The 56,233-nt window shown below is 58.7% G+C and carries 55 protein-coding genes (1 of these 55 cut by a window edge); 32 read left to right on the top strand and 23 right to left on the bottom strand.

The annotated features are described in order from the left end of the window. Positions 1–106: 106 nt before the first annotated feature. The 3 genes from cpaB to ACR0J0_RS09165 all read right to left on the bottom strand — a co-directional run bounded on the left by cpaB (position 107) and on the right by ACR0J0_RS09165 (position 1,652). Positions 107–976, bottom strand: coding sequence for a Flp pilus assembly protein CpaB (gene cpaB, locus ACR0J0_RS09155; RefSeq protein WP_480663183.1), 870 nt, complete (start codon positions 974–976; stop codon positions 107–109). A gap of 153 nt (positions 977–1,129) precedes the next feature. After that, positions 1,130–1,348 (bottom strand): Flp family type IVb pilin, encoded by a 219-nt coding sequence (locus tag ACR0J0_RS09160; RefSeq protein ID WP_480663185.1) that lies wholly within the window; start codon positions 1,346–1,348, stop codon positions 1,130–1,132. Between the two features lie 91 nt (positions 1,349–1,439). Beyond that, entirely contained in the window at positions 1,440–1,652 is a 213-nt protein-coding gene (locus tag ACR0J0_RS09165; protein ID WP_480663187.1) for a Flp family type IVb pilin, read from the bottom strand. A gap of 353 nt (positions 1,653–2,005) precedes the next feature. On the opposite strand from ACR0J0_RS09165, the gene ACR0J0_RS09170 reads away from it, so the two are divergent. Beyond that, positions 2,006–2,875, top strand: a complete 870-nt coding sequence (locus ACR0J0_RS09170; RefSeq protein ID WP_480663189.1) for a lytic transglycosylase domain-containing protein — start codon at positions 2,006–2,008, stop codon at positions 2,873–2,875. Positions 2,876–2,918: 43 nt separating this feature from the next. Here the strand turns inward: ACR0J0_RS09170 and ACR0J0_RS09175 are convergent, their stop codons facing one another. The 5 genes from ACR0J0_RS09175 to tldD form a co-directional block, all read right to left on the bottom strand. After that, a complete protein-coding gene (locus ACR0J0_RS09175; RefSeq protein ID WP_170426692.1) occupies positions 2,919–3,545 on the bottom strand; it encodes a CoA transferase subunit B in 627 nt (208 codons plus the stop codon). Next, positions 3,545–4,249 (bottom strand): CoA transferase subunit A, encoded by a 705-nt coding sequence (locus ACR0J0_RS09180; protein ID WP_480663191.1) that lies wholly within the window; start codon positions 4,247–4,249, stop codon positions 3,545–3,547. The genes ACR0J0_RS09175 and ACR0J0_RS09180 overlap by 1 nt, the downstream gene beginning before the upstream one ends. 103 nt (positions 4,250–4,352) lie before the next feature. After that, positions 4,353–6,992 carry a type I DNA topoisomerase gene (gene topA / locus ACR0J0_RS09185; RefSeq protein ID WP_480663193.1) on the bottom strand — a complete coding sequence of 880 codons (2,640 nt, stop codon included), beginning with the start codon at positions 6,990–6,992 and terminating at the stop codon, positions 4,353–4,355. A gap of 164 nt (positions 6,993–7,156) precedes the next feature. After that, complete coding sequence (gene dprA, locus ACR0J0_RS09190; protein WP_480663195.1) at positions 7,157–8,290, bottom strand: DNA-processing protein DprA; 1,134 nt, start codon at positions 8,288–8,290, stop codon at positions 7,157–7,159. Positions 8,291–8,531: 241 nt separating this feature from the next. After that, positions 8,532–9,953 (bottom strand): metalloprotease TldD, encoded by a 1,422-nt coding sequence (gene tldD / locus ACR0J0_RS09195; protein WP_480663197.1) that lies wholly within the window; start codon positions 9,951–9,953, stop codon positions 8,532–8,534. Between the two features lie 176 nt (positions 9,954–10,129). On the opposite strand from tldD, the gene coxB reads away from it, so the two are divergent. The 12 genes from coxB to ACR0J0_RS09255 all read left to right on the top strand — a co-directional run bounded on the left by coxB (position 10,130) and on the right by ACR0J0_RS09255 (position 20,717). After that, entirely contained in the window at positions 10,130–11,041 is a 912-nt protein-coding gene (coxB, locus tag ACR0J0_RS09200; RefSeq protein WP_480663199.1) for a cytochrome c oxidase subunit II, read from the top strand. A gap of 84 nt (positions 11,042–11,125) precedes the next feature. Next, positions 11,126–12,082 (top strand): heme o synthase, encoded by a 957-nt coding sequence (cyoE, locus tag ACR0J0_RS09205; protein ID WP_480663201.1) that lies wholly within the window; start codon positions 11,126–11,128, stop codon positions 12,080–12,082. Further along, positions 12,079–12,240, top strand: a complete 162-nt coding sequence (locus ACR0J0_RS09210; RefSeq protein WP_239336011.1) for a hypothetical protein — start codon at positions 12,079–12,081, stop codon at positions 12,238–12,240. Before cyoE ends, ACR0J0_RS09210 begins: the two co-directional genes overlap by 4 nt. Next, positions 12,240–12,815: a cytochrome c oxidase assembly protein gene (locus ACR0J0_RS09215; RefSeq protein WP_480663203.1), complete on the top strand. Its 576-nt coding sequence runs from the start codon at positions 12,240–12,242 to the stop codon at positions 12,813–12,815. The genes ACR0J0_RS09210 and ACR0J0_RS09215 overlap by 1 nt, the downstream gene beginning before the upstream one ends. A 22-nt stretch (positions 12,816–12,837) precedes the next feature. Then, positions 12,838–13,653 carry a cytochrome c oxidase subunit 3 gene (locus ACR0J0_RS09220; protein ID WP_480663205.1) on the top strand — a complete coding sequence of 272 codons (816 nt, stop codon included), beginning with the start codon at positions 12,838–12,840 and terminating at the stop codon, positions 13,651–13,653. A gap of 169 nt (positions 13,654–13,822) precedes the next feature. After that, positions 13,823–14,500: an SURF1 family protein gene (locus ACR0J0_RS09225; RefSeq protein WP_480663207.1), complete on the top strand. Its 678-nt coding sequence runs from the start codon at positions 13,823–13,825 to the stop codon at positions 14,498–14,500. After that, positions 14,497–15,885, top strand: coding sequence for a threonine synthase (gene thrC, locus ACR0J0_RS09230; RefSeq protein ID WP_480663209.1), 1,389 nt, complete (start codon positions 14,497–14,499; stop codon positions 15,883–15,885). The genes ACR0J0_RS09225 and thrC overlap by 4 nt, the downstream gene beginning before the upstream one ends. After that, positions 15,882–17,144 carry a M16 family metallopeptidase gene (locus ACR0J0_RS09235; protein ID WP_480663211.1) on the top strand — a complete coding sequence of 421 codons (1,263 nt, stop codon included), beginning with the start codon at positions 15,882–15,884 and terminating at the stop codon, positions 17,142–17,144. The genes thrC and ACR0J0_RS09235 overlap by 4 nt, the downstream gene beginning before the upstream one ends. Continuing rightward, positions 17,144–17,728, top strand: coding sequence for a GNAT family N-acetyltransferase (locus tag ACR0J0_RS09240; RefSeq protein ID WP_480663213.1), 585 nt, complete (start codon positions 17,144–17,146; stop codon positions 17,726–17,728). The genes ACR0J0_RS09235 and ACR0J0_RS09240 overlap by 1 nt, the downstream gene beginning before the upstream one ends. Before the next feature lie 4 nt (positions 17,729–17,732). Beyond that, entirely contained in the window at positions 17,733–18,359 is a 627-nt protein-coding gene (locus ACR0J0_RS09245; protein WP_480663215.1) for an imm11 family protein, read from the top strand. Positions 18,360–18,444: 85 nt separating this feature from the next. Next, positions 18,445–19,263, top strand: coding sequence for an MBL fold metallo-hydrolase (locus ACR0J0_RS09250; RefSeq protein ID WP_480663217.1), 819 nt, complete (start codon positions 18,445–18,447; stop codon positions 19,261–19,263). A gap of 38 nt (positions 19,264–19,301) precedes the next feature. Continuing rightward, on the top strand, positions 19,302–20,717 hold the full coding sequence (locus tag ACR0J0_RS09255; RefSeq protein WP_480663219.1) for an FAD-binding oxidoreductase: 1,416 nt from the start codon (positions 19,302–19,304) through the stop codon (positions 20,715–20,717). 33 nt (positions 20,718–20,750) lie between these two features. On the opposite strand, the gene ACR0J0_RS09260 is transcribed toward ACR0J0_RS09255, so the two are convergent. The 3 genes from ACR0J0_RS09260 to ACR0J0_RS09270 form a co-directional block, all read right to left on the bottom strand. After that, entirely contained in the window at positions 20,751–21,233 is a 483-nt protein-coding gene (locus tag ACR0J0_RS09260) for a fasciclin domain-containing protein (RefSeq protein ID WP_480663221.1), read from the bottom strand. Positions 21,234–21,403: 170 nt separating this feature from the next. Then, on the bottom strand, positions 21,404–21,943 hold the full coding sequence (locus ACR0J0_RS09265) for an adenine phosphoribosyltransferase (protein ID WP_480663223.1): 540 nt from the start codon (positions 21,941–21,943) through the stop codon (positions 21,404–21,406). Between the two features lie 79 nt (positions 21,944–22,022). Then, entirely contained in the window at positions 22,023–22,157 is a 135-nt protein-coding gene (locus tag ACR0J0_RS09270) for a hypothetical protein (RefSeq protein WP_480663225.1), read from the bottom strand. A 106-nt stretch (positions 22,158–22,263) separates the two neighbouring features. On the opposite strand from ACR0J0_RS09270, the gene ACR0J0_RS09275 reads away from it, so the two are divergent. Then, entirely contained in the window at positions 22,264–22,437 is a 174-nt protein-coding gene (locus ACR0J0_RS09275; RefSeq protein WP_480663227.1) for a hypothetical protein, read from the top strand. A 4-nt stretch (positions 22,438–22,441) separates the two neighbouring features. On the opposite strand, the gene ACR0J0_RS09280 is transcribed toward ACR0J0_RS09275, so the two are convergent. Together ACR0J0_RS09280 and ACR0J0_RS09285 are read right to left on the bottom strand one after the other, a co-directional pair. Next, on the bottom strand, positions 22,442–23,071 hold the full coding sequence (locus ACR0J0_RS09280; protein WP_480663228.1) for a LysE family translocator: 630 nt from the start codon (positions 23,069–23,071) through the stop codon (positions 22,442–22,444). Positions 23,072–23,123: 52 nt separating this feature from the next. Beyond that, on the bottom strand, positions 23,124–24,140 hold the full coding sequence (locus ACR0J0_RS09285) for a DUF418 domain-containing protein (protein ID WP_480663230.1): 1,017 nt from the start codon (positions 24,138–24,140) through the stop codon (positions 23,124–23,126). A 199-nt stretch (positions 24,141–24,339) separates the two neighbouring features. Between ACR0J0_RS09285 and ACR0J0_RS09290 the strand changes: the two genes are divergently transcribed. Next, positions 24,340–25,206: an alpha/beta hydrolase gene (locus tag ACR0J0_RS09290; RefSeq protein ID WP_480663232.1), complete on the top strand. Its 867-nt coding sequence runs from the start codon at positions 24,340–24,342 to the stop codon at positions 25,204–25,206. 9 nt (positions 25,207–25,215) lie between these two features. Here ACR0J0_RS09290 and ACR0J0_RS09295 read toward each other — a convergent pair whose 3' ends face one another. Continuing rightward, entirely contained in the window at positions 25,216–26,088 is an 873-nt protein-coding gene (locus ACR0J0_RS09295; RefSeq protein ID WP_480663234.1) for an S-methyl-5'-thioadenosine phosphorylase, read from the bottom strand. Positions 26,089–26,291: 203 nt separating this feature from the next. Here ACR0J0_RS09295 and ACR0J0_RS09300 point away from each other — a divergent pair, with 203 nt between their 5' ends. After that, positions 26,292–27,926 (top strand): SulP family inorganic anion transporter, encoded by a 1,635-nt coding sequence (locus ACR0J0_RS09300; RefSeq protein ID WP_480663236.1) that lies wholly within the window; start codon positions 26,292–26,294, stop codon positions 27,924–27,926. A 27-nt stretch (positions 27,927–27,953) separates the two neighbouring features. On the opposite strand, the gene ACR0J0_RS09305 is transcribed toward ACR0J0_RS09300, so the two are convergent. Beyond that, positions 27,954–28,595, bottom strand: a complete 642-nt coding sequence (locus tag ACR0J0_RS09305) for a CatB-related O-acetyltransferase (protein WP_480663238.1) — start codon at positions 28,593–28,595, stop codon at positions 27,954–27,956. After that, the gene (locus tag ACR0J0_RS09310; RefSeq protein WP_480663240.1) at positions 28,595–29,200 is read right to left on the bottom strand and encodes a flavin reductase family protein; all 606 of its coding nucleotides are present in this window, start codon (positions 29,198–29,200) and stop codon (positions 28,595–28,597) included. Before ACR0J0_RS09310 ends, ACR0J0_RS09305 begins: the two co-directional genes overlap by 1 nt. A gap of 72 nt (positions 29,201–29,272) precedes the next feature. Between ACR0J0_RS09310 and ACR0J0_RS09315 the strand changes: the two genes are divergently transcribed. The 5 genes from ACR0J0_RS09315 (at position 29,273) to ACR0J0_RS09335 (ending at position 32,307) form a co-directional block, all read left to right on the top strand. Next, positions 29,273–29,767, top strand: coding sequence for a GNAT family N-acetyltransferase (locus ACR0J0_RS09315; RefSeq protein ID WP_480663242.1), 495 nt, complete (start codon positions 29,273–29,275; stop codon positions 29,765–29,767). A 52-nt stretch (positions 29,768–29,819) separates the two neighbouring features. Next, positions 29,820–30,563 (top strand): EcsC family protein, encoded by a 744-nt coding sequence (locus ACR0J0_RS09320; protein WP_480663244.1) that lies wholly within the window; start codon positions 29,820–29,822, stop codon positions 30,561–30,563. A 179-nt stretch (positions 30,564–30,742) separates the two neighbouring features. Beyond that, on the top strand, positions 30,743–31,150 hold the full coding sequence (locus ACR0J0_RS09325; RefSeq protein ID WP_480663406.1) for an NUDIX hydrolase: 408 nt from the start codon (positions 30,743–30,745) through the stop codon (positions 31,148–31,150). 71 nt (positions 31,151–31,221) lie between these two features. Then, positions 31,222–31,665: a DUF1178 family protein gene (locus tag ACR0J0_RS09330; protein WP_480663246.1), complete on the top strand. Its 444-nt coding sequence runs from the start codon at positions 31,222–31,224 to the stop codon at positions 31,663–31,665. 3 nt (positions 31,666–31,668) lie between these two features. Then, entirely contained in the window at positions 31,669–32,307 is a 639-nt protein-coding gene (locus tag ACR0J0_RS09335) for an SDR family oxidoreductase (protein WP_480663248.1), read from the top strand. Here ACR0J0_RS09335 and ACR0J0_RS09340 read toward each other — a convergent pair. Continuing rightward, entirely contained in the window at positions 32,301–32,654 is a 354-nt protein-coding gene (locus ACR0J0_RS09340; RefSeq protein WP_480663250.1) for a hypothetical protein, read from the bottom strand. The genes ACR0J0_RS09335 and ACR0J0_RS09340 overlap by 7 nt on opposite strands. A gap of 165 nt (positions 32,655–32,819) precedes the next feature. On the opposite strand from ACR0J0_RS09340, the gene ACR0J0_RS09345 reads away from it, so the two are divergent. The 6 genes from ACR0J0_RS09345 (at position 32,820) to ACR0J0_RS09370 (ending at position 41,602) form a co-directional block, all read left to right on the top strand. Beyond that, positions 32,820–34,058 carry an aspartate kinase gene (locus tag ACR0J0_RS09345; protein WP_480663251.1) on the top strand — a complete coding sequence of 413 codons (1,239 nt, stop codon included), beginning with the start codon at positions 32,820–32,822 and terminating at the stop codon, positions 34,056–34,058. Between the two features lie 44 nt (positions 34,059–34,102). After that, positions 34,103–36,346, top strand: a complete 2,244-nt coding sequence (gene ptsP / locus ACR0J0_RS09350) for a phosphoenolpyruvate--protein phosphotransferase (RefSeq protein ID WP_480663252.1) — start codon at positions 34,103–34,105, stop codon at positions 36,344–36,346. 117 nt (positions 36,347–36,463) lie between these two features. After that, the gene (gene zwf, locus ACR0J0_RS09355; RefSeq protein WP_480663253.1) at positions 36,464–37,909 is read left to right on the top strand and encodes a glucose-6-phosphate dehydrogenase; all 1,446 of its coding nucleotides are present in this window, start codon (positions 36,464–36,466) and stop codon (positions 37,907–37,909) included. Between the two features lies 1 nt (position 37,910). Continuing rightward, positions 37,911–39,716: a phosphogluconate dehydratase gene (gene edd / locus ACR0J0_RS09360; protein ID WP_480663255.1), complete on the top strand. Its 1,806-nt coding sequence runs from the start codon at positions 37,911–37,913 to the stop codon at positions 39,714–39,716. A 2-nt stretch (positions 39,717–39,718) separates the two neighbouring features. Further along, a complete protein-coding gene (locus ACR0J0_RS09365) occupies positions 39,719–40,354 on the top strand; it encodes a bifunctional 4-hydroxy-2-oxoglutarate aldolase/2-dehydro-3-deoxy-phosphogluconate aldolase (protein ID WP_480663257.1) in 636 nt (211 codons plus the stop codon). A 51-nt stretch (positions 40,355–40,405) separates the two neighbouring features. Further along, a complete protein-coding gene (locus ACR0J0_RS09370) occupies positions 40,406–41,602 on the top strand; it encodes a pyridoxal-phosphate-dependent aminotransferase family protein (RefSeq protein WP_480663259.1) in 1,197 nt (398 codons plus the stop codon). Here ACR0J0_RS09370 and ACR0J0_RS09375 read toward each other — a convergent pair. Continuing rightward, on the bottom strand, positions 41,599–42,699 hold the full coding sequence (locus ACR0J0_RS09375; protein WP_480663261.1) for a pyridoxal phosphate-dependent aminotransferase: 1,101 nt from the start codon (positions 42,697–42,699) through the stop codon (positions 41,599–41,601). The two genes, ACR0J0_RS09370 and ACR0J0_RS09375, sit on opposite strands and share 4 nt — an antisense overlap. Before the next feature lie 94 nt (positions 42,700–42,793). Here ACR0J0_RS09375 and ACR0J0_RS09380 point away from each other — a divergent pair, with 94 nt between their 5' ends. Together ACR0J0_RS09380 and ACR0J0_RS09385 are read left to right on the top strand one after the other, a co-directional pair. Continuing rightward, positions 42,794–43,864 carry an SMP-30/gluconolactonase/LRE family protein gene (locus ACR0J0_RS09380; protein ID WP_480663264.1) on the top strand — a complete coding sequence of 357 codons (1,071 nt, stop codon included), beginning with the start codon at positions 42,794–42,796 and terminating at the stop codon, positions 43,862–43,864. Between the two features lie 64 nt (positions 43,865–43,928). Then, a complete protein-coding gene (locus tag ACR0J0_RS09385) occupies positions 43,929–44,711 on the top strand; it encodes a crotonase/enoyl-CoA hydratase family protein (protein ID WP_480663266.1) in 783 nt (260 codons plus the stop codon). A 361-nt stretch (positions 44,712–45,072) separates the two neighbouring features. On the opposite strand, the gene ACR0J0_RS09390 is transcribed toward ACR0J0_RS09385, so the two are convergent. The 4 genes from ACR0J0_RS09390 to ACR0J0_RS09405 form a co-directional block, all read right to left on the bottom strand. Continuing rightward, entirely contained in the window at positions 45,073–45,405 is a 333-nt protein-coding gene (locus ACR0J0_RS09390) for a DnaJ family domain-containing protein (protein ID WP_480663268.1), read from the bottom strand. A gap of 39 nt (positions 45,406–45,444) precedes the next feature. After that, positions 45,445–46,608, bottom strand: a complete 1,164-nt coding sequence (locus ACR0J0_RS09395) for a benzoate/H(+) symporter BenE family transporter (protein WP_480663270.1) — start codon at positions 46,606–46,608, stop codon at positions 45,445–45,447. 135 nt (positions 46,609–46,743) lie between these two features. Further along, a complete protein-coding gene (locus ACR0J0_RS09400; protein WP_480663272.1) occupies positions 46,744–49,905 on the bottom strand; it encodes a valine--tRNA ligase in 3,162 nt (1,053 codons plus the stop codon). A 118-nt stretch (positions 49,906–50,023) separates the two neighbouring features. After that, positions 50,024–50,917 carry a phytanoyl-CoA dioxygenase family protein gene (locus tag ACR0J0_RS09405; RefSeq protein ID WP_480663273.1) on the bottom strand — a complete coding sequence of 298 codons (894 nt, stop codon included), beginning with the start codon at positions 50,915–50,917 and terminating at the stop codon, positions 50,024–50,026. 164 nt (positions 50,918–51,081) lie between these two features. On the opposite strand from ACR0J0_RS09405, the gene ACR0J0_RS09410 reads away from it, so the two are divergent. After that, positions 51,082–53,373 (top strand): xanthine dehydrogenase family protein molybdopterin-binding subunit, encoded by a 2,292-nt coding sequence (locus ACR0J0_RS09410; RefSeq protein WP_480663275.1) that lies wholly within the window; start codon positions 51,082–51,084, stop codon positions 53,371–53,373. Then, positions 53,351–54,427: a DUF2235 domain-containing protein gene (locus ACR0J0_RS09415; RefSeq protein ID WP_480663277.1), complete on the top strand. Its 1,077-nt coding sequence runs from the start codon at positions 53,351–53,353 to the stop codon at positions 54,425–54,427. Before ACR0J0_RS09410 ends, ACR0J0_RS09415 begins: the two co-directional genes overlap by 23 nt. Positions 54,428–54,865: 438 nt before the next feature. Here ACR0J0_RS09415 and ACR0J0_RS09420 read toward each other — a convergent pair whose 3' ends face one another. Continuing rightward, positions 54,866–55,441 (bottom strand): GcrA family cell cycle regulator, encoded by a 576-nt coding sequence (locus ACR0J0_RS09420; protein ID WP_480663408.1) that lies wholly within the window; start codon positions 55,439–55,441, stop codon positions 54,866–54,868. Between the two features lie 123 nt (positions 55,442–55,564). Between ACR0J0_RS09420 and ACR0J0_RS09425 the strand changes: the two genes are divergently transcribed. Beyond that, positions 55,565–56,233: the 5' portion of an ABC transporter permease gene (locus ACR0J0_RS09425; RefSeq protein ID WP_480663279.1), read on the top strand. Its footprint extends 138 nt past the window's final position; 669 of the gene's 807 nt are visible here — the first part of the coding sequence; its start codon is at positions 55,565–55,567; its stop codon lies beyond the right edge, outside the window.

The following is a 56,233-nucleotide window of genomic DNA, read 5'->3' on the forward strand; positions in this document are numbered from 1 at the left end:
AATCAATGGTTTCTGGAAACTTCCTTATGTGGGTAATACGCAACATCCGAAAAAACACAAGCCGCGCTGAACGCACGGCTTGTGTCTTTAAGGTTCTGATTTTTCATTAGTTTGTGCAGGGGATGACCGTTTTTACAATCTCACCACCGCGGCGGGTATTCACGGTACAGACTTTTTCCTCCTGGGCGACGGGGGTCGGTGCCGCTTCTTTGATTCCCAGCAGCTTGCGCTGGTCTACTTCGACTGCGCTAGCGACGGTTTCATCCTGCACCCCGACCAACGCCAGGGACAATCGCCCAGTATTCTGAGCCTGAGCCAGTGCGGCGATCTGTTCCGGGGTCGCGGCCACCGTTACCGTGCGCGCGATCGTGGTGCCGGTCACATCTGATCCCGCGGTCTGGTCAACTGCGATCAACTCGATGTTGTTCTGGATCAGGCGTGTGATCTCGCCTTCGCCGCCTGCACCTACCAGGGAGCCGGTCCAATAAACATCGACATTGTCGCCTGGACGCAAGAAGCCTGATACGCCCGATGCCACGTCCACGCTGATAGCGAACGCTCGCATACCTTTTTCAAGGCGAGACGTAATACCTGCCGCTTCGCCGGGTTGCGTGACTTTCACCTCCATCAGAGCCTCGTCCTTTTCCATTGCTCTCAGGACAAAGCGTTCACCCCTCGCGTCTTCCGGGAATAGCACCGCCATTTCCACGAAGGTGCCTTCAGGGATGGCGTCCTCGGGCCAGTTCACGATACGAACGTCTTCCTCGGTCAGGCGTTGGCCGTATTTCAGAGCCTTGTTTGAAACGATCACTCCGACAGTCGGAATTGTTTTGACATTTGCCAACGCTTCCTGCGTCGCCAGGCGCTCTCGGGCAAGTTGGTCCTGATACTGAGCGATATAGTCTCGTGCCAAATAGACGGCACCTCCGGCCAAAGCCACCCCGATAATCAGGACTAGTCCAAATACTGCGCGCATTCGCGTCCCCTCGCATTACTTCATTCAGGTTAGACGTCGAACACGTTACGACATCAGTTTCCCCCAATATGAATGCCAATTGTGTCGAAAAGGGGGACAATCATTACTTTTTCGCAGCCTTTCTTAAGCGCTATGGCTTAGCTGCGAACGGGATCAGGAATCAGGCTGGCTAAAGTTAACAGTGATTTCCTGAACATTGTCGCTAACCGTGGTCAGCGATGTGCCGACTGCACCATCTAATTCCCTTACGGGGTCCGCTATGTACAGGCCGATGAAGACGGCAATCCCAACCAGCGCCGCTGTCAAAACGACCCAATCAACAGTGATTGCACCATCTTCATCTTTCAGGAGATTTTTTACTCTGTTTACCATGGGAACCCCAAAGTTGGAGTTTCTGAAAAAATGGGGGCCAAGCTGAAACAAGCCAGGCCCCCATCAAAGAAAACTCAGAGTATCTGAGTTATTATTGCTGCGTGAAGTCTACGTCAGGATTCTGAACAGCGCCTTCAACTGTGGTCAGCGCGGTTCCAACTTTCTTTGAAACTTTGCCGGTGCCTTCACCGATCTGAGTGTAGGCAACTGCTGCCAGGCCAACAACGGCTGCGGTCAGAACGACCCAGTCAACTGTTACGGCGCCGTCTTCGTCTTTGCGGAAGTTCTTGATGAACTTGATCATGTTACGTCCCTCCTAAAGGATCAAAAAAGTCACTTAAACCTTGGCGTCTCCCAGAGCTTTCTCTCTCAGTCCGCTCCCGACCGTCTCGGTATGGCACTATGATTGCCTGCTGTGCGTGGCAGGAATTGGGCCAAACCCCATTTTTTTTGGTGGGAGTTTAACTTTTTGGTAGTTTTTTGTGTAAGGCATTGAAAAGAAATGAATAAAAATTCAATGCGACCGATGTAGCCTTGTTTGGCCGATGCAAAATTGCGGCAAATGAGGCGAAATTGCCCCATTTCGCATTGTTTTTCTGGTCTTACGGGCGGATTCGAGGTTCAAATCAACCAAAAGAATAAACATGAGGCAGGCAAATGAATCTCCGGGACGCAATAACTTGCGCCGGCTTAGCGGTGTTGGTGGTGTCTGGCCCAGTGCCAGCAGTCGCAAGCGAGACCGAGCCAAGGGGTGTCTATAAGCGGGTGAAGGCGCCGAAGCCGGGAACGCGGCCCCGCGTCACGGTACAGATAACAGCCGAGCAACATGCGACGGCACCTTCCGCCCCAAGTACCGGCACTGAGATCATTGTACCCGAGATCATTGCGCGCACGCGGGTCGTGCCCGCCGCAGTGCCGGGTGCTGTTGGCGCAGTGAATAAAGCGGTCGGATCTTATAAAGCTTTTTGGGAGAGGATCTCACCCGCACTGGCCGAGTCCGAGTCTGGGCGGCTGGACGATGCCATAAACGCGCTGGCAGCCACAAACATCTCTTCGCCAAGGTTGCAGACGTTGCAGAACATCGCCGAACAGCGCGGCGTTGATATTCTGCGTTCAACCATTGGTACAAATGTTTCTCCGGCACTGGTGCTGGCCGTTATTTCGGTGGAATCGGCCGGGCGTACGGATGCCGTCAGTTCAGCCGGGGCACAGGGATTGATGCAGTTGATGCCCGCCACTGCCAAACGCTTTGGCGTCAAGGACAGCATGCAGCCGTCACAGAATATCTCAGGCGGGGTGAAATACCTGAATTGGCTGATGGAAGAGTTCGGTAATGACCCGATTCTAGTGCTGGCCGGGTACAATGCAGGCGAAGGCGCCGTGCGAAAACACGAAGGCGTGCCGCCCTATGCGGAAACGCGTGACTATGTGCCAAAGGTTTTAGCAGCGTTTCAAGTGGCCCGTGCCTTGTGTTCAACGCCGCCGGAGTTAATTTCGGACGGATGCGTCTTTCAAACCGGGAATTGAAAAAGGCCCGCTCGCGACCGGCGGGCCTTTTCTATGATCGGAATCAGTTGACGATATTAGCTTCGGTTGCAGCGCGAATCTCGTCTTCGGTCACGCCTTCGGCGATCTCGATGATCTTCAGCCCGCCATCGACCACGTCCAGAACGCCCAAGTTGGTGATGATGCGATTCACCACCTTCTTGCCGGTCAGGGGCAGGGTGCATTTCTTCAGCAGTTTGGATTTTCCGTGCTTGTTGGTGTGATCCATCACCACAATTACGCGGCCAACGCCTGCAACCAGATCCATTGCGCCGCCCATGCCTTTGACGAGCACCCCGGGAATCATCCAGTTGGCCAGGTCGCCCTCTTCATCGACCTCCATCGCGCCCAAAACCGCGGCTGCGATCTTGCCACCCCGGATCATGGCAAACGAAGTAGCACTGTCGAAATATGATGTGCGCGACAGTTCGGTGATCGTCTGCTTGCCCGCGTTGATCAGGTCTGCGTCCTCTTCACCCTCGAAGGGGAAGGGACCCATGCCCAGCATACCGTTTTCGGACTGAAGGGTGATGTCTTTGTCACCCACATAGTTCGCCACCAGCGTCGGAATCCCGATGCCGAGGTTCACATACATGCCGTCTTCCAACTCTTGTGCGGCGCGGGCGGCCATTTGATTACGGTCCCAGGGCATTATGCTTCCTCCTTCTTACGGGTGGTGCGTTGTTCGATGCGCTTCTCGTGCTCGCCCTGAATGATGCGGTGCACGTAGATACCGGGCAGGTGAATCGCGTCAGGGTCCAGCGAGCCGCGCGGTACGATCTCTTCCACTTCCGCGATGCAGATCTTGCCGCAGGTTGCCGCGGGCGCGTTGAAGTTGCGGGCGGTCTTGCGGAAAATAAGGTTGCCAGTGTCGTCGGCTTTCCAGGCTTTGACGATGGCCAGATCGGCAAAGATGCCTTCTTCCAGAATGTAAGTCTCGCCGTTGAAGTCTTTGTGCTCTTTGCCTTCAGCGATCACAGTGCCCACGCCGGTCTTGGTGTAGAAACCGGGGATGCCCGCACCACCGGCGCGCATACGCTCGGCCAGTGTGCCTTGCGGGTTGAACTCCAGCTCCAGCTCACCGCTCAGGTACTGGCGCATGAACTCGGCGTTTTCGCCGACATAAGAGCTGATCATCTTTTTGACCTGCTTGGTCTGCAGCAGGATGCCGATGCCGAAATCGTCGACGCCAGCGTTGTTCGACGCAAAAGTCAGGTTCTGAGCACCCGAGTCCTTGATCGCCTCAAGCAGCAGCTCGGGAATACCGCACAGGCCAAAACCGCCCGCCGCGATCATCATGCCGTCCGAAATCACTCCATCGAGCGCTTCGGTGGCATTGGCATAGACTTTCTTCATGGAAAACTCCCCCAATGACATGGTGATGGCGCAGGTTGTGCCGCCACGTCACGGGGAAGTCAATGAAACCAAGGGGTAGGTGGTATTTCTACCTAGCCGACCGTCAGGTGGCCGCCTTTTTGGTCGTCTTCTTGGCAGCGGCTTTCTTTTTCGGTGCAGCCTTTTTCTTGGTGCCCTTTTTGGCCGCGCGCTCGTTGACCAATTCGATGGCCATTACCTGCGTCACGTCTTCGGGCTTGATGTCCTTGGGAATGGTCGCATTGACCTTTTCCCATTTCACATACGGTCCATAACGCCCATCCAGAACCTGCATTGCGCCACCATCTGGGTGATCGCCCAATTCCTTCAACGGTTTGGCTGCCGCGCGACGGCCCCGCCCGGGGTTGGCACGTTTTTCGGCCAGCATCTCGACAGCGCGGTTCATGCCGATCTCAAACACGTCGTTGGGGTCTTTGAGGTTGGCATAGACCGGCTTGGCCTCTTCCGGCAACTGATGCATCAAATAGGGTCCGAACCGCCCGAAATTCGCACTGATCAAGCCGCCCTCGGGGTGTTCACCGATCTGGCGCGGCAGACTGAGCAAGGTCAGCGCCTTGTCCAGATCCATGTCATCCTTGTTCCAACCGCGCGGCAGAGACGCGCGCGGCGGCTTCTTGTTTTCAGGTGTCGGCTCGCCACGTTGAACATAGGGACCAAAGCGTCCGGATTTCAGCCAGATCTCATCACCTGAGTCTTCGCCCAGCAGGCGTTCATCGCCCTCGGCCCCCTCACCAGCGATGGGGCGGGTATATGTGCATTCGGGATAGTTCCCGCAGCCCACGAAACCGCCAGTCCGGGATGTTTTGAGGTGCAATTGACCCACACCACACTTCGGGCAGATACGCGGATCGGATCCATCCTCACGTGGAGGATAGAGCTGCGGTGCCAGCGCCTCGTCCAGCTTGTCCAGCACTTCCGAGATGCGCAGTTCGGACGTCTCGCCGATCGCCGCTGAGAAATCGCGCCAGAACTTGCCCAGCAGGTCCTTGTAGTCGCGGTCCCCGGCGCTGACGTCGTCCAGTTGCTCCTCCAGATTTGCGGTGAACTCGTAGCCCACATATTGCCGGAAAAAGTTCAGCAGAAAGATGGTGACGATCCGGCCCTTTTCCTCAGGGATCAGCCTGTTCTTGTCCTTGCGCACATACTCCCGGTCCTGAATCGTGGTCACGATCGAGGCATAGGTCGACGGGCGACCGATCCCCAACTCTTCCATCCGCTTGACCAAGGTGGCCTCGGTATAGCGCGGTGGGGGCTGCGTGTGGTGCTGCAGCGCCAGAACGGCTTCATTCTCCGACAGAATGGCTTCTTTCGCGACCTTGTCGCCAGATTCACTGGTCGCCTTCGCGAACTGATCCCGCAATGAGGTTTTGGCAAAGCGGGCCGGATCACCCTGCATGATCTGAGGCAGGCGCTTTTCGTCTTCGTCGGCTACATCATCGCGGCCTTCTTCGTAGACGCGCATGAACCCGTCAAACAGAACCACCTGACCTGTGGCGCGCAGACCGACCTGACCGTCATCGCTGCCGATCTCGACCGTCGTACGTTCCAGCCGGGCCGCAGCCATCTGACAGGCAATCGTGCGCTTCCAGATCAGGTCATATAGCTTGCGCTGATCCTCATCCGTAACCTTCAGAGCCTTGGCATCGCGCGACATATCCGTCGGGCGGATACATTCGTGCGCTTCCTGCGCGTTTTTGGCTTTGTTTTTATAGATGCGCGGGCTGTCCGGTACGTATTTGGCGCCGTAGCGATCGGTGATCGCGTCGCGGGTGGCAGCCACAGCTTCGGGCGCCATGTCGATGCCATCGGTCCGCATGTAAGTGATGTAACCCGCCTCATACAGCCGCTGCGCCACCTGCATCGCATGGCGCGCGCCCATGCCGAACTTCCGGCTGGCCTCTTGCTGCAGGGTCGAGGTCATGAAGGGGGCACTGGGATTGCGCGCTGCCGGCTTTGCCTCAACCGATGTCACGCTTAGAGCGCGGCTGGTGATAGCCTGAACCGCCAACTCAGCCTGTGTCGCGTTGGCCAGATCGTGTTTGTCCAGCTTTTTACCGGCCAGAGTGACCAGGCGTGCCTCATAGGTCTGTCCGCGCGGCGTTTCGAACAGTGCCTTGACCGACCAGTATTCAACCGGTTTGAAGGCCTCTATCTCCATCTCGCGCTCGACGATTAGGCGCAGACAGACCGATTGCACACGACCAGCGGACTTGGCGCCGGGGAGTTTGCGCCAAAGGACCGGAGACAGGTTGAACCCAACAAGGTAATCCAGCGCGCGACGCGCCAAATAAGCCTCGACCAGCGGCATGTCGACTTCGCGCGGGTTTTGCATCGCTTCGGTCACAGCGTCTTTGGTAATCGCGTTGAACGTGACGCGGCTGACTGGTGTGTCTTTCTTAATTGACCGACGCTTGGTTAGCGCTTCCTGCAAGTGCCAGCTGATGGCTTCACCCTCGCGATCAGGGTCGGTTGCAAGGATCAGAGCATTGTCTTCCTTCAGGGCGTCGGCGATCGCCTTGACGTGCTTTCGGCTGTCGTTTCCGACTTCCCATTTCATCTCAAATTCATGCTCGGGATCGACGGATCCGTCCTTTGGCGGAAGGTCACGTACGTGGCCGTAAGACGCAAGAACCGTGTAGTCGGGGCCAAGATATTTATTGATTGTTTTGGCCTTGGCAGGAGATTCTACAACAACTACAGGCATTTAAGGGAAAACCTCGCTCGACAGAATGTACGCCTTCTATGGTCGTGCAAAATGTGGAGGGCAAGGGCGAATTGTCAATGCGTTCCTTTGAAGGTGGAAATAACGCGGTAATATCAGGTGGATACACGGCGCCAAACCAAAGGGCGCGGCAGGGCGAATCCGTGTTACGCCGTCAAAGACAGCAAACCGCCCGGTTGCCGCTGGATGCGCCCATCAAGTTCCAGATCGATCAGTGCAGGGCCGATTTCTCCGGCCGTTGCGGCGATATCTCGGATCAACTGGTCCTCGGCAATCGGGGACGGCCCCAATCGCGACAGGATTTCCTTGTGCAGCGCGACGCCGGTGATGAATGGTTCATCCGGCATGTGGGGCAGGGAAGGGCTTTCGACATCGCAATTTGCAACCTGTTTTGGCAGTGCCTCAATGACATCTTCAGCAGATCGCACCAATGTCGCGCCGTCTCGGATCAGCAAGTTGCACCCGGCAGCGCGGGCGTCGAAAGGGTGACCGGGCACCGCCAGAACTTCGCGCCCCTGATCCAGGGCGTCCCGCGCCGTGATCAGGCTACCGGACTTTGCGGCGGCTTCAACAACGACGACCGCTTGCGCCAGCCCTGAAATGATTCTGTTTCTGCGCGGAAAGTGACGGGCCTGCGGTGTAACGCCCATCGGTTGTTCGGATACGCGCACGCCTGTTCTGGCAATCTGGTCCGCCAGTGCTGCGTTTTCAGCCGGGTATACTACATCCACCCCGCCTGCCATTACTGCGACGGTGCCCGTTTCCAACGCCGCCAAATGGGCCGAGGTATCGATGCCGCGTGCCAGGCCGGATACCACGACATGACCTTGCTTACCCAGATCTGTCGCAAGCCCTCGTGCCATACGCGCGCCAAGCGAGGAACAATTCCGTGCCCCGACCAAGGCAATCGAACTTCTTTGCAAAAGAGATGCATTGCCAATGGCCCAAAGCATCGGCGGGCCATCGGAGAGATCGTTCAGTGCTGAGGGGAAATCGGCGGACCCAAGGCACAGAAGTTTCGCATGTGCGGCTTTTGCGGCCTTGAGCTCCGCCTCAATCACACCGGGCGGGCAAATTTCATACCCCTCAATTCCGGCAGCGCGTGCCATTTCCGGCAGCGCGGCCAGCGCATTCTGCGCCGAGCCATGTTCCCGCAGCAGCCGTCGAAACGTCGCCGGACCGACCTTGCGAGAGCGCAACAGGCGAAGCCAGGAAAACCGATCCTCTTCCGTGGTGGGTGGGAGTGTGGGGTGATTGGAAGATAGCTGCTCTTCGGTCATCCGTCGCTCCGCCTGATTGCAGAACTGGTTTACGACTGCCGGGGTTAACAGCTTGTGAATCGCGTCAAATTATTCGGATAATTTTCGGGGAATGGCGCCTGATCTCGATTAATGCTTTGAAATACAATTGAAAAATAACCCGCGAACTTTATGCGGTTACGCAATGAAACTCTGGAACACCAGTCAAATGAGAGCGCAACGTTAACCCTGCGCTCTCGACTGATCGCCAAGCGAATCCCGATTATGCGGCCGATCCGCCAACCGTCAGGCCATCCATCAGAACCGTCGGCTGCCCGACTCCGACCGGAACCCACTGGCCGTCTTTGCCGCATGTTCCCATACCCGGATCCAGCGCCATGTCATTGCCCAGCCCGCGAATACGTTTCAAAGCTGACGGACCGTCCCCTATCAAGGTGGCGCCTTTCACGGGCGCGCCGATCTTGCCGTTTTCGACCCGGTACGCTTCGGTGCAGGAGAATACGAACTTGCCGTTGGTGATATCGACCTGACCGCCCCCAAAGCCTACAGCCCAGATGCCGTCTTTGATGTCGGCTACCAGCGCGGCCGGATCGGCATCGCCGCCCAGCATCACCGTGTTCGTCATCCGCGGCATTGGTTTGTGTGCATAGCTCTGCCGCCGTCCGTTACCAGTGGGGGCAACCCCCATCAGACGCGCGTTCTGACGGTCCTGCATGTAACCGGTCAGGACACCGTCCTCGATCAGAACCGTCCGCGAACTTGGCGTACCTTCGTCATCAAGCGTGATCGACCCGCGCCGATCCGGGATCGTGCCGTCATCCACCACCGTTACCCCTTTGGATGCGATTTGCTGCCCCATGAGGTCGGCAAAAGCCGAGCTGCCCTTGCGGTTGAAATCGCCTTCCAGCCCATGCCCGATGGCCTCATGCAGCAGGATACCGGGCCAGCCGGGACCCAAGGCAACTTCCATCACACCGGCAGGCGCGGGAACCGCGTCAAGATTGACCAGTGCGATCCGCAGCGCCTCTCGCGCCTTGTCCTGCCAGTCGGCCGGGTCGATCAAACCGTCCAGGCCAACGCGACCACCGCCGCCGGTCGAGCCGCTTTCACGCCGGCCGTTCTGCTCGACGATGACCGAGACGTTCAGGCGCGTCATTGGGCGCACGTCCCGGACCAGAATGCCATCGGGGCGCAGGATTTCCACCTCTTGCACAGCGGCGGCGATTGTTGCGCTGACTTGCACGACGCGCGGGTCCAGATCACGGGCGAAGGCGTCGATCTCGCGCAGGGTCTCGATCTTGACTGGGAAGGCGGCGGATTCGATCGGGTCCTCATCTGTGTATAGGCGGGTATTGGTAGCGCGCGGCGCGTCCGCCAACGTGCCGCCCCCGTCACCGACAGCCAGGCGTGCCGTCTCGGCAGCCCGTTTCAGGGCCGGAATGGATACGTCTGTGGAGTGCGCGTATCCGGCGACCTCACCCTGAACTGCGCGCAGGCCAAACCCTTCTGAGGCGTCATAAGACGCAGTGCGCAAACGACCGTCGTCAAAGACCAGTGACTCGGATTTTCGCCGTTCGACAAACAATTCTCCATCCTCCGCCCCGGAGGTGGCGGACCTCAGAACTGCAAGCGCTTCGTCCTGCGGAATAGCGCTTTCAAAGGGGCGAAACGGGTCGTTGGGCATCGGTTGGGACCTTTCGGGTTTGATCCAGATCAAAAATAGCGTCTGTTTGACGCAAGCATTTTGCTTTATCTACCCGTCGGAATATGGTTTTTAACGCGGCCAAAGACAACGGGAGAGGTGCGACCGATTCACACCTTTTCGCCAGAGAAGCTAAGATCAGACGATCAGGACAGAAAATGAAGAATGCTTTGATGCTTTCGGGGTTCATGACAGCCCTCTCCAGCCTTCCCGCCATGGCTCAGGAGCTTGAGATTATTGGTAAGCCGGTCGATGGCGGCCTCGGGTTCCAGCCCGCGGCTACCAGCTTGGCTGAAGGAATTCAGCGACTGGACGCAATGATTCTGGTGATCATTACCGTGATCTGCTTGTTCGTCGCTGGCCTGCTGATCTACTGCATCGTGCGCTACAACCAGCGCTCGAATCCTGAGCCTGCGCGATTCTCTCACTACACGCCGGTCGAGATCGCATGGACCCTCGGCCCGATCCTGATTCTGGTCTTCATCGGCGCCTTCTCGTTGCCGGTTCTGTTCAAGCAGCAGGAAATTCCGGAAGGTGACGTGGTTATCAAAGTCGTGGGCAACCAGTGGTACTGGACTTACGAGTATGTTGATCATGATTTCGCGTTCGATAGCTATCTGCTGGGTCACCCGGCCACGCTGGACGAAGGTGCCCGCCCGGCCGATGCGGACGTAACTCCGTTTGTTCTGGATGATGCGATGCGTGCGAAGCTGGCGGATGCCGGTTACAGCGATGACGAATGGCTGCTGGCCACCGATACCGCTGTTGTCGTGCCGGTTGGCAAGATCGTTGTCATGCAGGTTACCGCGTCGGACGTGATCCACTCGTGGACCATCCCATCCTTTGGCGTGAAGCAAGATGGTGTGCCGGGTCGTCTGGCCGAGCTGTGGTTCCAGGCTGACAAGGAAGGTGTCTACTTCGGTCAGTGTTCGGAACTGTGCGGCAAGGACCACGCCTACATGCCGATCACGGTGAAAGTGGTCAGCCAAGAGGCCTACGATCAGTGGCTGCAGGGCGCACTGGAAGAGTACGCAGGTCAGCCGGCATCCTACCAGGTTGCTTCGAACTGATAGCCCGCGCGGGCAAATACCCCGCGCTTTGAACACAGCAAGCTGCGCGGGTTTCGCGCGGCTTTCGCCCCAAAAGGACCAGAAATGAGCGACGCAAGCATCAATGCCAGCACTGTGACCGCCAAATCCCATGCGGATGAGGCCGGCTTTGGCGATTACTTCGCCTTGCTGAAACCACGTGTGATGTCGCTGGTCGTGTTTACGGCTTTGGTTGGCCTGCTGGCCGCTCCGGTCCCTGTGCATCCCTTTGTCGGATTTTGCGCCATCCTGTTCATCGCTATTGGCGGTGGCGCGTCCGGCGCTCTGAACATGTGGTGGGATGCCGATATCGACAAGGTGATGAAGCGCACCAAAGGTCGTCCGATCCCGGCTGGGAAGGTTGAAGAAGGCGAAGCGCTCGCGCTGGGACTGGCACTTTCCGGGCTGTCCGTGATCATGCTGGGGCTGGCGACGAACTGGTTCGCCGGAGCCTTCCTTGCCTTCACGATCTTTTTCTACGTCGTCATCTACACGATGTGGCTGAAACGATTGACCCCTCAGAACATCGTCATTGGCGGTGCGGCAGGGGCGTTCCCCCCGGTCATTGGCTGGGTTGCCGCGACGGGGTCGATGTCGATTGAGCCTTGGCTGATGTTCGCCCTGACTTTCATGTGGACGCCACCACATTTCTGGGCGCTGGCGCTGTTCATGCGCTCGGACTACGACGATGCTGGTGTTCCGATGCTGACCGTGACCCATGGCCGCCGCGCCACGCGCTGGCACATTCTGGTTTACACGGTGCTGCTGGCGTTGCTGGCTGTCGGAACTTCGTTCTCGGGCATTGGTGGCCCGATCTACCTGACGGTTGCTGTCGTTATGAACGCCCTGTTCCTGCGCGGAGCGTGGCGGATCGCCCGCCGGACCGAGGACGATTCAGAAGCTGACAATTTCAAAGTCGAGCGCTCTTTCTTCAAACTGTCGCTGCTCTACCTGTTCCTGCACTTTGGCGCGATTCTGGCCGAAGCGCTGCTGAAACCCTATGGGCTGGGAGGCTGGTCATGAGCCTGCGCAAAAGCCACGAACTGCACCAACGCCGGTTTAGCCGTAACCTTGGCGTCGGCCTGACGCTGGCCGCTTTCATCGTGATCATTTTTGGCCTGACGATCGTCAAGGTCTCGGGCACCGATTTCAGTCTGGCGACGCAAGAGGTGCAGAACTGATGGCGTTGACGGGTCCGCAGAAGACAGTCGCCCAGACGGTGGGTGTGGTTGTCCTGATGGGCAGCCTGGCCTGGGCTTCGGTTCCGTTTTATGACTGGTTCTGCCGTGTCACCGGTTTTGGTGGCACAACAGGCGTGGCCGAGACCGCTCCGGAAGATATTCTGGACCGCAAGGTTACCGTCCGCTTTGACGCCTCTAAGGCCAAGGACATGGCCTGGGAATTCAAGCCGGTCGAACGCGAAATGGAAGTGCGGATCGGTGAAACCGGACTGGCCTTCTATGAGGCCTATAACCCGACCGACCGCCCCATCGCCGGGCAGGCGTCCTACAACGTGGCGCCTTATTCCGCCGGTGGATATTTTCAGAAAATTGCCTGCTTCTGCTTTGAAGAGCAGGTGCTGCAGCCCGGCGAACGGGTTCAGATGCCGGTGACCTTTTTCGTCGACCCTGAAATGGTCGAAGATCTGGAAGCCAAATACGTGCATACGATCACACTGTCGTATACATTCTACGAAATTGACCTGCCCGAGGGCTATGCCGCCCTAGAGACGCAGGCTGATACAACAACGAACTAACGCCTGTAGGTGAGGGACGCTGATGGCACACGCAAAAAACCATGATTATCACATTCTGGCCCCGTCGATCTGGCCGCTGATCGGCGCAGTCGGCGGCTTTGTGATGTTGTTCGGAGCCGTCCTGTGGATGCACGGCATTACCCCGTTCATGTTCTGGGCCGGTCTGATTGCGGTTCTATACACCATGTTTGCCTGGTGGTCCGAAGTTGTGGCCGAGAGCCGCGCCGGTGATCACACGCCAGTCGTTCGCATTGGCCTGCGCTATGGTTTCATCCTGTTCGTGATGTCCGAGGTGATGTTCTTCTTTGCCTGGTTTTGGTCGTTCTTCAAACATCGCATGTACCCGATGTACGACTATGCCGGCACCGAGTACATCCAACCGGATATCCACGCTGTTGACCCGTTCCATCTGCCGCTGATCAACACTCTGGTCCTGCTGCTTTCGGGCTGCGCGATCACCTGGGCTCACCACGCTTTGGTCCACGACAACGACCGCAAGGCGCTGATCAATGGTCTGGCCATCGGTATCGTTCTGGGCATCGCGTTTACGTTCCTGCAGGCCTTCGAATATTACGAATTGCTGGCCCATGATGGCTGGGAATTCGGTGGCGACCAGTTCTATTCGAACTTCTTCATGGCAACCGGTTTCCACGGCGCGCACGTGATTATCGGGACGATCTTCCTGACCGTCTGCCTGATCCGGGCTCTACGTGGTGATTTCACACCCGAAAAGCACGTCGGATTTGAGGCGGCCGCATGGTACTGGCACTTCGTTGACGTCGTCTGGCTGTTCCTGTTCTTCGCCGTTTACATCTGGGGTCAGGCCCCGCTGATGTGACGCCGGTCAGCTGATCCAATTGCAAAAGCCGCCCTATGGGGCGGCTTTTTCTCTATTCCGGGCGCAATATTGCGCCCGATACAATTGTGAGGTTGCTTTTCTGCAGGCGCAGCCCTTAACAAGACGCCGGCTCTTGCAGAGCCTTCGAATAATCTAACCTGGTCCTGACATGCGGCGCATTCTCTTCCTGCTGATTTTTGGTTTTGCCGGACTGGCGGTCCTTGTGTCGTTGGGTGTTTGGCAGGTTCAAAGGTTGGCGTGGAAGCAGGGCGTGCTGGCCGAGATCGACAGCCGGATCTCAGCGGAACCGGTCGGTTTGCCCGATACTGTCTCGCCTGATGCCGACAAGTACTTGCCGGTCACGATCACCGGCGACTTGGAGCCGGGCGAGATACACGTTCTGGTCTCGGTCAAGCAGGTCGGGGCAGGGTACCGTATCATCCAGTCTTTCAGCACCGAGGACCGGACTATTTTGGTGGATCGCGGCTTTGTTCCCGTGACGGCCAAGCAAGACAAGCGCCTCAAAGGTTCTATGGAGGTCACCGGAAACCTGCACTGGCCGGACGAGATCGACAGCTACACGCCCGAGCCGGACATTGACGATAACATCTGGTTTGCCCGCGATGTGCCCAATCTGGCGGCAGCTCTGGGGGCCGAGCCGATCCTGCTGATCGCGCGCTCGCAAACCGACCCGGGAATCACGCCCTTGCCTGTCGATACAGCGGGCATCCCGAACGACCACCTGCAATATGCAATCACCTGGTTTGGCCTCGCCCTGGTTTGGGCCGCGATGACCGGGTACTTCCTGTGGCGCAATCGCGCCCCTTCTGAGAGTGACGCGACATGAAATACATCTCGACCCGCGGGCAGGCGCCCGAACTGACGTTTGAAGAAGCGATGCTGACCGGGCTGGCCCGTGATGGTGGCCTGTATCTGCCTGCTGAAATCCCGGTTATGACACAGGACGAGATCGCGGCGCTGGCGGGTCTGCCCTATGAGGAAATCGCGTTTCGAGTAATGTGGCCCTATGTAAGCGGGTCCTTCGCAGAGGACGAGTTCAAAGAGATCATTGCCCGCGCTTATCAGGGTTTTGGTCATGACGCCCGCGCACCCTTGAAGCAGCTGAACGAGAACCACTTCCTGCTGGAGCTGTTCCACGGACCCACGCTGGCGTTCAAAGACTTTGCCATGCAACTGATCGGCCAGCTGTTCCAGGTGGCGCTCAAGCGGCGCGGAGATCGTGTGACCATCGTGGGTGCGACAAGCGGCGATACCGGATCTGCAGCGATCGAGGCGTTCCGGGGATTGGACGCGGTAGATGTGTTCATCCTGTTTCCGCATGGCCGTGTCTCGGAGGTACAGCGCCGTCAGATGACCACACCGGCAGACAGCAACGTGCATGCGCTGGCCGTGGATGGCGATTTCGACGATTGTCAGGCCGCGCTGAAGGACATGTTCAACGATTTTGATTTCCGCGACGGGGTGAAGCTGGCAGGGGTGAACTCGATCAACTTTGCGCGGGTGCTGGCCCAGATCGTCTATTACTTTTCGGCTGCCGTCAGTCTCGGCGTACCGCACCGCAAGGTCAGCTTCACTGTGCCGACCGGTAATTTCGGTGACATCTTTGCGGGCTATCTGGCCAAGCGCATGGGCCTGCCGATTGACCGTCTGGTGGTTGCAACCAACCAAAACGACATCCTGCATCGCTGCCTGTCAGGCGACGGATATTTCAAGGGTGACACTATCCCTTCGATCAGCCCGTCTATGGATATTCAGGTCAGCTCAAACTTTGAACGCGCGCTGTACTATGCCTATGGCGAGGATGGCAGCGCTGTGGCTCAGTTGATGGATGAGCTTAAGAATGGTGGTTTCAACGTAAGCCAGGGCGCGATGGAAGCCCTGCGTGAGAATTTCGACTCGGGAAGAGTGTCCGAAGACGAAACGCTGGAAACGATCAAATCCACGCTGGATCATAGCGCTGAACTGGTCTGCCCGCACACTGCCGTCGGTATCAAGGTCGCCGAAGAGCATCGCGCCGCCGACGTGCCGATGATCACACTGGCCACTGCACATCCGGCGAAATTCCCGGCTGCGGTCGAGAAGGCCAGTGGTGAACATCCGCCTCTTCCATCCCGCATGTCTGATCTGTATGAACGTCCGGAACGGGTGACCCGCATTGCCAATGATCTGGGCACCCTTGAGGATCATATCAGAAGGCATATTGCTGAGTGACTGTCAGACAAGACCAACTGAAGAACGGATTTCGTATCGTCAGTGAACAAATGCCGGGGCTGCAATCGGCGGCCATCGGCATCTGGGTGACCGCCGGCGGGCGGCATGAGCGGATCGAACAGAACGGGATCGCGCATTTCCTTGAGCATATGGCGTTCAAGGGAACCAAGCGTCGGTCCGCCTTGCAAATCGCCGAAGCGATCGAGGATGTGGGCGGCTATATCAACGCCTATACTTCGCGTGAAGTTACGGCCTATTACGCGCGCGTTCTGAAAGACGACGTAGCGCTGGCAATGGATGTGATCGGCGACATCGTTCTGAACCCAGTTTTCGACCCGCGTGAGATTGAGGTCGAGCGCGGCGTGATCCTGCAGGAGATCGGTCAGGCCTATGACACGCCCGACGATGTGATCTTTGATTGGTTGCAGGAGCAGAGCTATCACGACCAGCCTCTGGGTCGCACCATTCTGGGCCCGACCGAACGCGTCAGCGCGTTCTCGCGCGAAGACCTGTCCGGTTTCGTGTCTGAACACTATGGCCCGGACCAGATGATCCTGTCCGCAGCTGGAGCCGTGGACCACGATGCGTTGATGAAAATGGCCGAAGAGATGTTTGGCCATCTTCAGCCGCGCAAAGGGCTGATCGCCGAGCCCGCACGCTTTACTGGCGGTGAAGCGCGGCAGGAGAAAGAGCTGGAGCAGGCCCATTTCGCGTTGGCGCTGGAAAGCCCCGGCTATCGGGACGATGAGATCTACACGGCACAGATTTACTCCACCGCTTTGGGCGGGGGTATGTCCTCGCGCCTGTTTCAGGAGGTGCGTGAGACGCGTGGCCTTTGCTACACGATCTTTGCGCAGACCGGGGCGTATGCCGATACCGGCACAACGACAATCTACGCTGGCACATCGGCGGATCAGGTCGCGGAACTGGCCACCATCACCATCGATGAGATGAAACGCGCCGCCGAAGATATGAGCGCCGAAGAGGTTGCGCGTGCCCGCGCGCAGATGAAAGCCGGAATGCTGATGGGGCTGGAAAGCCCCTCAAACCGGGCAGAGCGTTTAGCGCGTCTGGTGCAGATTTGGGACCGTGTGCCATCGCTTGAGGACACGGTTGCCAAGATCGACGCCGTCAGCACTGGTGATGTCCGGGCGTTCGCCGAGAAGATGGCGGTCCAGGCCCCGGCGGCCCTGGCGCTTTATGGCCCGGTTTCCGCCGCGCCGACACTGGCTGAATTGCAGGAGAGGCGCGCGGCGTGATGCTGTTGGGCAGACGCAAGCTGAAACTCGAAACCGAGCGCCTGAGTTTGCGCCCGCCCGTGCATTCCGATTTCAACGATTGGGCGGCTTTGCGGCGTGCGTCCAAGGAGTACCTGACGCCGTGGGAGCCGGTCTGGGCCAAGGACCACCTCAGCCGGAAATCCTTCACGAACCGGGTCTATTGGGCGCAGCGCTCTGTCGCGGGCGGTACTGCGATCCCTTTGTTTCTGTTCCGCCGCTCTGATGATGTGCTGGTCGGGGCTATCACTCTGGACAATGTCCGCCGTGGTCCGGCACAGGCCGGGACATTGGGATACTGGACCGGTCAGTCATTCGCCCGGCAGGGTTATATGCGCGAGGCCATCGGCGCCGTCGTTCATCACGCTTTCACCCGGTTGGACCTCAGCCGGATCGAGGCCGCCTGTTTGCCCGAGAACAAACCGTCACGTGGCTTGCTGGAAAGCTCGGGGTTTAAATACGAGGGCGTGGCGCAATCGTATCTGCAGATCAACGGGCGGTGGCGGACGCATGTGCTGTATGCCAGCCTACGGTCAGACCGGCGCGGAAAGACCGACGCGGGGTAGGTCGATGGCGCGGGCAAAACAGCCAATGATCTGGATCAGCGATGCGATGGTGAGCGTTTCAAGCATCAAAGGGTTTGAGGCAGACATTGTCCTGAGGGATATGGAACGCGCTGTTGAAGCTATGAAGCGAAACAGACTTGGAGAACCGCAGTCAGAAGACTGTTTCCCGAAAGAAATGTACGCGAAGTACAACGACAAAAAGGAAAAGAAGCAGCCTGATTTCTTTATGGCTGGAGGTCTGTGGACGGTGTCTTCCGCGTGTGCAGCGGTTCTGCACCAGTTTGATCTCGGTGAAGGCAATCTCTACCCTGTCAAACTTTTTCAGCATGATCGTACCACGCCGGTTGAAGGCGAGTATTTCTGTTTGAACTTCGGTGCGCAAAAGACGGCCGTTCTGACTGATCAATCTCCGCGCATAGATAAACCGTATGAAAACCACGACATTTGGGAACCGCCAGGCGCAATGCAAGACAAGGATATTGCGGTCAGTACTTCGGCCCTGGATGGTCCAGACATCTGGATGGACACGCAAATGCGAGATGCGTTTTTTGTGAGTGATCCGTTGGCTCAAGCGTTGCGTGCAGCAAAAGTTTCCCGTCCTTTTAAGCTGCGGAAGTGCATGGTTCTCTGAACTGCTCTGGACGACCTAACGCGTGAAAGCACTGATGCAAAATCTACAGGCGTGACTTACCTTCGTTCTGCGCTACACTCCGGATATGCGCTGGGTTGTGGCAGCATTGATGGTGGTTTCAGGCGCGGCTGCGGCGCAGGAGCGGCGGCCGAGCCACTGCATTGCCATTGCGGACGCGGCACCGGGGATCGAGTACCTTCACAAAGCTGCCTGGCAGGACCCGGTGCCTGAGTTCTCGGTCAGGATCAGCTATATTGCACACGCGTCCTTCCTGATTCAGACCCAAGGCGGGTTGAATGCGGTGACGGACTTCACGGGCTTTATCGGTAGTGCTGATCTGATCCCGGATGTGGTGACGATGAACCATGCCCACAGTACACATTGGACCGCACACCCGGATCCTGCCATCCCAAATGTGCTGCCGGGGTGGGGCGAGTTTGGTCAGGGGATAGAACACTATCTCGATCTGGGCGAGATGCTGGTGCGCAATGTTTCGACCGATATCCGATCCGCCTATGCCGGAGTGGAAGAGCGCGGCAATTCAATCTTTGTTTTCGAGGTCGAAGGGCTGTGCATCGGGCATCTGGGTCATTTGCATCATGTGCCTTCTGACGAGCAATTCGCGGCGTTGGGGCGACTGGATGTGGTCATGGCCGCCGTCGATGGCGGCACGACGATGCCTTTGCCTGACATGATCACGGTGCTTAAGCGGCTGAAGAGTTCGGTTATCATTCCGATGCACTGGTTCTCGGGCTTTTCGCTGGACCGGTTTCTGGTCGATATCCGCAACGACTTCCCCGTCGAGCGGAAAGGTGTGTCAGAAATCACCGTGTCCCTACGGACCCTGCCGGATCGTCCGACCGTTGTCGTTCTGGAGCCGCAATACCTCATCGATTTGGAATAGGGCTTGCCCGGAGGCTGTGCCTTGGGCAAGGAAAGGGTATGAGACTGAACCCTGCCGATGAAAGTTTTGCCCAATCGATCCGCGCCGCCCTGGGGAACGACGTATTGCGCCCCGTGGAGGATCGGTATCTTGAGGAGCCGCGCCGCAGGTTTGCCGGTCATGTGGGCGTATTGGCGATGCCACGGACGGTCGAAGAAGTCTCGACCCTTGTGCGGTTGGCTTCAGATGCAGCAGTTCCAGTGGTGCCTTACGGCGGCGGCACCGGGCTAGTGGGTGGGCAGGTCATGACCGACGGCCCCGCGCCATTGCTGATCTCGTTGGAGCGCATGTCAAAAATTCGCGCGGTCTATCCGACTGAGAACATCCTGATTGCCGAAGCGGGTGCCGTTCTGGCCGATGTTCAGGCTGCGGCGGAAGAGGCCGACCGGCTGTTTCCGCTGGCGTTGGCCGCACAGGGGTCATGCCGGATTGGTGGCAACCTTTCGACCAATGCGGGCGGGGTCAATGTGCTGCGCTACGGTAATGCGCGAGATCTGTGTCTGGGCCTTGAGGCCGTTCTACCGAACGGCGAAATCTGGCACGGTCTTAGCCGTTTGCGCAAGGACAACACAGGGTACGATCTGCGCAACCTGCTGATTGGAGCGGAAGGCACGTTGGGGATCATCACGGCCGCCTCATTGAAATTGTTTCCGCGCCCGGCTGAGGTTGGTACTGCGATGTTTCAGGTCGCTTCGCCAGAGGCGGGCATAGACCTGTTGGCTCTGGCCCGCGATCAGGTGGGCGAGGGGGTCAGCACTTTTGAATTGATCCACAAGCAAGGTCTGCAATTCCTGTCCGAGGTTTTGCCCGACGTGCGGCAACCCTTTTCGACGCAGCCTGAATGGTCAGTTTTGATTGAATTGGGGCTGTCAGGTGGCGTGTCACCGGCCGAGGCATTGATGGCGCTGTTCGAGACGGCTGAGGCAGGCGGGTTTGTCCGCGATGCTGTTGTTGCCCAAAGCGAGGCGCAGCGAGATGAGCTATGGGCCGTGCGTGAGCGTATCCCCGAGGCAAATCGGTTGATCGGATCGGTCTCCAGCCACGATATCTCGATCCCGATCTCGCGCATTCCTGAGTTCATTCAGCGCGGTTCCGAGGTAGTTAATGCGTTGGGGACGTTCCGCATCAACTGCTTTGGGCATTTGGGCGATGGTAATCTCCACTACAACGTCTTTCCACCTCAGGGGCGCGACAGGTCCGACTATGACGCGCAACGCCAAGGCTTGAAGAGCGCGGTCCATGATCTTGTCGAAGCGTTCGGTGGTTCCGTCAGTGCGGAACACGGTATCGGCCGCCTTAAAACGTATGACCTGGAGCGTTATGGTGATCCGGTTAAACTGAGTGCTATGAGGGCAATAAAGACGGCTCTTGATCCGAAAGGCATCATGAACCCCGGGGCCGTTCTGAAAGGGTAAGCGCGGCCCGGAGACCAAGGCCGCGCACAGGATTTATGAAGCAGGCAGAATGACCTTGTCGATCACATGAATGACTCCATTTGAAGTCTCAATATCTGCCTGAACAACGTTGGCGTCATTGATCATCACGCCGTTGTCCAGATCCACCGTGATTTCTCCGCCCTGAACTGTCGCAGCGGTCATGTCATCCGACAGATCGCCGGACATCACTTTTCCGGGGACCACGTGATAGGTCAGGATCGCAACGAGCTGATCCTTATTTTCGGGCTTGAGAAGTGTTTCAACCGTGCCTTCGGGCAGGGCGGCAAAAGCCTCGTCTGTTGGAGCGAAAACGGTGAACGGACCTTCGCCCTTCAGCGTATCGACCAATTCTGCGGCCTGAACGGCTGCTACAAGCGTTTCAAAGCTGCCAGCGCCGACAGCGGTGTCGACGATATCCTTGGAGTGGCCATCAGCATACGCGGCCGTTCCGACCAAAATGCTTGCGACACCGGCAATTGCGAGTTTGCGAAACATGATAAGTAATCCCTTGTTGGGATGCCCTTGGTGGCATCAACCGGGATACGGGTAGTCGTCGCAAAAAGATCATTGGATGTGGCGATTAATAAGAGTTGACCCAGCAAAAAACCGCGCTAAGCCAGCGCGGTTTCAGATTTCTACACAAAAATATGTGAACGCGAGGGCGCTCAGAGGCCCTCGAACTCGCACAGGACGTGGACGTCCATGCCCAAGTCCTCAAGCACTTTCCGCCCGCCCAGCTCGGGCAGGTCGATGATGAACGAGCATGAAACGATCTCGCCCCCAAGCCGTTCGATCAGCTTGATCCCGGCGGCAGCCGTGCCACCCGTGGCCAGCAGATCGTCGACAACGAGGATTTTCTCGCCCGGCTGGATCGCGTCATCGTGAATTTCGACGATGGCCTCACCGTATTCCAGTTTGTAATCCTGGCTGATCGTGGTGCCGGGCAGCTTGCCCTTTTTCCGGATCGGCACAAAGCCAACGCTCAGCTGGTGGGCGATGGCACCGCCAAGGATGAAACCCCGCGCCTCGAGGCCCACGACCTTGTCAATGCGTTCACCGGCGTAGGGGTGGAGCATCTGATCGATCGCCATGCGAAATCCGCGCGGGTCGGCGAACAGCGTGGTGACATCCCGAAACATGATCCCTTCATGTGGGAAATCAACGATGGTCCGAATGTAATCCTTGACCGACTTGTTCCTGGACATGGCGAACCCCTTTGGCGTCAAAACACGCTGGGGTGTTTGGCCCATCGGGGTCAGTCATGCAAGGAAAGATTGCGCTCGCTTACTTGCGACGTTTCGGCAGCGCGTTCGGCAGGCCGTAATAGCGGTACAGCGTGTCGGGCAACCACGACAGGTGCGGTTTGCGCCAATTGCGCTGGTCTCGCAAAAGAAATGCCTGAGCAGCATGAAGGTTCATTGCCATAATCCTTTTTTATTGTTAGGTGCTCGATAACTACAACCTCTATGCTATGTATATACAATGCATCGCGAATAGAATCAAGGTCTGGATGGGGACGGTGCGCGTGGGAAAGAAAGACGGTAAAGTTTCTACTAAGAAAAACAGTCAGTTGGTCCTGCGTCTGGATAAGGATGAGCGGGACGCTTTTGTTGAGCTGTGTAAAGAACTGGACACCTCAGCCGCGCGGGAAATCCGTCGGTTCATTCGCGGGTTTATGAAAGAACACGCCGAGGATTGAACCCTCAGGCCGGGCGGCGCAGAACGGCAGTGGCCACACCCATCCCGATAAGTGTTAAGCCTCCGAAGCGGGTCATGGCGGTGATGACACCTGTTCTGCCAATAACCCGGCGCAGGCGATCCGCGAGCAGGGCATAGGCCAAGGCATTCAGCCATGCCAGGCCTACAAAAGTCGCTATCAGAATTGCGAATTGCGGGCCCAGCGGGTCGGCCGGGCGTATGAACTGCGGCACGAAAGCGATGAAGAATGCGATGGATTTTGGGTTCAGCGCCGTCACGGCAGCCGCATGGCCAAATACGCTGTGGGCAGTGACATCGCGTTCAGTGGCCACTTCCTCCATTCCACCCGAAGGTACGCTGCGCAGCAGTTTGATCCCCAACCAAATCAGATAGGCAGCGCCCACCCATTTCAGCACCGAAAACAGTGTGGCCGAAGCCAGAACCAGCGCGCCCAGTCCCAAAAGCGAGGCTGTCATGGCGACCAGATCGCCAACGGCAACCCCAGTCGCGGACGCAACAGCTACGCTGCGCCCTTTGGACAGAGCGTAGCTGAGCACCAGCAGAACAGTTGGGCCGGGGATCAGCAGCAATGCAGTAGACGCGGCCACGAAGGCAAGCCAAAGGTCAGGAGACATGGGAAATCCTGTGATTGAATCCCAACTACCAAGCCCTGACCGGGACCCGAGGTCAAGCCCTGCGTGGCTGCGTTACCCTACGCATCAATGCTTCAAGCGGGCCGCGCTTGAATTTGCTGGACCACAGAAGGGCGTACACGGACGAAGCCGCACAGAACCCGAGCGCATACGCCACGATTTGCGGTGCACTGAGGGACCCGTCCAGAAGTCCGGCTTCTTCCAGTATGCCCATGCCGATCAGGATATGCGCCACGTACAAGGTCAGGCTTTGCCGACCCGGCGCGGTCAGCATTGGACCAACGCGCAGCTTTTCGATCCCCGGCCAGAGCTTCAGCAACAACCCGATCACAACGCAAGCCGAGCCGGTCCCCGCAACAATGTAAAACGGCCCCGGAGGAATGGCTTCGGAACCCAAATACAGCGCCAGTTCCGGTTCCGAGACCAGCATTTGCGGGAACAGCGCCAACACTGCGGCTCCGAACCCCCACATGATCAGCCGATGCTGAATACAGATCGTATGCAGTTCAGATCGCCCGAGGGCCATGCCGATCAGTAGAAACGCAGCCCAGGGAAAGACCGGATGCCAGCCGTTGAAGAACAGGTTGCGCATGAAGCCGGGCACGCTCCACAGGTCGGTGTATGTCAGCGTGTCCCAGTCCCAGCCCTGGTCGTAGTTGAAGACCATGGTGGCAATGAATGCCAGTGCTATCACCCCCAATGACCCCAGCCACAATGCACCCGCAGGGGTAGTCAGGAAAACCGCACCGACCACGAAGTACACCGCGTAGAAATGCAGGATGTCGGCGTCAAAAACGGTCATATTGATTAGACCCAGTACGAATAGAAAGGCCGCGCGTCGCAGCAGAACTGGCGCCGAAACATCCGACAGCCCAATTCCGATGCCAGCCAGAATGACAAACAGGGCCGCCGCACGACCCTCCAACGAGTCGATCAGGATCGAAGCCCAGTCGTCGCCCGGTGCAACCTGTGCCGCGATGCGAAAATTCACCAGAACCATTCCGCAAAAGGCCAAAAACCGGGCTGCGTCCAATGCCTCGAGACGTTTCATGCGATCCCTCAGTTTCGCCAGTGGTTGCCGAAACAAATCGGGAGGTTCCGCATGTGATTTCAAGACGTTCGGGCAAAAAGAACCCAAGCCGTGCAAGGTGGCAACATGTATGAAGATTGGATTAAGTATGGTCCACGCGGCTTGAATCAGGTCCTGCCGCCACCAACCTTGGGGCGCAACGCAACAATCGGAGAGACCGATGGTTCAGATACATCTTGCAGACTCGGACGCGGCTCCTGAAGCCGCCCGGTCGAGAACCGCGCGGGTAAAAGGCATTCTGATCCTTTTGGTCCCGGTGTTGGCAGTGATCTATGCCGGAATCGTTGGGTATATGTACGTCAACCAGCAATCCCTGCTGTTCAAACCCGCCGGTGAATTGCCAGCGCCAAACACAGTCGGTCTGGCGGATGTTGATACCGTTTCCCTGACGATGTCGGATGGCACCGAATTGACTGCATGGTCTGCGCCGCCGGCATCTGAGGGCGCGCCGACGGTTTTGTTTTTTCATGGCCAAACCGGCAATCTGGGCGACCGCGCAGACCGGATGAGAGAGATCCTCAACAGCGGTTTCGGCCTGTTGGCCCCCAGCTATCGCGGATATCCGGGCAGTGAGGGCGAGCCATCCGAGGTGGCGCTGATTTCCGACGGGATCCAGATTTACGATCAACTTGATGGGGAAGGCGCGGACATTGTTCTGCACGGTCAAAGTCTTGGAACCGCAGTGGCCGCCGCCGTCGCGGAACAGCGTCCAAATGCAGAGCTATTGGTTCTTGAGGCGCCCTTTACAGCGACGGTCGACGTCGCGGCGGAGAGGTACCCCTGGTTACCCGTGCACGCTCTGATGCGGGATCAGTTCGCGACGCGTGACCTGATCAAAGACATCACGGTGCCCACCCTGATTTTCCACGGGACCGAAGACGAGACGGTCCCGCTGCATCATAGTGAGGCACTGGCGGCTATGGCGGGGGATACTGCTGAGATCCACGTCATCCCGGATGGCACCCACAACGACCTCTGGTCGCATGGGTTGTGGGATCAGGTTCAACAGTCCTTGCCAGCGAACTGAGTGTGCTGATCAGAGAACCCGACCGGCAACTGCATCCAGTTTGGCCAACAAGGTGGGGTCGCGTTTCTCCGGCGCGGTCAAGATGGCATATTCCAACGCGCGGTCGCAGCCATGGGGGCAGGGCTCGCGCTCGGATCCCAGCAGATCAGGCAGGCCTTTCACCAGCGCGCGACCTTTCTCGGCATTTCCTGTCAGAGTGGCGATGATTGAGGTCACGTCCACCTCGCCGTGATCCGGGTGCCAACTGTCATAATCGGTGACCATGGCAATCGAGGCGTAACAAAGCTCGGCCTCACGCGCGAGTTTGGCTTCGGGCATGTTGGTCATCCCGATCACGTCGCAGCCCCATTGCTCGCGGTACATCCTGGATTCTGCCAGGGTCGAGAACTGCGGCCCCTCCATCGCCAGATAGGTGCCGCCGCGATGGATGTTGATTCCGGCGGCTTTGCCGGCGGTTTCGCAGGCGTCAGACAGGCGCGGGCAGGTGGGGTGTGCGACGCTGACATGGGCAACGCAGCCGGCTCCGAAAAAGCTCTTTTCGCGCGCGAATGTTCGGTCGATGAACTGATCGACGATCACGAAATCCCCTGGCGCCATATGCTCGCGGAATGACCCGCAGGCCGAGACCGAGATCACATCCGTCGCGCCCAGCCGTTTCAGTGCGTCAATGTTGGCCCGATAAGGGACTTCGGTTGGGGAATGCACGTGACCGCGGCCATGGCGCGGGAGAAAGGCCATATCCACGCCATTCAGCGAGCCAGTCAGGATTTGGTCCGACGCATCCCCCCAAGGCGTTTCAACCGTGACCCATTCCGCATTTTCCAACCCGTCGATGTCGTAAATGCCTGATCCGCCGATGATGGCAATTCTGGTCTTGGTCATGGCTGCTCTCCACGTGAAAAAACTGTCCCGGAGTTTCTGCGTGGCCGTTGTGGGTTTGGCAAGTGGCTTCAAGGGTTTGTGTAGTGCGCTCGTCAGCTATGCGTCTTGCGCATATCAGGGTCCCGCTGGGCGCGGTATCTAACGGCAGTCATGACAGGTAAAAGGCCCCTTTCGCGCGAACATACAAATCCACAGGACGTCCCATGCCACGAGCCATGCTGGCAAGTTTTGCCAATCGTATAGCCAAACCCGATCTCCGCTGGGTTCCTGACGAGGGGCTGACTGTCTCGCGCCTGAGGATTGAACTGCTGTCCGGCCTGACGGTTGCTCTGGCACTGGTTCCGGAAGCTGTGGCTTTTGCATTTGTTGCTGGGGTGCACCCGCTGGTAGGTCTTTACGCCGCCTTCATGGTGGGCCTGATCACCGCGTTAATCGGTGGGCGTCCGGGCATGATTTCGGGTGCAACCGGCGCTTTGGCCGTTGTCATGGTGGCGTTGGTTGCCGAACACGGGGTGGAATACCTGTTCGCCACGGTGGTTTTGATGGGTATTCTGCAGGTTATTGCCGGCGCAATGCACTGGGGCCGCTTCATTCGATTGGTGCCGCATCCGGTGATGTTGGGCTTTGTGAACGGACTGGCCATCGTGATCTTCCTGGCGCAGATGGGACAGTTCAAAGTTCCGGGCAGCATGGAGAATACGGGTCACGGCATGGGCGGCGGCGAATGGCTCTCGGGTCTGCAGCTTTACACCATGCTGGGTCTTGTTGCACTGACGATGGCCGTGATCTGGATCATGCCGCGTATCACGCGGATTGTGCCTGCTCCGCTGGCCGGGATCGTAGTTGTAGCTGCGCTGGTGATCGGTTTTGGGTTGGATGTGCCACGCGTTGGCGATCTGGCGTCGATCGAGGGCGGGCTGCCGCAGTTCCATATCCCGATGGTGCCGCTGAACTTTGACACCCTAGAAATCATCTTGCCTTACGCCGTGATTCTGGCCGCAATCGGCCTGATTGAATCCCTGCTGACGCTGAACCTTGTCGGAGAGATCACCGGCAAACGGGGTGGAGCGTCGCAGGAATGTATTGCACAGGGTGTCGCCAACGTCGCCACCGGCTTCTTCGGTGGCATGGGTGGTTGCGCCATGATCGGTCAGTCGATGATCAACGTGAAATCCGGCGGCCGCACGCGCATCGCTGGGATCGCGGCGGCGCTGTTCCTGCTGATCTTTATCCTGTTCGCTTCGCCTCTGATTGAGCAAATCCCGCTGGCCGCACTGGTCGGGGTGATGTTCATGGTGGTGATCGGAACCTTTGCCTGGAACTCGTTCAAGATCATGCGGAAAGTGCCGTTGATGGACGCTTTCGTCATCGTACTGGTGACTGTCGTGACAGTGATGGAAGACCTTGCGGTTGCTGTGGTCGTCGGCGTGATCGTCTCGGCATTGGCTTACGCCTGGAACAACGCCAAGCGCATCCATGCAGTCACACGGGAATCGACCACGGAAGAGGGCGCAAAGGTCTATGAAATTCAGGGGCCGTTGTTCTTTGGCTCGTCTGATGGCTTTGTCGAGCTGTTTGATGTGCCGAACGATCCCGACATCGTCATCGTTGATTTCGCCGAAAGCCGCGTTGTGGACCAGTCGGCTCTGCAGGCAATTGAAAACATCGCAGCCAAATACGAAGCCGCGGGCAAACGTGTGATGCTGCGTCACCTCAGCCGCGATTGTCACAAGCTGCTGAACAAGGCCGGTCACCTGATGGTCGACAGCGACGACGACCCGGATTACGAACTGGCGGTCGATTACTCTGTCCGCACCGGCATTCTGGGCGGGCACTGATAGAAAGGCGGCCGATTTGGCCGCCTTTTACGTTGGAGCGATCCGTTCCAATTCCTCGATGTTTCCAGTCAGCAGCGCCTCTTCGGCGTCGGCAATCATCTCGGCGGGCCAATCCCACCAACTCAAATTCAGAAGCCGGTCGATGGTGTCTTTGTCGAACCGAAAGCGTCGCACTTCGGCCGGGTTTCCAGTGGCTATCGCATAGGGCGGTACTTCGCCGCGAACGACGGATCCGGCTCCGATGATTGCCCCGGAACCGATCCGTGCACCGGGCAGGATCATTGCGCCATAGCCGATCCAGACATCGTGCCCGATAAGCGTGTCGCGGGTATCGGGCTGGTATCCTGTCATCCGCTCGGGGTCGAACACCGGAAACGGAAAACTGGTCAGCCCGTCCATCGCATGATTGGCTGAGGAAGTGATGAACCGAACTCCATGGGCGATCTGGCAGAACTTGCCCAGCACCAGCTTTTCCCGAGAAAAGGGAAATAGGTAGGGTGCCAGACGAATGGCCCAATCCGCTGGCGCGTCGAAATCCGAGGCGTAGCTGAACGCGCCGGCCTCAAATCTTGGATGATCGATGGCTTGTGACAGAAACACTGTGCCACGATGCTCGGCACCGTCGGGAAGCGTGATCGGGTACCTGCGAGATGGGTCGGGTAGGGGCATCAATCATCCGGTCTGGAAAGGCTGAACAACTCGGTGACCACCGAGTAATCCCGGTATCCAAGTCGCGCCAGCGGTTGGAACGTTGTGACGTCAAACATGCCGTCCTTCAGGCAATCGTCGCGCAGGTGCACGCCCTTGACCTCGCCAAAAACAACGCGGTTGGCTTCGCCGGGAAGGGTAACGATCTGCGTCAGCTTGCACTCAAGCGCCGCCGGTGCACCCTCGATCCAGGCGCAGGGGATGGTTTCGCATTCTACCGGCGTCAGCCCGGCATGTCCGAACTCATCAACGTCTTTTGGCAGACCAGCCGAGCTTGCGTTCATTGCATCCCGGTGTGCGTGGGCCACGACGTTGACGCAGAACACCCCGGTCGCCTTGATATTGGCAAGGCTGTCTTTTGCGCCGTCCTGATCGTGTTTGGTCCCGGTTGAGGCAAACATGACCTGAGGCGGCGTGTAAGCAACGCCGTTGAAGAACGAATAAGGTGCCAGATTGTTGATCCCATCTGCATCACGTGTCGAGATCCAGCCGATCGGCCGCGGGGTGATAATGGCGTTGAATGGGTTATGCGGCAGGCCGTGGCCGTCTTCGGGGCGATAGAACATATGGTCTCCAAGCGTTTGCCCAAGGCGTACCGAAGTGCTAGGGCGAATGCCAGCAAGGAAAAGAGGGCAGGGGTGCAGCAGTTCGAGATCAGGCCGGAAGAGCCGGATGATTGGTGGGAGGTCGAAGCTCTCTATGACCTGTGCTTTGCGCCCGGGCGTGAGGCGCTGTCCTCGTATCGTTTGCGCGACGATGTTCCGCCCGTGTCCGGTCTGTCGCTGGTCGCGCGTGATGGGCAGGGCATTCTGGCCGGCGCGATCCGATTCTGGCCCATCCACGTAGGCGCACATGACGCTTTGTTGCTAGGTCCCGTGGCTGTCCACCCAACCCATCAGGGGGAAGGACTGGGCGGATACCTGATCCATCAGGGGCTTGAGGCCGGCCGCGAAAAGGGCTGGCAACGGGTGATGCTGGTTGGTGACGCGCCGTATTATGCCCGTTTCGGGTTCTCGCGCCTGACGGGCGTTGAAATGCCGCCTCCAACCAATCCGGACCGGGTTCTGGGCGCGGAACTGATCCCCGGTGTCTGGTCGAATGTTCATGGCGCAGTGACCCGCTGGACGCGCTGACCTATTGAAACTGCCGCAGTAAGTCCCGATGTTCAATGGCAGGAGGGTTTAAATGCAGGACGTGGTTCTTGTTGAAAAACTGGACACCGAGGCCGAGCTGGACCGGTTGGCCAAGTGTTACAGGTCTGCCGGAGGGCCGGGTGTCAAACTGTTGAACAGTTTGGGCGGATCGGCGGAATCCTTGCTTGAGCAGTTGCCAGCGTCCGTACGGCAGGGCCTTACGGGCGCGACCGAGCAAGCATTGTGGCTTGCGATGCACGCGGCCGAGGGATCCCGGCGCGCAGTTCCGGATCAGAAACCGTGGGTCAACACCGCTGTCGCGACCGCAATGGGCGCCGCGGGCGGGCTGGGCGGCGTGTCTACAGCCCTGATGGAATTGCCTGCAACCACGGCCATGCTGTTGCGTGCCATTCAGGGGGCGGCCTCCCGCGAAGGGTTTGATCCGTCCGAGGAAGGCGTGAAATTCGACTGCGTCCAGGTTCTGTCTGCCGCTGGTCCATTGTCCTACGATGACGGAGCCGATTTGGGGTTCTTTTCGGTGCGTCTGACTTTGACCGGCCCTGCAATGCAACGGCTGATAGCGGCAGTTGCTCCGCGCTTGTCAGTCGTGCTTGGCCAGAAGCTGGCAGCGCAATCGGTTCCTGTTTTGGGCGCCATCGCCGGGGGCGGAACGAACTACGTTTACACCCGTTACTATCAGCAGGTCGCTCGGGTTCATTTCGGTTTGCGCCGACTGGCGATTGATGCGGATATCCCTCATGAAGATCTGGTGAGCAAGCTGGCATCCCGAATTTAGATCGCTGCAAAGACTTGGAACAAACCGCTTTATATGGTATCCAAGCCCCTACCAACCCCTAATAAAACACAAGATCATGGGTTGGCATACAGGGACGGATTCAATCTGAAAGGCGGTTCAGCGTGGTCGATGCAGGGCTTTCGATCCACTTGCAGGGAAAAAGCAAACGTCTTCAATTGATGCATCAGTCGGCCGCCTTGTGCTATCGCATTAAGCAGGGTCGGCCCGAGGTTTTGCTTATCACAACGCGTAAATCGCACCGCTGGATCATACCCAAGGGATGGTTGATCGATGGTTTGACCCCGTCCCAAACCGCCACGCAGGAAGCCTGGGAAGAAGCCGGCGTAAAAGGTAAATGCGCCGCGGATCTGTTGGGTCGCTTCACCTATTTGAAAAACCTTCCCAACAAAGGGCCTGTCTTGTGTTTGGTAGACGTTTTTCCGCTATATGTTCGGTCGATTGTATCGAATTTCCCTGAACGGGACGAACGCAAAAGAATATGGGTTTCGCCTAAAAAGGCGGCCTCTCGGGTCAAATTCCCCGAACTCTCCCAATTGTTACGCAAACTGGGACCAGTTCTGCACTGACTTGCCTTGCGAAGGGCTTGATCTTGCCATGTCTGTGGGTATCTATTTGGCTACCGATATTTGGACGGAACATGATTCAATACGCGTTGAAATGCAGCCGGGGCCATACATTTGACAGTTGGTTTCAATCGGCCGCCGCTTACGACAAACTGGCATCCGCAGACATGGTGACATGCGCTGTGTGCGGTGACGTGCACGTTGAAAAGGCGATCATGACCCCCCGGGTCCGTCCGGCGCGCAATACGCAGGCGCCTGAGCCTCAGGACAAGCCAATCAATGTGGCGACCCCGTCGCCGAATATCGAGCAGGTGCTGGCCGATCTGCGGCGTAAGGTGGAAGAGAACTCCGATTATGTTGGCAAGGACTTTGCCAGCGAGGCGCGCAAAATTCATCTGGGTGATGCGCCCGAGCGCGCAATTTACGGCGAGGCCAAGCCCGATGAGGCAAAGGCTTTGATTGAAGACGGTGTGCCGGTTGCGCCGTTACCCTTTTTGCCGACCCGAAAAACGAACTGACCTATGCATGTCGTAATCACTGGGGCCAATCGCGGAATTGGACAAGCTCTGGCCGATCGCTACCGGTCGCAGGGGCATGACGTCACCGGAACCGCTCGGGATGCGAGTGCGCAGGTTGTGCTGGATGTGACAGACCCCGTGCAGCATGCAGCGATGGCGGATGGGTTGGAAGGACGGCCAGTCGACTTGCTGATCTGCAATGCTGGCGTTTATCTGGATAAAGGCCACGGCATCGGCGGATATCCGGCTGAAATGTGGGCTCAGACCTTTGCGGCCAATGTGACGGGCGTGTTTCTGACTGTGCAGGCGCTTTTGCCAAACCTCCGGGAAGCGCAGGGGAAGGTTGTGATTATGTCTTCGCAGATGGCGTCGCATACGCGCGCGCCGGGAGGCAGCTACATCTACCGCGCCTCAAAGGCGGCAGCGCTCAATCTTGGGCGCAATCTGGCCGCTGATCTGCGTGAGGACGGCGTCGCGGTTGGCATCTATCACCCCGGTTGGGTCCAGACAGACATGGGGGGCGATGAAGCGCCGCTCACGGTAGACCAAGCCGCAGATGGATTGGTCGACCGCTTTGAGGCGCTTTCCCTCGACAATTCCGGGTGTTTCGAAACCTGGGACGGCCAGCCGCACGCTTATTGACGTTTCAGCGCCGCCGTGGGGATTTCGTAGACCTCATCGGGGTCAATAAAGATCACCGTCAGATCGCCCCGTGTTTCATGGCTGATCCGGGCGGGTGAGCTGCTGGAGCTTGGTACGCCATCCGTGAAATAAATGCTGCGCACCTCGCCACTGCCCAATCCCACCGCCAGAGTCGTGGTCCCGTCGTCGTGGTGGCGCAGCTCGGCATGACAACTGCTCATCGGAGCGCCGCCGGTGGCGCAGGGCACGGTGCCCAGGGCATTCTTGCCGTCTGTTGCGGCCAGTGTGGAAACCTGTGCAAAAGCGGGTGAGGACAGCAGGACAAGGGCTGCGGCAACGCGGAACATGGAAAACCTCTAGGAATATGTGTGGGCTACAGGCTTACACCCTCCGGGACGGTTGTAAAGCAGTCAGGTGCGGACTTCTGAATGGTTTTGAACACTTGCCCTCGCGGTTCCCCTCGCATAAGACGCTCGGGATCAGAAAACCATGGCGCGGAGACACTTGCCCCCATGCCCCTACTCGTGATGAAATTCGGCGGTACGTCGGTTGCCAACCTCGACCGTATCCGCCGCGCGGCGAAACGCATCGGCGTCGAAGTGGCCAAAGGGTATGACGTGATCGTCATCGTTTCGGCCATGTCCGGCAAAACAAACGAGCTTGTGGGCTGGGTCGACGAAACCTCGCCGCTTTACGATGCGCGGGAATATGATGCCGTCGTTTCATCGGGTGAGAACGTGACCGCCGGTCTGATGGCGCTTACGCTTCAGGAAATGGACATACCGGCGCGCAGCTGGCAGGGCTGGCAAGTTCCGCTGAAGACAACCAGCGCGCACAGCCAGGCCCGGATCGAGGAAATCCCTACCGAGAACCTGAACCAGAAATTTGGTGAAGGCATGAAGGTGGCGGTTGTGGCTGGCTTCCAGGGCATCAGCCCCGAAGGCCGCATCACCACGCTGGGCCGTGGCGGGTCGGATACGACCGCTGTCGCATTCGCGGCCTCATTTGGTGCCGAGCGCTGCGACATCTACACCGATGTGGACGGCGTCTATACAACTGACCCGCGTATCTGCGAAAAGGCGCGCAAACTTGACCGCATTTCGTTCGAAGAGATGCTCGAATTGGCCTCTTTGGGGGCCAAGGTGCTGCAAACTCGCTCGGTCGAGCTGGCAATGCGGTATAAGGTGAAACTGCGCGTGCTTTCTAGTTTCGAAGAACAATCCGACGAGGCCGGTACGCTGGTTGTCGACGAGGAGGATATCATGGAATCCAATGTTGTGGCCGGTGTGGCCTATTCCCGTGACGAGGCCAAGATGACCGTCGTTTCGGTGGCGGACCGCCCAGGTATCGCCTCAACCATCTTTACTGCGCTCAGCGATGAGGGCGTGAACGTGGATATGATCGTTCAGAATATTTCGGACGAGGGGCGCACGGACATGACCTTTTCGTGCCCGACCGATCAGGTGATACGCGCAGAAAAAGCGCTGCTGGCCATCAAGGATGCGGGTGAGCTGAACTATGCCGAACTGGTCGCCGACACCGATGTCTGCAAGGTTTCGGTAGTGGGCATCGGAATGCGTTCTCAGTCCGGTGTGGCGGCCAAAATGTTTAAGGTCCTCTCGGATGAAGGGATCAACATCAAAGTCATTACAACCTCTGAGATCAAAATTTCCGTCCTTGTCGATAGGAAATACATGGAACTTGCGGTTCAGGCACTGCATGATGCTTTTGAATTGGACAAGGCGGCCTGAGCATCCCGGTCAATGGTCGCCTGATACCGTAAGCTGGTTGGGCCATGGCGGAAGGCACCGAAACAGAATCCCGCAAGCTGCTTGGGCGGCTGCGCGAAGAGATGGCGAGCGAGGCCGCCGGTCAGGAACGTCTTGACCGGATAACCCATTTGATTGCTGACAGCATTCGGGCCGAGGTCTGCTCGATCTATCTGTTCCGGGATGCCGATACTCTGGAGCTTTGCGCGACCGAAGGGTTGTCGCCCGAGGCGGTTCACAAAACGCGAATGCGGTTGGGTGAGGGCCTTGTGGGGCGCGTCGCTCAGTCCGGAAAGGTCGTAAACACAGCAGACGCACCTTCAACCAAAGGATTCCGGTACATGCCGGAAACGGGCGAAGAAAGGTTTTCGTCTTTCATTGGGGTTCCGGTTCAGCGTCTGGGTGAGAAACTGGGCGTTCTGGTTGTCCAATCCCGCGACGCGCGCGTGTATTCCGCCGACGAGGTCTACGCGCTGGAAGTGGTCGCCATGGTTCTGGCGGAAATGGCCGAGCTTGGCGCGTTTGTGGGCGAAGGCGCGGCCTTGTCTCCCCGGCACCAGCAATCGGTACAGTTCAGCGGCGGACCGGCCCAGGAAGGAAGTGCCGAGGGGCATGTCTGGCTGCATGAGCCCCGCGTGGTTGTCACCAATCCGATTGCCGATGACCCCCACCGCGAACGTGAACGCCTGAATGAGGCCGTCGACGAACTGCGCGTGGGCGTCGACAAAATGCTGGAGATTTCGCAGGGCGGCGACAAGGAACAGCTTCAAGTTCTTGAAGCCTATCGGATGTTCGCCAATTCCAAGGGCTGGATGCGCCGGATGGAAGAGGACATCGCGCTGGGCCTCAGTGCCGAAGCCGCAGTTGAGAAAGAACAATCCCAGGCTCGCGCCCGCATGGGGCAGGTGACCGACCCCTATCTGCGCGAACGTCTGGCCGATTTGGACGATCTCAGCAATCGGTTGCTGCGTATTCTGACCGGGCAGGGGGGCACCAACGGGGCTGACCTGCCACCCGATCCGATCCTCATCGCACGCAATATCGGGCCGGGCGATCTGCTGGAATACGGTAGGTCGCTGAAAGGTATCGTTCTCGAAGAGGGATCGGTCGGCAGCCACGCAACGATTGTGGCCCGCGCACTGGCGATCCCGCTGGTGGTTCATGTCGGGCACATCACGACCGAAGCACTGAATGGCGACCAAATTCTGGTTGATGGCGATCAGGGCATCGTGCATCTGCGCCCCGAAGACACAGTTGTCACTGCCTTCCGCGACAAGATCGCCATGCAGGCCAAAGCGCAGGAACGCTATGCCTCGATCCGCGATACCCCGACGGTGACGCGCGATGGCGAACGGATAAACCTTGTCATGAACGCGGGTCTGATGGCCGACCTGCCGTCGCTGGGCAATTCCGGGGCCGAGGGTGTGGGCCTGTTCCGAACCGAGTTGCAGTTCCTGATCCGCAACCAAATGCCCAAACGCTCTGAGCTTGTGACGCAATATCAACGCGTTATGGACGCAGCTGGCGACAAGCGCGTGGTATTCCGAACGCTGGATATCGGGTCGGACAAAGTGCTGCCCTACATGAAGCATGTAGAAGAGCCGAACCCCGCCTTGGGCTGGCGCGCGATCCGTGTCGGATTGGACAAGCGTGGTGTGATGCGGATGCAGTTGCAAGCCTTGATGCGCGCTGCAAATGGCCGTCCACTGACGCTGATGTTTCCATTCGTTGCGCAGGCCGACGAATTCCGAGAGGCCAAGTGGGAGGTCAACAAGACGATCGAACGCGAAAAGCGCCTTGGCCACATACTGCCCGAGTCAATTGAGGTCGGCGCGATGCTCGAAACTCCCTCGCTGGCCTTTGCCCCGCAGAAGTTCTTTGACGAGGTCGATTTCGTCTCGATCGGCGGTAATGATCTGAAACAGTTCTTCTTTGCGGCCGACCGCGAAAACGAACTGGTGCGCCGCCGGTATGATACGTTGAATGTCAGCTTCCTCAGCTTCATCGAGCGGATTGTCGAGCGCTGCAATATCTCGAACACTCCGCTCAGCTTCTGTGGTGAAGATGCGGGGCGCCCGGTTGAGGCGCTATGTCTCGCCGCGATGGGCATCCGGTCACTGTCGATGCGCCCAGCGTCGATCGGACCGGTCAAAAGCGTGCTGCTGCGCGCCGACCTGCAGTCTCTTCGCAAGATCATTGCGGACGCTCGTCATCGTGGTGAGCAATCCGTGCGACCGGCAGTTATGGAGTGGCTGCGGAATCTGGGTTGATTTTCCAGTCGCGCTTCCCTATTCAATGCACGAATGTTAGCGGTAACAATACCCGTATCACTCAGATCGCATAGGCGGTGCTAAAGTGATACCAGCGACACTTGAAGGAGCCTATGGATGGTTTCACGCGTAATCCCGGTACACCCGTTCGATCTGGTGTTATTCGGCGCGACCGGCGATCTGGCACAGCGCAAGATCTTGCCCGGGCTCTACCACCGGTTTGAGGTCGGTCAGATGCCGGACGAAGCCCGGATCATTGGTACGGCGCGTTCCGGCATGGACAGTGACGCGTTTCGCGACCAGATTCGCGCATCGATGAAGGAATTTGCGCCCAAGTTCAAAAAGGACGTACTCGAACAGTTTCTGAAAAGAGTGGAGTACGTGCCGGTTGACGCGCTGGGCGACGCTGGATGGGCGGACTTGGCTAAGGTCTTGCGCCCTGATGTGGTGCGCGCGTTCTACCTTTCTGTTGGTCCCAGCCTGTTCTCGGGTATTGCGCAACGGCTCAGCGATTATGGTCTGGCCACGCCGGACAGCCGCATCGTGGTCGAGAAACCATTCGGTCATGATCTGGCATCGGCCAAGGCTCTGAACGAAGGTCTGCGTGCCTGTTTCGAGGAACACCAGATCTACCGGATTGACCACTATCTGGGCAAAGAGACGGTGCAGAATCTAATGGCTCTGCGATTTGCCAACTCGCTGTTCGAGCCGCTTTGGAATTCAACCCATATCGACCATGTGCAGATTACGGTGGCAGAAACTGTCGGGGTCGAAGGGCGCGGGGCCTATTACGATCAGTCGGGCGCCATGCGGGACATGGTGCAGAACCACCTCGTGCAGCTTCTGTGCCTGACCGCGATGGAGCCGCCGTCCAAATTCTCACCAAACGCGGTGCGGGACGAAAAGGTCAAGGTTATCGAGGCGTTGGAGCCCGTTGCGCCATCCGATATCGCACGCGGTCAATACCGGACGGGCAAGGGCGGTGACGGGTATCTGGATCACGTCGGAAACCCAGCCAGCCGCACCGAAAGCTACATCGCGCTCAAGGTCCATCTGGGCAATTGGCGCTGGGCGGGGGTGCCGTTCTATCTGCGCACGGGCAAACGTTTGCGGGCACGTGAATCCGAGATTGCAGTGTTCTTCCGCGATCCACCGCACACGATCTTTCCCAATGTCGGTCCGCTGCACGGCAACGTGCTGGTGATCCGATTGCAGCCGGACGAAGGCATCACCCTGCGCACGACAATCAAGGAACCGGGGCAGGGCGGGTTCCGCCTGTCCGATGTCGCACTGGACATGAGTTTTGCTGATGCTCTGGGCGACGAATCCCAGTCCCCGGACGCGTATGAGCGGCTGGTGATGGATGTCATCCGCGGAGACCAGACCCTGTTCATGCGCGGGGATGAGGCCGAGGCCGCCTGGGCCTGGGTTGATCCTATCATTCAGGGTTGGGAAGATCGTGGAGACCGCCCCTCGCGCTATGATCAGGGCAGTTCAGGGCCGGAAGAAGCGCTTATGCTGATGCATCGTGACGGGCGCCGCTGGCGCCAGATTGGGGGTTAACATGGTTCAATCTGTAATTTCCGACGTCACTCGACGGATTATCGATCGAAGTGCCGACCTGCGCGGCCCCCACCTGGAACGAATGGAGCACGCCCGATCCAAGGGTCCCGCCCGCGCGCATCTGTCCTGCAGCGGTCAGGCCCATGCCTATGCCGGCGCGGGCGCGGACCAGCAGGCCATGGCGACCGGTACCGCAGGCAATCTGGGTATTGTCACCGCCTACAACGACATGCTGTCGGCCCATCAACCCTTTGAGCGCTATCCCGGCCTGATCCGCGATGCGATCCGTGAAGCTGGCGGTACTGCGCAGGTTGCTGGTGGCGTTCCGGCGATGTGCGACGGGGTCACTCAGGGCGAAGCGGGCATGGAATTGTCCTTGTTCTCGCGCGACGTGATCGCATTGGCGACTGGTGTTGCACTTAGCCACAACACTTACGATGCCGCAGTCTTTCTTGGTGTTTGCGACAAGATTGTTCCCGGCTTGGTTATCGGGGCACAGGCGTTTGGCCATCTCCCGGCAGTCTTCCTGCCCGCCGGTCCTATGACTAGTGGCCTGCCCAATGATGAAAAGGCTAAGGTACGCCAGAAATTCGCGGCCGGAGAAGTCGGTCGCGAAGAACTCATGGCCGCGGAAATGGCCGCGTATCACGGCCCGGGCACCTGTACCTTCTACGGCACGGCCAACACCAACCAGATGCTGATGGAGTTCATGGGTCTGCATCTGCCAGGGTCCAGTTTTGTCAATCCGAACACGCCTTTGCGTGATGCGCTGACAGAAGAGGGCGCGCGACGTGCCCTGTCTCTAAGCGCGCTGGGCAACAACTATACGCCGGTCTATCAGGTGCTGGACGAACGCGCCTTTGTAAACGGGATCGTTGGCCTGATGGCGACCGGTGGGTCGACCAACCTGCTGATCCACTTGATCGCAATGGCGCGCGCTGGTGGTATCGTTTTGGATTGGCAGGACTTTTCGGACATCTCTGCTGTGGTCCCGCTGGTTGCGCGAGTGTACCCGAACGGATTGGCCGACGTGAACTATTTCCACGCGGCGGGCGGTCTTGGCTACTGCATCGGTACTCTGCTGGAAGACGGCCTATTGCACCCCGATACGCTGACTGTCGCCGGGCAGGGCCTGCACAACTACACCAAAGAGCCCAAGTTGATCGACGACGAACTGGTGTGGGAAGAGGGCGCAGGACACAGCCTGAACGAAAAGATCGTGCGCTCTGCCAAAGATCCGTTCCAACCCACCGGCGGATTGTCGCGATTGACCGGCAATCTGGGCACCGCCGTGATGAAAGTCTCGGCCGTTGCGCCTGAACACCAGGTGGTCGAAGCCCCGGTTCGCGTGTTCCACGATCAGGATGAGGTCAAAGCCGCATTCAAGGCCGGAGAGTTCACCGACGACGTCATTGTTGTCGTTCGCTTTCAGGGACCAAAGGCAAACGGGATGCCCGAGCTGCACTCGTTGACCCCGATCCTGTCGATCCTGCAGGGCCGCGGACAAAGGGTGGCTTTGGTCACGGATGGTCGCATGTCCGGCGCGTCGGGCAAGGTGCCGGCTGCGATCCATGTTTGTCCCGAGGCACTGGACGGCGGACCAATTGCCTGCCTGCAGGACGGAGACCTCTTGCGCGTCGATGCCGTGAAGGGTGAGTTGGAAATCCTGACGCCCGGAGTTCTGGACCGGGCACCGGCCATCGCCGACTTGTCGGCCAATCAACACGGCGTCGGACGTGATCTGTTCGGTGCATTCCGCAACGCTGTCGGCTCGGCCGATGCCGGTGCCAGTATATTCGGAGCGTAATCATGTCCCCTAAAACCCAACGCACCCGCGAGATTTGCGGACTTGCGCCCATTGTCCCGGTTCTGGTCGTCGATGATGCGGCGCAGGCGCGTCCACTTGCCGAGGCACTGGTTGCAGGTGGCCTGCCCGCGCTTGAGGTCACCCTGCGTACCCCGGCGGCCTTGGATGCGATCCGCGCCATGGCCGACGTGCCCGGTGGCGTCGTTGGTGCAGGTACGTTGGTGACGCCCGATGACGTCCGCGCAGCAAAAGAGGCGGGCGCACAATTCGGTGTCTCCCCCGGTGCAACCGACGCCCTGGTCGCCACCTGTGAGGCCGAGGACCTACCCCTGCTGCCCGGCGCGGCCACTGCCAGCGAAGCGATGCGTCTGCTGGAACTGGGTTATGACATGCTGAAGTTCTTCCCGGCCGAAGCCTCAGGTGGAGCACCTGCTTTGAAAGCCATCGGTGCGCCTCTGCCGCAGATCACGTTCTGTCCCACGGGTGGTGTTTCGCCCTCAAACGCGCGTGACTACCTATCCTTGTCTAATGTGGTCTGTGCCGGTGGCAGCTGGGTTGCGCCGAAGCAGATGGTGGTCGAGGGCAATTGGGCGGGGATCGAAACACTTGCGCGCGAGGCATCAAAGCTGATGGATTGACGCCACCCAAAGCTGCGCTAGGGTGGGCGACAATTCATACAGGTTGATCCCATGACAGACTCAATTTCTCTTGCGCAGGGGCGCGAGTATCTCGCTATTCCCGGCCCATCGGTCATGCCTGATGCGGTTTTGCAGGCCATGCACCGGCCTTCGCCAAACATTTACGAGGGCGAACTGATCGAGATGATGCCCGCCCTGACGCGTGATCTGTGTCGCGTGGCGCGCACCGATCACAATGTCGCCATTTACATCGCCAACGGTCACGGAACCTGGGAAGCCGCTCTGTCAAACGTCATTGCGCCCGGTGAAACGGTTTTGGCTCCTGCCTCGGGGCGTTTTACCCATGGTTGGGCCGAAATGGCCGAAGGGATCGGTGCCAAGGTTGACCTGATCGATTTCGGATCGTCGTCGGTCTGGGATTTCGATCAGATCGCTGACGCCCTGCGCGCCGATGAAGGCCACCGGATCAAGGCTGTTCTGGCCGTTCATGTGGATACGTCCTCGTCCATCCGAAACGACATCCCGGCGTTGCGGGCGCTGTTGGACGATTTGGGGCACCCGGCGTTGCTGATGGCGGATTGCATTGCCTCGCTGGGTTGCGACCGCTTTGAAATGGACACCTGGGGCGTCGATGTCATGGTCACGGCCTGTCAGAAGGGGCTGATGACGCCCGCAGGAACCGGCTTTGTCTTTTTCAACGACAAAGCGCAAGCCAAACGGGTGTCCATGCCCCGTGTCTCGCAGTATTGGGATTGGCAACCGCGGGCCAACCCCGAGTTGTTCTATCAGTACTTCAATGGCACCGCGCCGACCCATCACCTCTATGGTCTGCGCGCGGCGTTGGACATGATGCACGCTGAAGGGATGGAGCAGGTCTGGGCGCGTCACGAACGTCTGGCCACCGCAATATGGGCGGCCTGCGAAACCTGGGCGGAAAGAGGCGCCTTGCAGCTAAACGTGGCCGATCGTTCGGTCCGCAGTCATGCCGTTACCGCGCTACGTTTGACTGACGGGCGTGGCACTCCTCTGCGCGAGTTCACCGAAAACCAACTTGGGCTCACGCTGGGCATCGGTTTGGGGATGGAAGACTGGGACGGGTGCTTCCGACTGGGCCACATGGGCTACGTCAATGGCCAGATGGTCATGGCCATGTTGGGCGGTATGGAGACAGCGATGGCCGCGCTGGGCATCCCGCGCGGAATAGGCGCGTTGGAGGCCGCTGCGGCGGTGCTTGCGTCGAAGGACTAATCCCGCGCATCTGCAAGTGCTTTCGGCAGTGCTGCTGCAAAAGCATCCAGATCGGATGCCTCTCCGCAACTGACGCGGATGCATCTGTTCTGCGGAGCGGCAAAAGGCATACGTACGAAAATGCCCTGCGCGACCAGCGAGTCCAGAACGGCCTTGGCAAACGCTCCATCCCGGCCGCAGTCGATGGCAACAAAATTGGTGGCTGAGGGCAGGGGCTTCAGCCCGTTCTCGCACGCAATCTGGCCGATCCGTTCGCGCGCTTCGGCGATCTTGGTTTGCACGTGTTCCAGCCACGCGGAATCCTGTAGCGCGGCCAGCGCTCCGGCCTGTGCAGCCCGGTTCATGCCGAAGTGGTTGCGTACCTTGTTGAAGGCCGAAATCAGGCCCGGTGCGCCGATTGCATAACCAACTCGCGCACCGGCCATGCCGTACACTTTTGAGAAAGTCCGCATCCGGATCACGCGGGGATCGTTTGCGTCGACGGGGGCGACAGTGCCTTCTGGCGCGCATTCCACATAGGCTTCGTCCAGCACCAGCAGGCAGCCCTCGGGCAAATGTTCCATTGCCGCCACGATCTCCGCGCCGGAATGCCAACTGCCCATCGGATTGTCCGGGTTGGCCAGATAGACCAGTTTGGCGTCGACCTCAGCCGCTTTGGCAAACAGAGCCCTCGGGTCTTCGTGATCATCGCGATAGGGTGCCTTGTGCAGTTTGCCGCCAAAGCCCGCCACGTGGTAGTTGAACGTCGGGTAGGCCCCGTCCGAAGTCACAACAGCGTCACCAGGCCCGACCAGCAGGCGCACGAGATAGCCCAGGAGGCCGTCAATCCCTTCGCCAACCACGATATTCTCGGGACTGATCCCATGGTGGTCAGCCAATGCGTTGCGCAGATCATTGTTTTCGGGGTCGCCATACATCCAGATGCCTGTATCCGCCATCGCCGCGATAGCGCGGGGCGAGGGACCGAACACGCTTTCATTTGCGCCCAGACGCGCCACAAACGGCGCGCCGCGTTGGCGCTCCTGAGTTTCGGGGCCGACAAATGGCACGGTTGCAGGCAGGGATTGGGCAAGCGGAGTATAACGTGGGTCAGACATGTGGGCAGATAAACGCAAGGGCACCTGTCAGGCAAGCTTGCGTTACAGGATGTCGCCTCGCATTGTTCGTGCAGCTACAAAGGGAGGGGCGCGGATGCGCATCGTACTTGGCCTGATCATTATCGGCCTTGCCTATCTGGTATTCTGGCCGGTTCCGGTTCAGCCGGTTGCGTGGATCCCGCCCCAAGCGCCGGACTTCACAGGGGACTTTGCGGAAAACAGCGAATTGGACAAATTGGAGCTGATCGCGCTGCCAGAAGGCGAGGTAGGTCCCGAGGATGTTGCGATACGGCCTGATGGTTCGGTTTTTACAACCACATTGGCGGGTGCGCTGTATCGGATCGACGGGGACACGCCGGTCAAAATTGACGACCTGGGTGGTCGGCCACTGGGTCTGAAGGCCGGACCGGATGGGGCGCTGTACATCGCTGATAGCTTCCGAGGCGTGATGCGATGGACCGGTCAGGGCGCGTTGGAACCTCTGGTATCGGAAATCGATGGTGCGCCGGTGGTTTACGCGAACCAGCTGGACGTATCGCAGGATGGAACGATCTATTTCTCCAACTCGTCCGACCGGTTCGATCCCGAAACGATGGGCGGGACCAAGCCGACCTCGGTCCTTACGATTTGGGAGCAATCTGACACCGGCTATGTCGCGCGCCACGCCCCCGATGGCACGACAGAAAAGGTGGCCGATGGTTTCGTTTATACCAACGGCGTTGCTCTGTCGCCCGAGGAGGATTTTCTGCTGATCGCCGAAACGGGGCGGGCAAGGGTTCACAAACTATGGCTGACGGGTCCCAACGCTGGCCAGCAGGAGGTTCTGATGGATAACCTGCCGGGCTATCCTGATAACATAGAGGCGCAGGGCGATGGCACCTATTGGATGGCTTTCGCCAGCCCGCGTGTGCCGAGCGAGGCACTGATGCCATACCCGTTTTTGCGCAAGGTGATCTGGCGGCTTGGCCCGATGGTGCGGCCCGCTCCGATTCATCGCGGAATGGTGGTGCAGTTCGACGGTGACGGGAATATTCTGCGAACCTTACAGGACCCCGAAGGGCGGTTGGGCATCACGACCGGCGGTAAAGTTGTCGGCGATCAGTTCTATGTCATGACATTGGATTCTCCGTGGTTCGGACGGATGCCTGCGTCAAACCTGCCCTAACGTTGAGGTGGAACTTGAAGGGGCTTCCGGGCAAGGTGATCCCAACCTGAATTGGGAGGCCTGAATGTCACGCGTATCCGTCGAGTACAAAGATCACATCGCCCATGTCACGCTGACGCGCGGTGACAAGATGAACGCGCTGGACGATGCGATGATCAAGGCCATTATTTCTGCCGGGCAGGAGGTCGCGGCTTCGGATGCCCGTGCCGTGGTGCTGTCGGGCGAGGGCAAAAGCTTTTGCGCGGGTCTGGACATGGCAAGCTTTGCCAGCATGGCCCAAACGGACCCGACTGAGTGGTTGATGTCCCGCAGTCACAAAGACGCAAACGAGGTGCAAGAAGTTGCCTTGGTGTGGCGACGCGTGCCGGTTCCAGTGATCTGTGCAATTCAGGGAGTCGCCTATGGTGGGGGGCTGCAGCTTGCGCTGGGCGCGGATATCCGCATTGCGCACCCCGATGCCAAACTGGCGGTGATGGAGATGAAATGGGGCCTCATCCCGGACATGGGCGGCATGGTTCTGCTGCCAGGGTTGGTGCGTTCGGACGTGTTGCGCCTGTTGACCTATACGGCGCGCCCCATCGGTGCGGCTCAGGCGGCGGACTGGGGGCTGGTCACCAGGCTTTCGGACGATCCTTTGTCCGAGGCGCTGGCTTTGGCTGAAGACATCGCCGGGCAAAGCCCCTCTGCCATCCGCTCGGCCAAACGCCTGATCGAGGTCGCCGAATCCAAATCCCGGACCGAGGTTTTGATCGAAGAATCCTCGGAACAGGTGGAACTGATCGGGAAGGCGGATCAGATGGAGGTCATCGCCGCCCGAATGCAGGGGCGTAAGCCGGAGTTCAAATGACTTCGCAATCCGTCACACGTTTGATCCTGTATGCTAAGGATGTCGACGGGATGGTGCGGTTCTATGAGACCCATTTTGCTACAAGGTGCGTCAACTTGAAGGGGACCGGATCGTCGAACTGGTGCCGATGGGGCTGCACTGCACCTAATGCTGCACCCGGCCAGTAAGGGCGCGCGTCAGGGGCAGGCGGCCGCTAAGATCATTTTGATGTGGCGGATGTTGCCTCGTTTTGTAGCCAAGCAGCCCAAAACGGGCTGCAATTCGGCCCGATCCACCAGGCAGAAGGGTACAGTTTCGCAAATGCCAATGATTCATCCGGGAACTCTATTTCCGTGTCCAGCAGGGCGTTTGTGCCGGGTAGTCAACGCAGGAATGCCCGCCTTGCGTCGCGCGCCATGTTATAGCGCATCTCAAGCTCAGCGATCCGCGCCATCGCGACCTTACGCTCTTTGGGATCAGTTTGGGCAGCATATGTCTTGCGTGCAGCATCCAGTTCTTTCTTGATGCTGAACTCTTCGGGCAGAACACCAGCCTGGGCCATGATCCGGTGACCGGCAGCCAGGGCCGGATCGGTCTGAGCCTCGGACGAGCGATCGGGTAGGGGCTGACCCTCACCCTCCAACCCTTCCAGCTGACCTTCGGCCTGCGCCTTTTTGATCTGTCGTTCGATCAGTTTTCCAAGCGATCCAAGCATGGCCCAAGTATACTCGGGTGCTTCGACATGTGAAAGCACTCACGGAGTGCGGTTGGTGACCAGATAAGCGATGCCACCTGCCGCCAGTCCCCAGACTGCGGCACCCAGCCCAAATACTGTGATACCGGACGCGGTGATCGCGAAGGTCAGGATGGCCGCTTCCCGTTCTGCCGGTACCTCAAGCGCGGCAAAGGTCGCGTTTGCCAATACGCCGATCAACGCGATCCCGGTCAGTGTTCCCATCAAAAGCGGGTCGGCATGGGCCGCAAATCCTGTGATCGCCACGGCGAACACACCGAAAATGCAATAGAACACCCCTGCCATGACCGCTGACCAATAGCGCTGGTCTGGGTCGGGGTGGCTGTCCTCGTTCGAACACATCGCGGCGGTAATCGCGGCAAGGCAAGTGGCCGGGGCACCGAAAGGGGCAGACAGGATGCTGGCGCTTCCGACTGCTGAGAACAGTTTGCCGGGTTTGGGCGCATATCCAAAGCTGCGCATCACCGCGATGCCGGGGATGTTTTGTGTGGCCATGGTGACGACGAACAATGGGATGCCGATCCCGATGGCAGAGGCGACAGTGAAGGTTGGCATTGTCCAAACAGGTGCGGCCATGAATTGCTCGGGCCTGACCGAACTGTCGCCGGCGTTCAAAACCACCACGATCGCCGCCGCAATAACCGCTGCCGGAACCGCGAGCAGTCGATTGATCCGCCCTGCAATAAACCACGTCAGGATGACCGGAAGCGCTTGCCATGGCAGTTCAACCGCCGCCTTGAATGGAATGATGCACAATGGCAGCAGAACCCCGCCCAGCATGGCTTGCGCCAGCGTTGTTGGTATAGCTGCCGCCAGCCGCCCAAGCGGACGCCATAGTCCTGCAAGCACCGTCAGCGCTCCGGCGCAGAGAAACGCGCCAACAGCGCCCGCGAAGCCAGCGGCAGGTGCCGCCGAGACTGCAAGTAGCGCAGCCCCCGGCGTTGACCACGCCACGCTGATTGGCTGCTTGTACCACAGGCTGAGAATGATTGCCGCCAAACCCATTGCCACCGCGGCCATCATTAAACCGGAGGCGGATTCAGCTGCCGACGCCTCCATCGCGGCAAGGCCCTGCAGAACAATCGGGAATGAGCTGAAAAAGCCGACAACTGCCACCACAAGGCCGGTCGAAATCGTTTGCACAGGGGGAAGGGAACGCGCCATGATTGCCTCAGATTTAGATGAGGAACTTGCTAACAACCGCAAACCTCTGGGAACAAGGGAAAAAGCAGATGGGCAAATGAAAACCCCGCCAGACTTAGGTTGGCGGGGTTCACATTGTTCGACAGCGAATGCGGATCAGGCGATTTCGGCTAAACGGGCGAGTGCCTCGTCCAGCTTGGCCTCTTCCTCTTCGCGGGCAGCGAGGTTGGCTTTGGCTTCCGCGACGACCTCTTCCGGGGCCGAGGCCACGAATTTCGGGTTGTTCAGACGCCCGCGCAGACCGCCCAGTTCCTTGGCCAACTTGCCCTTGGCTTTCTCCAGACGCTCCTTTTCGGCGCCGATATCAATGATATCCGCCAGTGGCAGGCCGAAACTCGCGCCGGGGGCGGCGATGGAAATCGTCCCCTTGGGCAACTCATCCGCTTTGGTCAGGCTGTCGATCCGCGCCAGACGCTTGATCAGCGCTTCGTTGCGGTCCCACGCGGCTTGGCCATTGGCGTCAATCTCGGTCACCAGCATCGGCACATAGAGGCCAGCCGGAACCCGCATCTGCGCACGGGCCGAACGGGTGTTCTCGATCACCGAGATCACCCAATTCATCTCACGATCCGCTTCGGCGTCGATCAGGTCAGCGGCGGCATAGGTTGGCCAATCGGCGTGGACGGCCATTTTGGCGCGGTCGCCGGTCAGACCCCACAGCTCTTCTGTGATGAAGGGCATGATCGGGTGCAGCAGGACCATGCACTGATCCAGAACCCAACGCATCGTGGCGCGGGTCTCGGCCTGTGCCTCGGCGTCATCACCTTGCAGCAAGGGTTTCGACAGTTCCACGTACCAATCGCAGACCTTGCCCCAGACAAAGGCATAGAGCCCGTTGGCGGCATCGTTGAAACGGTAGCTTTCCAGCGCCGCGTCGACCTCTTCCCGCACGCGGGCGGTTTCGCCGATGATCCAGCGGTTCACGGCGGCTTTGGGCTTCAGGTCGGCCACGTCCAGTTGCGGAACGGTGTCGGCGAAGACCTCATTCATCTCGGCAAAGCGGACGGCGTTCCACAGTTTGGTGCCGAAGTTTCGGTAGCCGGTGATGCGTTCCTTGGACAGCTTGAGCACGCCGCCGATGGCCGCCATCGAAGCGTTGGTAAAGCGCAACGCGTCGGCGCCGAACTCGTCCACGATCTCAAGCGGGTCGATGACGTTGCCGGTGGTCTTGGACATCTTCTTGCCCTTCTCGTCACGGACGAGCTGGTGCAGGTAGACGGTGTGGAACGGGATCTCGTTCACTACGGCCAGTTGCATCATCATCATCCGGGCGACCCAGAAGAACAGGATGTCCGCGCCGGTGATCAGGACATCGGTCGGGAAGTAGTGCTCTAGCTCCTCGGTCTTCTCTGGCCAGCCCAGCGTGCCGATGGGCCAGAGACCGGACGAGAACCAGGTGTCGAGGACGTCGGGGTCGCGCCAGACCGGATAGACCAGCTTGGTTGGGTCCTGTTCAACCGCATACTGCGCAAGGCTCTCGGCGAACCGATGCATTGCCTCGTGTTTGTCCGCGACTTCAACGACGGTAGCGTGGCTCAGCGGGCTGGGAATGTCGGCATTGTCATTGAGGAACTTGTCAGTGACCGCCTCGAATGTCGGCGCACACTCCATGACGCTGCCACGGTGCAACATGCCACCTTCATTGAGCAACCGGCCCAGTTCAACGAGATCAAGATCGCCGTCATTTTCATCATCCATGAAATTCTCTGCGGACAAATCCAGACCGTACCAGACCGGAATCTGATGCCCCCACCACAGTTGGCGCGAGATGCACCAGGGCTCGATGTTTTCCAACCAGTGGTAATAGGTCTTCTCGCCCGATTCAGGGATGATCTTAACTGTGCCGTCCTTGACCGCATCCAGAGCGGGTCCGACGATCTTTTCGGCGTCCACGAACCACTGATCGGTGAACATCGGCTCGATCACAACCTTCGAGCGGTCGCCGAAGGGCTGCATGATCGGTTTGCTCTCGACCAACGGCACCAGCTTGTCGGCGTCCTCCGCTTCGGGCTTCAGGGCAGCCGAACCCAAACGTGGATCATCCGCGCGAGTCATTACAGCCAGACCGTCATTGGTGATTTCTTCAACCACTTTCGCACGTGCCTCGAACCGGTCGAGCCCGCGCAGATGGTCTGGTACCAGATTGATCGCGTCGATTTCGTTCTCGGTGAACTCACGCCCGCGCGCGTATTCCTGTGCCTTGCCCGCCTCTTCGGAATAGGGCGCACCATCGGCGCGCATCGCGCCTTTGGTATCCATCAGGCGGTACATTGGAATACCGCCACGCTTGGCGACCTGATTGTCGTTGAAGTCATGCGCGCCGGTGATCTTCACCGCGCCCGAGCCGAAATCAGGATCAGGGTAGTCATCGGTGATGATCGGAATCTGGCGGCGATGCTCTTTCGGGCCAACCGGGATTTCGCAGAGCTTGCCGATGATGGGTGCATAACGCTCATCCGAGGGGTGAACGGCAACCGCGCCGTCGCCCAGCATGGTTTCAGGGCGCGTCGTGGCGATCGAGATGTAATCGCGCTCTTCCTCGAGGATAACGTTCCCATCCTCGTCCTTTTCGACATAGGTATAGGTCTCACCGCCGGCCAGCGGGTACTTGAAGTGCCACATGTGACCTGCGACTTCGATATTCTCGACTTCGAGGTCCGAGATCGCGGTTTCAAAATGCGGGTCCCAGTTGACCAAACGCTTGCCGCGATAGATCAGGCCCTTTTCGTACATGTCGACGAAGACCTTGATAACGGCGTCGTGGAAGTTTGCCGAATTCTCATGCCCTGTGCGCGGATCGCGCGGCGCACCAGCCATGGTGAAGGCATTGCGCGACCAATCGCAGGAGGAGCCAAGACGCTTTAGTTGCTCAATGATCGTGCCGCCGTATTCGCCCTTCCATTCCCAGACTTTGTCCAGAAACGCCTCGCGGCCCAGTTCGTTCCGGCTGGGTTGCTGCGTGGCGGCCAACATCTTTTCCACCTGCATCTGGGTGGCGATGCCAGCGTGGTCTTGTCCGGGCTGCCACAGCGTGTCGAAGCCACGCATCCGGTGCCAGCGGGTCAGGATGTCCTGCAGAGTGTTGTTGAAGGCGTGTCCCACATGCAAAGCGCCCGTGACGTTGGGCGGCGGAATCATGATACAAAAGCTTTCGTCTCGCGATTTGTTCGCGCCTGCCTTGAAGGCTCCGGCCTTTTCCCAGGCCTTGTAGATGCGGGCCTCGGCCTCGGCCGCGTTGAATGTCTTTTCCATCGCCATGGGGTGCGTCCTGCGTCATCAATCTCGGGTCAGCGCCTGCAATAGCGAATGCGGAAGGGAAGGGGAAGTGTCTGCGCGTGGATCGGGTGCCAAAGCATCGATCCAGCACGCCTGTTTTTTATCCGCTCGTGGCGGATTCGTAGAGCTTCAACGCCTCCGTCGCGCCTTGGGTCATTGCCTTGGCCTGATCTTCGCGAATCCGTGCGTATAATTCCAAAGCATCGGGAGAGAACAAGTCCTGCGGCGCAGGGATTTGGATGAAGTTCCCAATCCGGTCCTCGCCACGAGCCAGGATGGCATAGTCGCGATCTGCCACTTTCTGTTGTGCGTTGGGGTTCAGATAGCGGATGGCAAGTCCGATCCGCCGGTCATCCGAGGCGTTCGGGCCTGATCCATGAATCGTCAGCCCGTGATGTAGCGACATCTGACCCGGCTGCAATTCAATATGCGTCTTGTCTTCTTCAGCAACGTCTACGGCCACTTCCTGCCCGCGTGACAGCAGGTTGCTGTCCGAGAACGTGTCGTTATGCGGCAGGATCGGATTTTTGTGGCTGCCTTTGACGAAATCCATACAGCCGCTCTCGACTGTTGCTGGCGACAGCGCGATCCACGCCGTCACTTGATCCGGAGTCTCGCCCATGCCCCAATATGTCAGGTCCTGATGCATGCCGACGACCTGTGTCGTGTGAGGTTCTTTGATGAACAATTCCGCCGACCACAGCAGCAGGTCCGGCCCCAATACTCCTTCGACGACGTCCAGAACCCGTGGGTCCAGTGCGATGCGGGTGACAAGCGGCATGACCACATGCGCGTTCACTCGTTTGTACATGTTGAGCGGCAGCGGAAGGTCTGCCTCACGCCATGTTTGTTCGATCTCTTCCAACTCGGCGCGTATCTCTGCAACTTCATCGGTATCGAACACAGTTGCCGGAAAGACAAAGCCGTTGTTCCAGTAGTCGTCGATAAGTTCGGGCGTCAGGCGACCGTTCTTCAGGGTGATTGGGGTTGTCATGAGACCTCCGTCAGGCTGAATCGCCTCTTCAGGTTACAAAGCGCCTTTCTGACCTGGCATTGCTTTTTGCGACATGCAGGTCGCCTCTCGCCCAAATGCAAGGCTCTGGACAACAATTGGGACAGAGCTAGTGTCGCGACGATGGGCAGTCGGAGGATCAGGCAATGGAAAAGTTTGGCAAGAGCCAGTCAGTCAAACGCACCGAGGATCTGCGGTTCCTGACCGGGCAGGGGAAATACATGGATGACGATGTACCCTCTGACGCCCTGTTTGCCGCCTTTTTTCGAAGCCCGGTTGCGCATGGGCGGATCACGGCACTTGATCTGGATGCCGCGCGTGAGGCCGATGGCGTCCGGCTTGTCATGACGTTGGATGACCTGACGGCGGCGGGGGTCGACACGGTGATGAACGCTGCGAAGGTTCCGAACAGGGATGGGTCTCAGACACCGGCACCTGATCGGCACATGCTGGCCAACGACCGTGTCCGGTTTGTCGGCGAACCCGTGGCCGTTGTAATCGCGGATACGCTGACACAGGCGCGAGACGCGGTTGAAATGATCTGGATGGACACCGATGATCTGCCTGCGAAGCTGGACGTTGATGCCGGAGGTGAAACACTGCATGCAGAGGCACCCGACAATCGGGCTTTTGACTGGGGGCTGGGCGATGAGGCCGCGACCGAGGCCGCGTTTCGGTCGGCTGCGCACACGGTATCGCTGAACGCGGCCGACAACCGGGTTATTATCACCTCGATCGAACCACGCGGGTGTCAGGCTAATTGGGTCGATGGGCGGCTGCACTTTACTTATGGCGGTCAAGGGGTCTGGGCCATGCGTGGGCAGCTGGCGCAAAAGCTGAAGCTGGAACCCGATGCGATCCGTGTCACAACACCGGACGTCGGGGGCGGGTTCGGTATGAAAGTGATGCCTTACCCCGAGTATTTCTGCGTTTCGGTTGCTGCGATGAAACTGGGTCAACCGGTTCATTGGATGTCGGACCGGTCCGAGGCGATGCTGTCGGACCATCACGGTCGCGATCTGGTCTCGCTGGCCGAATTAGCGTTTGACGAAGACCTGAAAATCACGGCCTACCGGGTGCACAGCAAGGTGAACCTCGGCGCTTACAGCAGCCATTTCGGGCAGGCGATTCAGACCAGTCTTTTCAGCAAGGTGCTGATGGGCGTTTACGACGTGCAAACGACGTACCTGCGGGTCGAAGGGTTTTATACCAACACAACACAGGTCGATGCCTATCGCGGCGCGGGTCGGCCCGAGGCGATCTATGTTCTCGAGCGGGCCATGGACCGCGCTGCGCGCGAGCTGGGTGTCGATCCTTGGGAGTTACGGCGGAAGAATTTCATTCGACCCGAGCGTTTTCCCTACAAGACCGCCACAGGAGAAACCTACGACGTTGGCGATTTTGATATGGTTCTGTCCCGCGCAGGTGCGCAGATCGAAGGTTTTGCCGCCCGTAAAGCCGCTGACGCCGAACGCGGTCTGATCCGGGGGCAGGGCCTGTGTTACTATATCGAAAGTATTTTGGGTGACCCTTCCGAGAACGCGAAAATCGAGTTCTGCGAGGATGGCACAGTGAATCTCTACGTCGGTACGCAGTCAAACGGGCAGGGGCACGAGACGGTCTATGCCCATTTCCTGTCGGACCAGACCGGAATTCCGATGGATCAGATCAACGTGGTGCAGGGTGACAGCGATCAGTTACCACATGGCGGAGGGACCGGTGGCTCACGGTCGGTCACGGTGCAAAGTACGGCGACGCTGGCGACAATCGATGTGATGATAGCCGCATTCACGCCGTATCTGGCGGATAAGATGGAGGTGGAGGAGGAAGACGTGCGTTTCGACCATGAAACATTTCGGGCGCCAGGTTCAAACCTGACACCCACCCTGACCGAGGCTGCGGAAATGGCCCGCGCCGATGGCCGTACGGACCTGCTAAGCCATGAGGCCCGCGCCAATCTGGATGCGCGAAGCTATCCCAACGGTGCACATGTTGCCGAAGTCGTGATCGATTCTTACACCGGTGAAACCTGGGTTGACCGTTATACCGTGGTCGACGATTTCGGCAATCTTATCAACCCAATGCTGGCCGAAGGGCAGGTGCATGGCGGGGTGGCCCAAGGCATCGGCCAAGCCCTGAGCGAGCGTGTTGTGCATGATGCGCAAGGGCAACTGCTCACGGCTTCGTTGATGGATTACGCCTTGCCCCGCGCCGCTGAGATACCCATGATAAAGTTTACCTCGGCGCCGGTTCCGTCAACTTCCAACCCGATGGGGATGAAAGGATGCGGAGAAGCCGGCACCGTGGGCGCGCTGGCCGCTGTGGCAAACGCGGTTCAGGATGCGCTCTGGGATCACGGGGTGCGGCAGGCGGACATGCCTTTCACACCTCATAAAGTATGGGAATTGCTGACGCATGGTTCTGTCGCGGCTGAGTAGAAAGGTACTGGGATGGCTCGGGCGGCCTTTACGGTCCGAGCATTCCGCCGAGGCGCTGCACCGCGAACCGATCAGCCACGTCATCATCCTTGACGGCACCATGTCGACCCTGGAGCCGGGCTATGAAACCCATGCGGGTCAAACTTACCGCCTCTGTCGCGAGATGGGCAGCAGTGTTTCGGTGTTTTACGAATCCGGTGTGCAGTGGGAAAGCTGGAAGTCCTCTTTGGATGTGATGATGGGGCGCGGGATCAATCGCCAGATCCGACGCGCCTATGGCTATCTGGCCTCGCGTTACAAGCCGGGGGACCGCATCTATTTCATCGGCTATTCGCGCGGTGCCTACGGTGTACGTAGTCTTGCGGGCGTGATCGATATGATCGGCCTGCTCAAGGCTGAACATGCGACCGTCCGAAACATCAAGCAGGCCTATCGACACTATGAGTGCAACGCCAGCGGGTCGGCTGCGGCAGCGTTCCGGCGTCAGTTTTGCCACGAGGATGTCGCTATCGAGATGGTCGGCGTGTGGGACACGGTCAAAGCACTGGGGATGCGTCTGCCGCTGTTGTGGCGCTGGGCTGAAGAACGCCATTCCTTCCACAACCACCAGCTTGGCCCGGCAACGCGCCACGGCTACCACGCGATGGCGCTGGATGAGACCCGCGAGGTATTCGAGCCGGTCTTGTGGAAATGTACCCCCGAATTCAAAGGGCATGTCGAACAGGTCTGGTTCCGCGGCACCCATGGTGATGTGGGCGGGCAGCTCAATGGCTATGAAGAGGCGCGACCGCTCAGCAATATTTCCCTGATCTGGATGCTGGACAAGGCCGAGCTGCATGGCCTGCCGCTGCCTGAAGGGTGGCGCGACCGCTTCCCGACCGATACGCATGCTCCGTCAGTCGGCACGTGGCGCGGCTGGGGGAAGATTTTCCTGCTGCGCAAGCACCGCACCATTGGGCGCGACCGGTCAGAGCATCTGCACGTCTCGGTCTCGCCAAAGGAACTGCCGGGATGGGTGCCGATGCCGGATTTGCCCTCGCATCCGGCGCAGTGATAGGCCGATCATGTGCCAGCGGCTCCAAGATCACCGACGCTTCAGTGTCAGGTTCGAGCCCAATGGGGCACATGCTGTACATGGCGCAGATGTCTGCTAAGAGTTTCTAATACGTGAAAAACTGAAATGACGAGGCATTTGACCAATGACGAATGCAAGGGCCGGTTGGCTGTGTTTCATGGTGCTTTCACTTTTTCAAGCTGGCGAGGCAAACGCATTAATCTGCGAAGAAAGCGGACGTAAGGACTGCAACGTCCCGCACAGCTGACGCTCCAAGCTAAAACTCCCTCGCAGCTTTCAGCGAGGGTGTTTTCTTTGTAAGAGCTCGTTACGTCTTGCGTCGTTCTTGACTATGCAACGCTTTCGACAAGAGGCGTGGCGAAACGCCTGCGCCCTTTTCACGTTCTATAGTAATGATTTAGGTTCTTGTGTTCGTAATTACCGCCGACGATCCCGGCGCGAGCTCATCGGTTGGAACGCCACGCCCACGTGCGCCTCGCAGTATGGCTTGCCTGCTTCAACCGGCAGGCCGCAGAACCAGAAATCCTCGGTAGCGGGGTCGCCAACGGGCCATTTGCAGGTTTTCTCGGTCAGTTCCATCAAAGTCAGCTTCTTGGCTTTCTTTTCGACTTCGTTGACCTTGGCCAATGCCTCGGGGCTGATTTCGTTGGCCGATGGCTGCGGCGGAAGTGGTTGACCGGCCGGGATGATCTGGCGGCGGGCAGGAACGGCCGGTTTCGCATCGGCGGCCGGGGCAGGGGCAGGGCGTGCCGGTTCGGTTTTGGGCGCGGGCTTTGGTTTGGCCTCGGCCTTGGGGGCGGGCGCCGGTTTTTCCTTGGGTTCGGCCTTGGCCGGGCTTGCGCCGGTAGCACGGTTCGACAGGCCCAGACGGTGTACCTTGCCGATCACCGCGTTGCGGGTGACGCCGCCCAGTTCTTTGGCGATCTGGCTGGCCGACTGGCCCTCGCCCCACATTTTCTTCAGCAGTTCTACGCGCTCGTCAGTCCAGGACATCATTTGCCTTTCAAAAGCGGAAAGCGGCCCCGGATTCGGGCCGCCTTGGGAATTCGTCTCAGCCCCCTATTCTAATCACTGCGGCCCGAGTTACAAGCTATCTTCGAATCAGGATGAGGGCAGATGATGCAGATTCCCGCAGAACACAGCGAGCGCCGTTTCGGAGCGGTCAATTGGATGGGCCTCTACACGCTGGCCCAGCGCGAAACGCTACGCTTTCTGGCCGTCTGGACACAGACATTGTTGGCACCTCTGGTGACCGCGGGATTGTTCCTGCTGATCTTCAATATCGCCATCGGACCGGGACGTCCGGATGTGATGGGTGTTCCGTTCCTGACGTTTCTGGCGCCGGGCATCATGATGATGACAGTGATCCAGAATGCCTTCGCCAACACCTCTTCTTCTATGGTGATCGCGAAGGTGCAGGGCAATATCGTCGATACGCTGATGCCGCCCCTGTCGCCGCTTGAAATCCTATTGGGATATCTGGCGGGCGGTATTGCCCGTGGGGTTCTGATTGCATGCGTTGTCGCTGTCGCGCTTGCGCTTGTATTGGGCATTTACCCTCAGAACCTGTTGATCACCCTTATTTTTGTTGTTCTAGGTGGGGCCTTTATGGGGGCGTTGGGCTTATTCGCAGGGATCATTGCCAACAAGTTTGACCAGATGGCGGCGATCACCAATTTCATTGTGACGCCACTGGCATTCCTGTCGGGCACTTTCTATTCGGTGCAGGCGCTGCCCCCGGTCTTGAACCGCCTGAGTCATGTAAACCCGGTTTTCTATCTGATC

The sequence above is a fragment of the Ruegeria sp. BF12 genome (assembly GCF_056538705.1).

Coding starts and splice junctions, on each gene's coding strand:
- ACR0J0_RS09180 (WP_480663191.1), bottom strand. CDS start 4,249: ATGAAGAAAGTCTATGCCAATGCCACCGAAGCGCTCGATGGAGTGATT.
- ACR0J0_RS09380 (WP_480663264.1), top strand. CDS start 42,794: ATGCGCATCGTACTTGGCCTGATCATTATCGGCCTTGCCTATCTGGTA.
- ptsP (WP_480663252.1), top strand. CDS start 34,103: ATGGCGGAAGGCACCGAAACAGAATCCCGCAAGCTGCTTGGGCGGCTG.
- ACR0J0_RS09390 (WP_480663268.1), bottom strand. CDS start 45,405: ATGCTTGGATCGCTTGGAAAACTGATCGAACGACAGATCAAAAAGGCG.
- ACR0J0_RS09305 (WP_480663238.1), bottom strand. CDS start 28,595: ATGCCCCTACCCGACCCATCTCGCAGGTACCCGATCACGCTTCCCGAC.
- ACR0J0_RS09345 (WP_480663251.1), top strand. CDS start 32,820: ATGCCCCTACTCGTGATGAAATTCGGCGGTACGTCGGTTGCCAACCTC.
- dprA (WP_480663195.1), bottom strand. CDS start 8,290: ATGACCGAAGAGCAGCTATCTTCCAATCACCCCACACTCCCACCCACC.
- ACR0J0_RS09160 (WP_480663185.1), bottom strand. CDS start 1,348: ATGGTAAACAGAGTAAAAAATCTCCTGAAAGATGAAGATGGTGCAATC.
- ACR0J0_RS09420 (WP_480663408.1), bottom strand. CDS start 55,441: ATGTCCTGGACTGACGAGCGCGTAGAACTGCTGAAGAAAATGTGGGGC.
- ACR0J0_RS09405 (WP_480663273.1), bottom strand. CDS start 50,917: ATGACAACCCCAATCACCCTGAAGAACGGTCGCCTGACGCCCGAACTT.
- ACR0J0_RS09370 (WP_480663259.1), top strand. CDS start 40,406: ATGACAGACTCAATTTCTCTTGCGCAGGGGCGCGAGTATCTCGCTATT.
- ACR0J0_RS09215 (WP_480663203.1), top strand. CDS start 12,240: ATGGCGTTGACGGGTCCGCAGAAGACAGTCGCCCAGACGGTGGGTGTG.
- ACR0J0_RS09395 (WP_480663270.1), bottom strand. CDS start 46,608: ATGGCGCGTTCCCTTCCCCCTGTGCAAACGATTTCGACCGGCCTTGTG.
- thrC (WP_480663209.1), top strand. CDS start 14,497: ATGAAATACATCTCGACCCGCGGGCAGGCGCCCGAACTGACGTTTGAA.
- ACR0J0_RS09210 (WP_239336011.1), top strand. CDS start 12,079: ATGAGCCTGCGCAAAAGCCACGAACTGCACCAACGCCGGTTTAGCCGT.
- ACR0J0_RS09170 (WP_480663189.1), top strand. CDS start 2,006: ATGAATCTCCGGGACGCAATAACTTGCGCCGGCTTAGCGGTGTTGGTG.
- zwf (WP_480663253.1), top strand. CDS start 36,464: ATGGTTTCACGCGTAATCCCGGTACACCCGTTCGATCTGGTGTTATTC.
- edd (WP_480663255.1), top strand. CDS start 37,911: ATGGTTCAATCTGTAATTTCCGACGTCACTCGACGGATTATCGATCGA.
- ACR0J0_RS09410 (WP_480663275.1), top strand. CDS start 51,082: ATGGAAAAGTTTGGCAAGAGCCAGTCAGTCAAACGCACCGAGGATCTG.
- ACR0J0_RS09320 (WP_480663244.1), top strand. CDS start 29,820: ATGCAGGACGTGGTTCTTGTTGAAAAACTGGACACCGAGGCCGAGCTG.
- ACR0J0_RS09295 (WP_480663234.1), bottom strand. CDS start 26,088: ATGACCAAGACCAGAATTGCCATCATCGGCGGATCAGGCATTTACGAC.
- ACR0J0_RS09250 (WP_480663217.1), top strand. CDS start 18,445: ATGCGCTGGGTTGTGGCAGCATTGATGGTGGTTTCAGGCGCGGCTGCG.
- ACR0J0_RS09385 (WP_480663266.1), top strand. CDS start 43,929: ATGTCACGCGTATCCGTCGAGTACAAAGATCACATCGCCCATGTCACG.
- ACR0J0_RS09365 (WP_480663257.1), top strand. CDS start 39,719: ATGTCCCCTAAAACCCAACGCACCCGCGAGATTTGCGGACTTGCGCCC.
- ACR0J0_RS09225 (WP_480663207.1), top strand. CDS start 13,823: ATGCGGCGCATTCTCTTCCTGCTGATTTTTGGTTTTGCCGGACTGGCG.
- ACR0J0_RS09300 (WP_480663236.1), top strand. CDS start 26,292: ATGCCACGAGCCATGCTGGCAAGTTTTGCCAATCGTATAGCCAAACCC.
- topA (WP_480663193.1), bottom strand. CDS start 6,992: ATGCCTGTAGTTGTTGTAGAATCTCCTGCCAAGGCCAAAACAATCAAT.
- ACR0J0_RS09260 (WP_480663221.1), bottom strand. CDS start 21,233: ATGTTTCGCAAACTCGCAATTGCCGGTGTCGCAAGCATTTTGGTCGGA.
- ACR0J0_RS09325 (WP_480663406.1), top strand. CDS start 30,743: ATGCATCAGTCGGCCGCCTTGTGCTATCGCATTAAGCAGGGTCGGCCC.
- ACR0J0_RS09340 (WP_480663250.1), bottom strand. CDS start 32,654: ATGTTCCGCGTTGCCGCAGCCCTTGTCCTGCTGTCCTCACCCGCTTTT.
- ACR0J0_RS09400 (WP_480663272.1), bottom strand. CDS start 49,905: ATGGCGATGGAAAAGACATTCAACGCGGCCGAGGCCGAGGCCCGCATC.
- ACR0J0_RS09285 (WP_480663230.1), bottom strand. CDS start 24,140: ATGAAACGTCTCGAGGCATTGGACGCAGCCCGGTTTTTGGCCTTTTGC.
- ACR0J0_RS09375 (WP_480663261.1), bottom strand. CDS start 42,699: ATGTCTGACCCACGTTATACTCCGCTTGCCCAATCCCTGCCTGCAACC.
- ACR0J0_RS09240 (WP_480663213.1), top strand. CDS start 17,144: ATGCTGTTGGGCAGACGCAAGCTGAAACTCGAAACCGAGCGCCTGAGT.
- ACR0J0_RS09335 (WP_480663248.1), top strand. CDS start 31,669: ATGCATGTCGTAATCACTGGGGCCAATCGCGGAATTGGACAAGCTCTG.
- coxB (WP_480663199.1), top strand. CDS start 10,130: ATGAAGAATGCTTTGATGCTTTCGGGGTTCATGACAGCCCTCTCCAGC.
- cpaB (WP_480663183.1), bottom strand. CDS start 976: ATGCGCGCAGTATTTGGACTAGTCCTGATTATCGGGGTGGCTTTGGCC.
- ACR0J0_RS09175 (WP_170426692.1), bottom strand. CDS start 3,545: ATGCCCTGGGACCGTAATCAAATGGCCGCCCGCGCCGCACAAGAGTTG.
- ACR0J0_RS09165 (WP_480663187.1), bottom strand. CDS start 1,652: ATGATCAAGTTCATCAAGAACTTCCGCAAAGACGAAGACGGCGCCGTA.
- ACR0J0_RS09265 (WP_480663223.1), bottom strand. CDS start 21,943: ATGTCCAGGAACAAGTCGGTCAAGGATTACATTCGGACCATCGTTGAT.
- ACR0J0_RS09280 (WP_480663228.1), bottom strand. CDS start 23,071: ATGTCTCCTGACCTTTGGCTTGCCTTCGTGGCCGCGTCTACTGCATTG.
- ACR0J0_RS09310 (WP_480663240.1), bottom strand. CDS start 29,200: ATGTTCTATCGCCCCGAAGACGGCCACGGCCTGCCGCATAACCCATTC.
- ACR0J0_RS09290 (WP_480663232.1), top strand. CDS start 24,340: ATGGTTCAGATACATCTTGCAGACTCGGACGCGGCTCCTGAAGCCGCC.
- ACR0J0_RS09255 (WP_480663219.1), top strand. CDS start 19,302: ATGAGACTGAACCCTGCCGATGAAAGTTTTGCCCAATCGATCCGCGCC.
- cyoE (WP_480663201.1), top strand. CDS start 11,126: ATGAGCGACGCAAGCATCAATGCCAGCACTGTGACCGCCAAATCCCAT.
- ACR0J0_RS09330 (WP_480663246.1), top strand. CDS start 31,222: ATGATTCAATACGCGTTGAAATGCAGCCGGGGCCATACATTTGACAGT.
- tldD (WP_480663197.1), bottom strand. CDS start 9,953: ATGCCCAACGACCCGTTTCGCCCCTTTGAAAGCGCTATTCCGCAGGAC.
- ACR0J0_RS09220 (WP_480663205.1), top strand. CDS start 12,838: ATGGCACACGCAAAAAACCATGATTATCACATTCTGGCCCCGTCGATC.
- ACR0J0_RS09245 (WP_480663215.1), top strand. CDS start 17,733: ATGGCGCGGGCAAAACAGCCAATGATCTGGATCAGCGATGCGATGGTG.
- ACR0J0_RS09415 (WP_480663277.1), top strand. CDS start 53,351: ATGGTTCTGTCGCGGCTGAGTAGAAAGGTACTGGGATGGCTCGGGCGG.
- ACR0J0_RS09270 (WP_480663225.1), bottom strand. CDS start 22,157: ATGAACCTTCATGCTGCTCAGGCATTTCTTTTGCGAGACCAGCGCAAT.